This window comes from Halomonas borealis (assembly GCF_004798905.1).
GTDB classification, from domain to species: Bacteria; Pseudomonadota; Gammaproteobacteria; order Pseudomonadales; family Halomonadaceae; genus Halomonas; species Halomonas borealis.
This window is the reverse complement of sequence record NZ_SDMO01000009.1, coordinates 1-57671: the sequence shown is the minus strand read 5'-3', so window position 1 is coordinate 57671 and position 57671 is coordinate 1. Positions and strand designations below refer to the sequence as shown.

Annotated in this window: 52 protein-coding genes and 1 pseudogene (1 of these 53 running past the window's edge); 19 read left to right on the top strand and 34 right to left on the bottom strand. The window is 63.1% G+C overall.

Features of this window, described 5'->3' with window-relative positions; all coding sequences use genetic code 11:
- The 10 genes from ETC07_RS10265 to ETC07_RS10225 all read right to left on the bottom strand — a co-directional run.
- Positions 1-1263, bottom strand: the 5' end (the start) of a protein-coding gene (locus ETC07_RS10265) for a DEAD/DEAH box helicase (RefSeq protein WP_136248426.1). Its footprint begins 1563 nt before the window's first position; 1263 of the gene's 2826 nt are visible here — the first part of the coding sequence; it begins with the start codon at positions 1261-1263; its stop codon lies beyond the left edge, outside the window.
- Positions 1260-3044 (bottom strand): RNA/DNA-binding domain-containing protein, encoded by a 1785-nt coding sequence (locus ETC07_RS10260; RefSeq protein WP_136248425.1) that lies wholly within the window; start codon positions 3042-3044, stop codon positions 1260-1262. The genes ETC07_RS10265 and ETC07_RS10260 overlap by 4 nt, the downstream gene beginning before the upstream one ends.
- Before the next feature lie 18 nt (positions 3045-3062).
- Entirely contained in the window at positions 3063-5819 is a 2757-nt protein-coding gene (locus ETC07_RS10255; RefSeq protein ID WP_136248424.1) for a DNA methyltransferase, read from the bottom strand.
- Positions 5820-5867: 48 nt separating this feature from the next.
- On the bottom strand, positions 5868-9593 hold the full coding sequence (locus ETC07_RS10250) for a DUF6079 family protein (protein WP_136248423.1): 3726 nt from the start codon (positions 9591-9593) through the stop codon (positions 5868-5870).
- A gap of 11 nt (positions 9594-9604) precedes the next feature.
- Positions 9605-10072: a BREX-3 system P-loop-containing protein BrxF gene (gene brxF, locus ETC07_RS10245; protein WP_136248422.1), complete on the bottom strand. Its 468-nt coding sequence runs from the start codon at positions 10070-10072 to the stop codon at positions 9605-9607.
- 25 nt (positions 10073-10097) lie between these two features.
- Positions 10098-10919 (bottom strand): WYL domain-containing protein, encoded by an 822-nt coding sequence (locus tag ETC07_RS10240; RefSeq protein ID WP_136248421.1) that lies wholly within the window; start codon positions 10917-10919, stop codon positions 10098-10100.
- On the bottom strand, positions 10919-12151 hold the full coding sequence (locus ETC07_RS10235; RefSeq protein ID WP_240724620.1) for a DUF4236 domain-containing protein: 1233 nt from the start codon (positions 12149-12151) through the stop codon (positions 10919-10921). Before ETC07_RS10235 ends, ETC07_RS10240 begins: the two co-directional genes overlap by 1 nt.
- A gap of 24 nt (positions 12152-12175) precedes the next feature.
- Positions 12176-12346, bottom strand: a complete 171-nt coding sequence (locus tag ETC07_RS15930; RefSeq protein WP_240724619.1) for a DUF4236 domain-containing protein — start codon at positions 12344-12346, stop codon at positions 12176-12178.
- 80 nt (positions 12347-12426) lie between these two features.
- The gene (locus tag ETC07_RS10230) at positions 12427-13086 is read right to left on the bottom strand and encodes an inovirus Gp2 family protein (RefSeq protein ID WP_168709213.1); all 660 of its coding nucleotides are present in this window, start codon (positions 13084-13086) and stop codon (positions 12427-12429) included.
- A 319-nt stretch (positions 13087-13405) separates the two neighbouring features.
- Positions 13406-13603, bottom strand: coding sequence for a helix-turn-helix transcriptional regulator (locus ETC07_RS10225; protein ID WP_136248419.1), 198 nt, complete (start codon positions 13601-13603; stop codon positions 13406-13408).
- A gap of 522 nt (positions 13604-14125) precedes the next feature.
- On the opposite strand from ETC07_RS10225, the gene ETC07_RS10220 reads away from it, so the two are divergent.
- From ETC07_RS10220 to dsbG, 4 genes and pseudogenes are all read left to right on the top strand, one after another.
- Entirely contained in the window at positions 14126-14839 is a 714-nt protein-coding gene (locus ETC07_RS10220) for a hypothetical protein (RefSeq protein WP_136248418.1), read from the top strand.
- 726 nt (positions 14840-15565) lie between these two features.
- Complete coding sequence (gene dsbD, locus ETC07_RS10215) at positions 15566-17431, top strand: protein-disulfide reductase DsbD (protein WP_240724618.1); 1866 nt, start codon at positions 15566-15568, stop codon at positions 17429-17431.
- A complete protein-coding gene (locus ETC07_RS10210) occupies positions 17428-18255 on the top strand; it encodes a TlpA disulfide reductase family protein (protein WP_136248417.1) in 828 nt (275 codons plus the stop codon). The genes dsbD and ETC07_RS10210 overlap by 4 nt, the downstream gene beginning before the upstream one ends.
- A pseudogene (gene dsbG / locus ETC07_RS16060) lies at positions 18252-18830 on the top strand (thiol:disulfide interchange protein DsbG); the annotation flags it as partial. The gene ETC07_RS10210 and the pseudogene dsbG, both read left to right, overlap by 4 nt.
- A 257-nt stretch (positions 18831-19087) precedes the next feature.
- Here dsbG and ETC07_RS10200 read toward each other — a convergent pair.
- The 3 genes from ETC07_RS10200 to ETC07_RS10190 form a co-directional block, all read right to left on the bottom strand.
- Positions 19088-20401, bottom strand: coding sequence for an ATP-binding protein (locus ETC07_RS10200; protein ID WP_136248415.1), 1314 nt, complete (start codon positions 20399-20401; stop codon positions 19088-19090).
- A complete protein-coding gene (locus ETC07_RS10195; RefSeq protein ID WP_136248414.1) occupies positions 20398-21072 on the bottom strand; it encodes a winged helix-turn-helix domain-containing protein in 675 nt (224 codons plus the stop codon). Before ETC07_RS10195 ends, ETC07_RS10200 begins: the two co-directional genes overlap by 4 nt.
- 486 nt (positions 21073-21558) lie before the next feature.
- Positions 21559-22173, bottom strand: coding sequence for a TetR/AcrR family transcriptional regulator (locus ETC07_RS10190; RefSeq protein ID WP_136248413.1), 615 nt, complete (start codon positions 22171-22173; stop codon positions 21559-21561).
- A 251-nt stretch (positions 22174-22424) separates the two neighbouring features.
- Here ETC07_RS10190 and ETC07_RS10185 point away from each other — a divergent pair, with 251 nt between their 5' ends.
- From ETC07_RS10185 to ETC07_RS10175, 3 genes are all read left to right on the top strand, one after another.
- Positions 22425-22979 (top strand): carboxymuconolactone decarboxylase family protein, encoded by a 555-nt coding sequence (locus tag ETC07_RS10185; RefSeq protein ID WP_136248412.1) that lies wholly within the window; start codon positions 22425-22427, stop codon positions 22977-22979.
- Between the two features lie 124 nt (positions 22980-23103).
- On the top strand, positions 23104-23427 hold the full coding sequence (gene trxA / locus ETC07_RS10180) for a thioredoxin (protein ID WP_136248411.1): 324 nt from the start codon (positions 23104-23106) through the stop codon (positions 23425-23427).
- A gap of 128 nt (positions 23428-23555) precedes the next feature.
- A complete protein-coding gene (locus tag ETC07_RS10175; protein ID WP_136248410.1) occupies positions 23556-24767 on the top strand; it encodes an MFS transporter in 1212 nt (403 codons plus the stop codon).
- A 19-nt stretch (positions 24768-24786) separates the two neighbouring features.
- Here the strand turns inward: ETC07_RS10175 and ETC07_RS10170 are convergent, their stop codons facing one another.
- The 4 genes from ETC07_RS10170 to ETC07_RS10155 are packed head-to-tail and all read right to left on the bottom strand — an operon-like array spanning position 24787 to position 27410.
- On the bottom strand, positions 24787-25443 hold the full coding sequence (locus ETC07_RS10170) for a CDP-alcohol phosphatidyltransferase family protein (RefSeq protein WP_136248409.1): 657 nt from the start codon (positions 25441-25443) through the stop codon (positions 24787-24789).
- A gap of 1 nt (position 25444) precedes the next feature.
- Positions 25445-25822 (bottom strand): hypothetical protein, encoded by a 378-nt coding sequence (locus ETC07_RS10165; RefSeq protein ID WP_205742537.1) that lies wholly within the window; start codon positions 25820-25822, stop codon positions 25445-25447.
- Positions 25819-26769 carry a phosphatidate cytidylyltransferase gene (locus ETC07_RS10160; RefSeq protein ID WP_136248407.1) on the bottom strand — a complete coding sequence of 317 codons (951 nt, stop codon included), beginning with the start codon at positions 26767-26769 and terminating at the stop codon, positions 25819-25821. The genes ETC07_RS10165 and ETC07_RS10160 overlap by 4 nt, the downstream gene beginning before the upstream one ends.
- Complete coding sequence (locus ETC07_RS10155) at positions 26766-27410, bottom strand: lysophospholipid acyltransferase family protein (protein ID WP_136248406.1); 645 nt, start codon at positions 27408-27410, stop codon at positions 26766-26768. The genes ETC07_RS10160 and ETC07_RS10155 overlap by 4 nt, the downstream gene beginning before the upstream one ends.
- A 187-nt stretch (positions 27411-27597) precedes the next feature.
- Between ETC07_RS10155 and gmk the strand changes: the two genes are divergently transcribed.
- The 5 genes from gmk (at position 27598) to thpR (ending at position 31806) form a co-directional block, all read left to right on the top strand.
- A complete protein-coding gene (gmk, locus tag ETC07_RS10150) occupies positions 27598-28212 on the top strand; it encodes a guanylate kinase (protein WP_136248405.1) in 615 nt (204 codons plus the stop codon).
- A gap of 127 nt (positions 28213-28339) precedes the next feature.
- The gene (gene rpoZ, locus ETC07_RS10145; RefSeq protein WP_136248404.1) at positions 28340-28603 is read left to right on the top strand and encodes a DNA-directed RNA polymerase subunit omega; all 264 of its coding nucleotides are present in this window, start codon (positions 28340-28342) and stop codon (positions 28601-28603) included.
- Positions 28604-28657: 54 nt separating this feature from the next.
- Complete coding sequence (locus tag ETC07_RS10140) at positions 28658-30790, top strand: RelA/SpoT family protein (protein ID WP_136248403.1); 2133 nt, start codon at positions 28658-28660, stop codon at positions 30788-30790.
- 93 nt (positions 30791-30883) lie between these two features.
- On the top strand, positions 30884-31273 hold the full coding sequence (locus ETC07_RS10135; protein WP_136248402.1) for a RidA family protein: 390 nt from the start codon (positions 30884-30886) through the stop codon (positions 31271-31273).
- 8 nt (positions 31274-31281) lie between these two features.
- On the top strand, positions 31282-31806 hold the full coding sequence (gene thpR / locus ETC07_RS10130; RefSeq protein ID WP_136248401.1) for an RNA 2',3'-cyclic phosphodiesterase: 525 nt from the start codon (positions 31282-31284) through the stop codon (positions 31804-31806).
- On the opposite strand, the gene ETC07_RS10125 is transcribed toward thpR, so the two are convergent.
- On the bottom strand, positions 31803-32675 hold the full coding sequence (locus ETC07_RS10125) for an SDR family oxidoreductase (protein ID WP_136248400.1): 873 nt from the start codon (positions 32673-32675) through the stop codon (positions 31803-31805). The genes thpR and ETC07_RS10125 overlap by 4 nt on opposite strands.
- A 99-nt stretch (positions 32676-32774) precedes the next feature.
- Here ETC07_RS10125 and ETC07_RS10120 point away from each other — a divergent pair, with 99 nt between their 5' ends.
- Together ETC07_RS10120 and recG are read left to right on the top strand one after the other, a co-directional pair.
- Positions 32775-33695, top strand: a complete 921-nt coding sequence (locus ETC07_RS10120) for a hydrogen peroxide-inducible genes activator (RefSeq protein ID WP_136248399.1) — start codon at positions 32775-32777, stop codon at positions 33693-33695.
- Positions 33692-35773, top strand: a complete 2082-nt coding sequence (recG, locus tag ETC07_RS10115; RefSeq protein ID WP_136248398.1) for an ATP-dependent DNA helicase RecG — start codon at positions 33692-33694, stop codon at positions 35771-35773. Before ETC07_RS10120 ends, recG begins: the two co-directional genes overlap by 4 nt.
- 164 nt (positions 35774-35937) lie before the next feature.
- On the opposite strand, the gene ETC07_RS10110 is transcribed toward recG, so the two are convergent.
- The 3 genes from ETC07_RS10110 to ETC07_RS10100 all read right to left on the bottom strand — a co-directional run bounded on the left by ETC07_RS10110 (position 35938) and on the right by ETC07_RS10100 (position 37973).
- Positions 35938-36294, bottom strand: a complete 357-nt coding sequence (locus ETC07_RS10110) for a hypothetical protein (protein ID WP_136248397.1) — start codon at positions 36292-36294, stop codon at positions 35938-35940.
- Between the two features lie 75 nt (positions 36295-36369).
- Positions 36370-36645, bottom strand: a complete 276-nt coding sequence (locus tag ETC07_RS10105; protein WP_136248396.1) for an HU family DNA-binding protein — start codon at positions 36643-36645, stop codon at positions 36370-36372.
- Between the two features lie 167 nt (positions 36646-36812).
- Positions 36813-37973, bottom strand: a complete 1161-nt coding sequence (locus ETC07_RS10100) for an NAD(P)/FAD-dependent oxidoreductase (RefSeq protein ID WP_136248395.1) — start codon at positions 37971-37973, stop codon at positions 36813-36815.
- A gap of 138 nt (positions 37974-38111) precedes the next feature.
- Here ETC07_RS10100 and ETC07_RS10095 point away from each other — a divergent pair, with 138 nt between their 5' ends.
- The 4 genes from ETC07_RS10095 (at position 38112) to phoR (ending at position 41671) form a co-directional block, all read left to right on the top strand.
- A complete protein-coding gene (locus tag ETC07_RS10095) occupies positions 38112-38588 on the top strand; it encodes a chorismate--pyruvate lyase family protein (RefSeq protein WP_136248497.1) in 477 nt (158 codons plus the stop codon).
- A gap of 45 nt (positions 38589-38633) precedes the next feature.
- Positions 38634-39527: a 4-hydroxybenzoate octaprenyltransferase gene (ubiA, locus tag ETC07_RS10090; RefSeq protein WP_136248394.1), complete on the top strand. Its 894-nt coding sequence runs from the start codon at positions 38634-38636 to the stop codon at positions 39525-39527.
- A 109-nt stretch (positions 39528-39636) separates the two neighbouring features.
- The gene (gene phoB, locus ETC07_RS10085; RefSeq protein WP_136248393.1) at positions 39637-40326 is read left to right on the top strand and encodes a phosphate regulon transcriptional regulator PhoB; all 690 of its coding nucleotides are present in this window, start codon (positions 39637-39639) and stop codon (positions 40324-40326) included.
- Between the two features lies 1 nt (position 40327).
- On the top strand, positions 40328-41671 hold the full coding sequence (gene phoR, locus ETC07_RS10080; protein ID WP_136248392.1) for a phosphate regulon sensor histidine kinase PhoR: 1344 nt from the start codon (positions 40328-40330) through the stop codon (positions 41669-41671).
- An 82-nt stretch (positions 41672-41753) separates the two neighbouring features.
- On the opposite strand, the gene cysZ is transcribed toward phoR, so the two are convergent.
- From cysZ to ETC07_RS10050, 6 genes are all read right to left on the bottom strand, one after another.
- Positions 41754-42503 carry a sulfate transporter CysZ gene (gene cysZ / locus ETC07_RS10075; RefSeq protein ID WP_136248391.1) on the bottom strand — a complete coding sequence of 250 codons (750 nt, stop codon included), beginning with the start codon at positions 42501-42503 and terminating at the stop codon, positions 41754-41756.
- An 84-nt stretch (positions 42504-42587) separates the two neighbouring features.
- Positions 42588-43316, bottom strand: coding sequence for a phosphate signaling complex protein PhoU (gene phoU, locus ETC07_RS10070; RefSeq protein ID WP_136248390.1), 729 nt, complete (start codon positions 43314-43316; stop codon positions 42588-42590).
- A gap of 24 nt (positions 43317-43340) precedes the next feature.
- Positions 43341-44153, bottom strand: coding sequence for a phosphate ABC transporter ATP-binding protein PstB (gene pstB / locus ETC07_RS10065; RefSeq protein WP_136248389.1), 813 nt, complete (start codon positions 44151-44153; stop codon positions 43341-43343).
- A gap of 28 nt (positions 44154-44181) precedes the next feature.
- Positions 44182-45738: a phosphate ABC transporter permease PstA gene (pstA, locus tag ETC07_RS10060; protein ID WP_136248388.1), complete on the bottom strand. Its 1557-nt coding sequence runs from the start codon at positions 45736-45738 to the stop codon at positions 44182-44184.
- Positions 45735-46961 (bottom strand): ABC transporter permease subunit, encoded by a 1227-nt coding sequence (locus ETC07_RS10055; protein WP_136248387.1) that lies wholly within the window; start codon positions 46959-46961, stop codon positions 45735-45737. The genes pstA and ETC07_RS10055 overlap by 4 nt, the downstream gene beginning before the upstream one ends.
- Before the next feature lie 65 nt (positions 46962-47026).
- Complete coding sequence (locus ETC07_RS10050) at positions 47027-47980, bottom strand: PstS family phosphate ABC transporter substrate-binding protein (protein ID WP_136248386.1); 954 nt, start codon at positions 47978-47980, stop codon at positions 47027-47029.
- Positions 47981-48125: 145 nt separating this feature from the next.
- On the opposite strand from ETC07_RS10050, the gene ETC07_RS10045 reads away from it, so the two are divergent.
- Entirely contained in the window at positions 48126-48533 is a 408-nt protein-coding gene (locus ETC07_RS10045) for an acyl-CoA thioesterase (protein ID WP_136248385.1), read from the top strand.
- 33 nt (positions 48534-48566) lie between these two features.
- Here ETC07_RS10045 and ETC07_RS10040 read toward each other — a convergent pair whose 3' ends face one another.
- The 7 genes from ETC07_RS10040 to ETC07_RS10010 all read right to left on the bottom strand — a co-directional run.
- Positions 48567-49664, bottom strand: coding sequence for a TRAP transporter substrate-binding protein (locus tag ETC07_RS10040; RefSeq protein ID WP_136248384.1), 1098 nt, complete (start codon positions 49662-49664; stop codon positions 48567-48569).
- 169 nt (positions 49665-49833) lie between these two features.
- On the bottom strand, positions 49834-50289 hold the full coding sequence (locus ETC07_RS10035; RefSeq protein ID WP_136248383.1) for a hypothetical protein: 456 nt from the start codon (positions 50287-50289) through the stop codon (positions 49834-49836).
- Between the two features lie 92 nt (positions 50290-50381).
- Positions 50382-50858 (bottom strand): hypothetical protein, encoded by a 477-nt coding sequence (locus ETC07_RS10030; RefSeq protein ID WP_136248382.1) that lies wholly within the window; start codon positions 50856-50858, stop codon positions 50382-50384.
- A 362-nt stretch (positions 50859-51220) separates the two neighbouring features.
- On the bottom strand, positions 51221-52060 hold the full coding sequence (locus tag ETC07_RS15785; RefSeq protein WP_240724617.1) for a hypothetical protein: 840 nt from the start codon (positions 52058-52060) through the stop codon (positions 51221-51223).
- A gap of 299 nt (positions 52061-52359) precedes the next feature.
- On the bottom strand, positions 52360-55833 hold the full coding sequence (locus ETC07_RS10020) for a toxin VasX (RefSeq protein WP_136248380.1): 3474 nt from the start codon (positions 55831-55833) through the stop codon (positions 52360-52362).
- Positions 55834-55845: 12 nt separating this feature from the next.
- On the bottom strand, positions 55846-56760 hold the full coding sequence (locus ETC07_RS10015; protein WP_136248379.1) for a DUF4123 domain-containing protein: 915 nt from the start codon (positions 56758-56760) through the stop codon (positions 55846-55848).
- A partial coding sequence (locus ETC07_RS10010) for a type VI secretion system Vgr family protein (protein ID WP_136248378.1) occupies positions 56757-57671 on the bottom strand: 915 nt, incomplete at its 5' end. The genes ETC07_RS10010 and ETC07_RS10015, both read right to left, overlap by 4 nt.

Sequence of the window (57671 nt, the reverse complement as noted above, 5' to 3'; positions counted from 1 at the left end):
GGCCCATTCATCGGCATCAGCGAGATCAAATAACCCCGCCTGCAGCTCAGGTGTATCAAGCAGGGCCTGGCGTTTCTCCAGCGTTGCGCGAATGGCAGCAGTACTGGATGTCACCAAGCGCTGCATCAGGATCATCAGAAAGCCGATATGACGCTGCTTGGCGGCCATCGCCTGGTTGTAGCCATGGCGCACATAATCAGTAACGGCCTCGTACAGCTGCTGCTGGGCCGCATGTTTTGCTTGCCAGGCAACAGCATGCAGCCGAGTAGAGCGGGGCTTGAACAGTGGCTGCCCTTCCGCATCAATGGAAGAACGCTTCTCAGTACGAATCACGAAAGGCTGTACTCGGTCCTGATTGATACTGGACTCATCGGGGAAGGTGTCGCGATCCAGCAACTGCATCAGCCGCAAGAACTGATCGCTCTTGCCCTGGTGGGGTGTAGCTGACAGCAACAGCAAATAAGGAGCAGCCTCGGCCAGGGCGGCACCCAGCTTGTAGCGGGCCACTTGCTCGGTGCTGCCCCCCATGCGGTGGGATTCGTCGATAATCACCAGATCCCAGCCAGCGGACACGAGGTCTTCAAATCGCTCACGGTTGTAGTTGGCAAGCTGCTCCAGGCTCCAGCCCCGGCGACTCTCGACCGGTTTGACCGAATCCAGTGAGCAGATCACCTGGTCGTGCATGCGCCAGATATTGTCCTCACCCTGGGTAGTGTCATCACGCCAGGCTCGGAAAGCGGCCAGATCCGATGCCTCGATGAACCGAAGCTGTTCGCCAAAGTGCAGCCGCATCTCAGCTTGCCACTGGCGCACCAGGCCCTTGGGGGCTACCACCAGAACTCGCTTCACCATTCCCCGGAGCTTCAGCTCCCTGAGTATTAGGCCCGCTTCGATGGTTTTACCTAAGCCCACCTCATCGGCCAGCAGGTAGCGTATGCGGTCCCTGCCCATGGCACGATTCAGGGCATAGAGCTGGTGAGGCAACGGCACCACGCTGGACTGAACCGGAGCCAGAAGTAGGTTGTCTTCCAGGGCATCAAGCAGCTTGGCGGCGGCCACCGAGTGCAGGATCTGTTCAACCGTTGGCTGAATATCAAGAAGCTCTGCCAGGTCCGGCTCGCGGGCGCGGACAACCGCATCCTTGGCCGCTAGCCAGATGCGGTAGGTAGTTGCTCCCCACACCTCCTGGCGTTCGATAATCCGGCAAGGCGTAGCCTGCTGAGAGTACCAACACCAGTCCCCAACCTTGAACACCTTGCTCATGATTGCTCTTTTCCTTGCAAGGCACGCCCCCTGGTGGTCAGCCGGTAGCGCTGTTTGCTGCTGCGAGGTTTGTCCGGAACGGTCATTTCAATGACGTCGGAAGCCAATGCCGGGCTGAGATAGGCGTCCCGGAAGTGGTCCTCGTGCTTCAGACCCAACGCTGCTTGAATCTCGGCCCGTTTCATCTCTCCGGTCATGACCGACAGTAGCTTCTGCACTTCCTCGGACACTTTCTCAGACACTTCCCCGGTGACTTCCCCGGTGACTTCCCCGGTGACTTCCCCGGTGGAAGGTTCCGCTCGCTCCAGAAAACGATGTTTGAAGGGGGCTTTCAGCTCGAACAGCGTGTCCCCTACCGGCCCAAGCAGCTGCTGACGAACCAGAAACTCGGCAATCTGCTTGGCCTGACGCGTGGTGTTGATGCCCAGCCCACGAATGTCTGTGAGGCTGATACGGCCCTCTTTCGATGGCTCCAGGGCCAGAGCCAACGCATCCGCCTGCTCTGGCGACAAGCTGACTCCAATGTCTCGACGGAACCGCTCCATGGCATCGTTGATCAACGCCTTGTTGATCAGCACCAGCTCAAACTCTTTGCGCCCCTTATCGTTATTGAGCAGCGGCGGCACCCGGCCCAGTTCATGCCAGTTGTGGAAAATTGCCCGGATACCGGTACCGGCCTGATCAGACAGGCCTATTCGCCGGAAGGCTTTGACAATGGACGGGTTGCGTACTTCTTTCTCCGTTGGCTCTAGCAGCTCTGCCTCAGTAGCGAAGGCGTCACCCGGGTTCCAGAAAATGGTTCGGTCGGTGAACATCCTGATTGATGCCTTTCGCCCATGATCACCGTAATCCTGGTGGATCAAAAGGTTGATAGCCGCTTCACGAAAGGCAACGTAATCCGGCGGGTCATCATTCCGCCTCAAGGTAGCGGGGTCGATGGAAAAAGGATGCTCGGCAACCCGCATGTAACGGGCGACCAGGCCCTGCCAGGTTTTGAAAATGTTCTCTTCGAAAACATAGCGGTCATGCCAGCGATGCTCGGCGGACCACTCGTCGAAAGGCATATCAATCCTTTGATAGTCCAGGACCGGTCGGGGAAGAAGCTGACGTACATAACGCCCTTCACCGAATAGCAGCACCCCGGCCCGGGTGGGCAGCATGGAATTGCCTTGTTCGATAATGAAGTTCCAGTTCAGCAGGAACTCAATCGGGTCAGAAATCTCCGCATGTTCTTGATTGCGCATAGAAAATTGCGCCTGGTACCAGCGCACCGTGTCCAGGTCAAAGCAACGCTCCACCGGAATGTCGGGCAGAGCTGCTCCATCGTATCTCTCTTGAGCGGCATCTCGCAGGAACCTCTCCAATTCGCTCTGGGTGCAACGCTCATCTCCGGCGCCACGGCGGATATAGCTCTGTCGAGGATCTCCTTTCAGATACACCGGCTTATCGTATCGAGTCGCCTCCGGCACATGGAAGGCAAACACATGTTTGCCTTCAACTTCGTATCGGTGCGGCTCCACTGCGATCACCAGATTCAGTTTTTTACCACCGCGCAGTACAGCGAGAAAGTCGTTCTGAACCTTGTCAGGCGACTCAATACCGGTGATTTCAAGTTGCCCATCACACTCACTGACGCCAAACACTAGCCAGCCCCCAGAAGAGTTGGCGAAAGCGGAAACGGTAGTGTAGGCGTCTTCCGGCACGCCATTACGTGCACGCTTGCACTCGAAGTCGTTCCACTCGATGCCGTTCAGCCTTGCGAGCAGTTCCTCCTGATTCATACCAGCCCCTTCATCCAGTCAGAAGTCACTTTCTGTCCGCGTCAGAGCCTGGTCATACCAGAGCAACAGCTTTTCGTCTTCCTGAAGCGACTCATCGGGGATCTTCTTGGCGATGGACACGATGGTCTGGTAATCCTTCTTGCTATAAGCATCCTTAAAACCAGCTCTAAGCACTTCCAGACGAAACTCTTTTAGCCGACGGCCCGTGAACTCAAGATAAGACTGAAATTCCTTGAGCAGCGCCCTCTCACGCTTCTTCTCCAAGTCGTGGGCCTTGTTGGGATCGGGAACATACCAGCGGTCTTTGGCCTTAGCGATTAGGCGTGGATCATCTTTTTCCAAGCCACGCAGGTCCTTATGGTTGCTAGATAGATAGCTATGAATCTGACTTGGAACCTCATAACTTCCATCATACATAAGAAAATTATCTTCTAGCAACGCAGACAATTCTGGCTTAGCCTCATGCTTTTTCCATCCTGCGCCAACTTGTGATGTAAAGTCAGGGTGTACCCCCTGATATGTCGATGGGCGTTTCTTCAAGTATTCAGATAGCCAGTCAATAGCACTTCTCTCATCTGAAACAAAGAGCTCCAATTGGGGCGCATCAGCTACTTGAGCTCTCTTTTGATCGTACTCAGCAACTTGATCTGGAAGAAAAACCATTCCGTCTCTTTCTGGATAACGAGTATGAAGTCCCGCGAGGAACTCCTCAGTCGAAATGGGAACAGGAAAGTCATGTCGAACAAACCATGCCACCATACGGTCATAAATTCGACGTGGGTCACGCTCCACCACAAACTCAAGGGAACCACCCCTTAGTTTGCAAATGGGCAGCTGAGCCAAATGAGTTCTTACAAAATCCCACGCTGATTCTGGAGCCGCTCCTCGCTCTGAAAGCCTCTTTTCAAGACCGCCATTAGGCTTGTAAGCAGAGATCACCAAATCCTGCTTTACAGCATTCGGTGATGTAACCTGCTTAAAGCTACCCTGTTTTTTGTCTAGAGTACTAACCTCGGCGACAACGAAGCCTGCCTCTTGCAAGGCAACTTGTATAGCATTCCAGACTTTAGCTTGACTGTTAGAAAAAACAACAGTCATCCATCGACCAGGTTTCAGAACTCTGTGAAACTCAGCGAAGCACTTATGCATCACCCTCTGGTAAACATGAATATCCTTATCCAGATATGCATCTATAACTGCTTCTCCTGCCACATCAGAGTACACAGCATGCCATGCTTCAACAATCTTATTTAGGTCAGCATAAAAAATATTGAACCCAAACGGCGGGTCTACAAAAACATAATCAACTGAATCATTAGGGCAGCTAATCCGCGCCGAAGACCCTGTATTTATAATCGCATCATTACGGCTAGAATGAAACCCCCTAAACGCCTTTTCTACACGCTTAAACTTACCTTCAAGAATATACCAAGGAGTACATTCTGCATGTTGAGACCCCACGTAAAAAACACCAGTCAGGTGTTGACCAAACTGCGAATACCCAGTTGGTCGATATCGATTAAAAACACTCATGCTAACAATTGCCTGCTCGATACTGTAGAGCAGATTCATTCTAAGCCTCGCCTCAGAAATATTCTCGGCATGAGCCCATAATCTAGCAATCGCATGCGCGGCTCTTGGCAAAAAAATGCTTCTAGTATTTCTTGTATTTGTAGTCCTCATCCTTCCTTCATTGAATGTCTTAGAAGAACGAAACTCCTCATGCGGGAAATTAGCCGGGCTCTCTAAATCTTCAATTTTTTTCAATATATCAAGATCATGATCATCTGGTTTTTTTTTGTAAGTTCTGCCCCCCACCTTATAAACTATTGAAACTGGAACCCTCTTAGGCCGCCATTGTAGCTGGCCGCTTTCTAAGAAATGCTCTTTAGCAAGCTCCATCTCCTCCTTTCTCGCTTCTGCTTTGCAGGTTCCACAGAGAATACGATCACGCTGGCCTTTATAAGAAACCTTTTCTGCACTTAAGAAAACGTTCTCAGCATTGCAGCTAGGACAAATAAAAACCTCGCTCCAAACTGTATAATCAATCCTACCGACAGCCTCACCATCTTCATGTGAAGTTTCATACATCCAGCCTATTTCTTCCCATAAATCACTAAGCAGCGCCTGCCCTTCTTTAAAATACTCCTCACTAGAAAATGGCAAATTATTATTTGCAGAAATAAAAGTAGCTGCGGGTGAAAGGTCGCTAAGAATAACTCTACGGCCACCCCATTTCGGCGCAGGTCGGCCTTGTCTATTCCATTCAAGTTCAATCTCATGCCGATAAGCCTTAGTAGCTGCTCCACACCACTGAGCGGCCACACCTGTCATACCTGAACCAGCGAACCCATCCAGAACAATATCGCCAGGTTCAGTATAGTGCAGAATTGATGGGACTATAGCTAGATGCGGGACTTTTGTATGATAGCTATGCGCTTTATACAAGCTATCAGTTTTTCCCTCCGAAACATCGATAGCTAGCGGTTTCCGACTGTACTTCACTGACGGATCATATGACTTTCCGGACTGCTCAACAAAGTCATTTAGCCACGGATTGGGGCACGCTGTGTAGTAGGGAGGGTCTGACATCTTAAGGATGGCATTGTCGCCACCATGTGGAAAACCTTCCTGCTTGCGAAATTCAGGCTCTTTCAGTTTTTCAGCCAGCAGCTTCAGGAAATGCTCCCGGCGGGCTGCCTCGCTAGGAAATGTCTGCCCGAGACATTCTACTGGCCCTGTTTCTTGTGTTTGGTTATCAAAAAGCTGATTCATAGGTCTGCTTCCCTACAATATAACGTCGATACTGTTTGGTTTACCGGTTCACTCAATCACAAAACGCAACTTGCCGCTCTCTTTTCCCTTGCAACGCTCGTTAATATACGACTCAAAGCGCTTGCGCAGGTCCTCCGGAGTCGCCGGGGAGCCACCGGTGAGCAGTGCCTGCTTGATGTCCTCGCTGGTGACCGAAATCTTCTCCAGGCCGGATAGTGCCTCCTGCACGGCTGCTACGAACGCCGGTGTAACCGGGTCCGGCAAGGTTCGTGCGCTGAGGAAACTGTCAATCAGATCTCGCTGTGCAGGCTTCAGAAGCTCTAGATTGGCCTGAATAATGGGGTCATCGAGGTTATCCAGTAGTGTCTGTTGCCAGCTCTCCAGCAAGCGATCCAGTTCATCGTCCAGCGATTTGAGTACGTTGGCTGCTGGCATCAGGTCGCCCTGCTCGTTGGCGGGGCGGAAGCCACAATGCGGACAGACCGGGTTAGTCTTCAGCTCGGAATCCACCAGTGAGGCACAGCTCTTCAGCTGATCCAGGGTTTCCTCAAATGCGGCGAGCTGGCTGGTCGGCATCAGGGAGATGCCTGCCAAGGTACGCAAGGTGGCCATGCGTGGGTCTTTGCGCAGGGCGGTTTTGGTCTTGTCCTCCGATACACCCAGCCGGGCCTTGGTATGCAGCGCTACATAGGCGGTGATGTAACTCTGCTTGAGGGCTGTCATCTCTTTGCGATATTCGCTGACCTGACTAGCCGCTTTGTGCGCGGTCAGCTTATCCAGAATCGCTTTGCGCTTGGCCTCGGCCTCCTGCAGCCAGGGGTGACTCGCAGGCAGGACCATCTCGGCTTGGGAGAGGTAGGATGCAACCGGGCCCAGCTCGGCAACCAGATCCCGCAGCTTCTCTACGGATATCAGAACCTCCACATTCTGTTTCTGGGCATCGATATCGGCCTGGGTGATGCGCAGGTTCTTGAGCTTGCCGATGGTGTTGTAGGGTGACAGGCTCTCCAGGAAGTTCTTTAGGGCATCCAGTTTCTGCTGGCGATCACGCAGTTCTTCTTCCCGCAGCAGCGACTGCCCCCAGAAGCTAAGCCGGTTGTGCAGATCGGTACCGACGGTCAGTACCCGGGTGACCAGTTTGGAAACAGCATCCAGCAGCTCCTTCACCGGCTCTTCTTTGCCTTGGGTCGCCATCTGAGCCAGCCCGGAGGGCAAATCTAACAGCTCGAACAGTGAGCGCAGCACCACGACGTTGATTTCCTTAGGCGCCTCAACGTGCTTGAAGGATTTCAGTTCTTCCAAGCCACGCTCGGCAAGCAGGGAGACTTTTCCGGAGTCGACCTTGTCACCGGTAATGGCAAACACGATATCGCCGGAGTAGACCAGCCCGCCGAGGATGACGACCAGGAGATCCGGTTCCAGTCGGAAGCGTAGCGGGGCAAAATATTCGTCGTCTGACGCCCGGCTGAGTAGCTCGTTGTGGTTTAGTACCTGCCCATGGCCCTTGGCCTGCAGCCGGCTCAGCACTTCTTTGGCATACTTGGACTGGGCAGGCTCGATGCGGTCACCGTCCAGCATCTCCAAGGCGTCGAGAATTGCCGTGGCGTCTTTGGTGCGTGTGCCACCGGCCAGAGCCCGGAGTGTATTACCAATCAACTGCTTGCGGTTGGCTTCGGTCACCAGTACCGAGAAAGCAGGGTATTCCGGCGCCAGGTCGGCAAAGTGGGTATTCAGTACCAGCCCGGACGTCACATTCACGATGTCGCGGAAGTTGGCCCGTTCATCCGGCCCCAGGCGCAGCTTGTCGCGCATGGAAACGCCCTTGGCCCACTCCTGCAGGGTTTTCGTTTTACCCTGGTAGGTGACTTCGTAGGCCGTCATTTGCTTATCCTGCAGCCACTTGCTCATGGCTCGCAGGGCGTCCTTGGCTTTATCAAGATAAACAGCCTTGGCGGCACCACTAGCGGTTGATGCTAATTCCTGGGCAGCCGAGTAGAAGGCCAGATGATGGGTGATGTCCTCATCCAGCCCCTTCAGCCGGAAGAAGACTTCATCGGGCTTATTGTCTTTGGGATACCGGGGTGGCTCAAAAGGCTGGATGAAGTAAATGTAGAAATCTCGCTCAGGCTGTGCCGTCGGGCGGTCATTGGGAGCGCCGAGGAATAGGTAGCCATTCCGCTCAACCCGCTTGTCCTGCCATTCCACCTGGTGCTGCCAGATCTTGTAGCCGGTAACGTGAGCAGTGTCATCGGTACACTCCATCAGCTGCATCATGGTGCTGTAGTAGGCACGATCCAGCGCATCATCCGACAGGGCTTCAGCCCGTTTTTCGATTTGGGCGTCGTAATCGACGTCCTTCTTCAGGTCGAGATAGTACTGCTCTGTGTCCGGCGCTTTGGATATGAACTGGCCATTGACGGTTTTGACGATCTCACGGAGCGTGGTCTGTACGGCAGTAAGCAGGTCGTCAGCAGGCTCGCCGCCCAGGTCCTCGATACCCGGTTGGTACAGGCACAAGGTGTCGCGCAGCTCTTCCGCCGTGGGGCCGACGGGGACATAGATATCGCCACCGGTGGTCAAACGATTGACCGCCAGGCCTCTGATGACCCGAGTGGCCATAGGCTTATAGGCGGGGCGGGTGAAAGCCTTCTGAACCCGCTCTCCGAGGATTTCGGTCACTTTCAACACCGGGCCAATGTTAGGGTCAGAGCGAAGTACGGAGTTGGATGTGACCGTATCCCAGAATTGATCGAATCCAATCAGGCCGGGGCGGTCTTCGGGTACCTCGTCATCCAGTACGTCCTGGATCTGGTCACGCAGGGTGACGAGCGCACCACGCTTCTCGGTGAAAACAAGCTGTTCAAAAGTACTGATGTAATCCGGGTGTACCGGGAATAGCCGCACATATTCATCCATACGCTCGTTCATACTGCTGTAGAACTTGGCGAAGGATGTCAGGTAGGTACGGATCTTGTGCTGCTGGTCAGCAGATTTCTTCAGCAAGCGCTCGGCCACAACAAAGCTGACATCCTGCCGGGCCAGAAGCACCTGGTTGAAACGCTCGTTCACACGTCGAAGACTGTCTGACACATGCTGGAAGCGGCTGCTGTCAAAGATGGCTTCTTGCACACCTGCCACAAAGCGGAAACGCAGGTGCTTGGTGACCTCACCGATTTCACGCAGGAAGGAGAGATCCAGCACCAGGTCGTGGTCTTTCCGCGAGCGGAGAAATTCAAGGAATTCATCCACGACGAGCAAAACGCCTTGGCCAGGATGAACCTCATCGAAGGCCGCCATCATTTCCTCGAAGGCTGCCTTGTTGTTGACCACTTTATCGGCGGCTGGGAAGGCATAACTGACGCCCTGATTTTCCAGGAAGATTTCCAGCTCTTGTGTAACGATGTCGCGCAGGGACATCTGACTGGAGATCTCGACACGGTGAACCTTGAACTTTCCCGCGATGGCCTCGGCCGCCTCAGCCACCTTGGGGTGCTGAACCATCGGCAGGTAGGAGGCATCTTCAGCAATCAACGATAGTACCGACATCAAATGCGATTTACCGGTACCGTAGTTACCGACGACCAGCATGCCTTTGTGGTCTACAGATTCGTCAAAGGATAGTTGCGGGACCATCTGCTTGGCGATCCTGTCGGCCATCTGGTCAGAAATGACATAGGTGGAGACCAGCTTTTTGGCTTCGTCGGCACGGTTGGCGTCAAGTAGCTGAATGACCGATTCAATCGGCTCAAACTGTATGAGGTCCCTGTAACGCATGCACTTCCCCTTTAAGAAAACTTTTTCAATTCAAACGGAACCAGACTATCCAGGCTGTATTCCTGATATTCCGGGTGCCCCAGCTCGGCATAGACCAGTCGATCATTTCTTATCCCACCGGGCCAAACAGCTACTACTCTATGTGCTTTGGCGTGGTGCTTTAGTAAATCCAATGGGTCGAGCTTGAGTGACCGATCAAACAGCAGCTCAATGTTATCGAGCAGAAGTAAATCATTAGTCACATGGGCACTAGCCAGTTCACGCAACATTGCATTGGCCTGCAGTGTTCGCTGCCTGTGCGGGAAGGAGGCCAGCTTTCTACCCAATTCCGCGCCGACTTTCACCACAGTGGTGCTAGTGGTGGCTGCCAGTTTCGACAGCAGCAGGCTTTTTCCGCTCCCCGGAGGCCCGACCAGAAGGAGCAGCTTGCTGTGAAGCGCTGTAATTTCCTCTACGGATTGTTCTAGATACTTAAGCATGCAGCTCCCTCAGCATGGCGGCGCGTTACATCGGCTCAGCCTGATGATAACCAGGTGCAAGCCGGAGATTCTTGACCCCGTACAGCGCCTGAACGTTAGCCAGAGCCAGCTGATACTCGGCTCCCTGCTGGGAATGGTCCGGCGAGCAGTCGACATTCCAGCGACGCAGTAGGTAGCCGGCTAGAGCCGCGCGCAGCTCCAACCTCAGGCATCCTTCACTCATGGCATAGTCACGCTCAATCGCCTCGGGTTGGCCGATATCGGGATGCGGTATCAACTCAAGTTCGACGAAGCGGTTCCACTGGCGGTCATTCAGCAGTCCCTCATATTCCTGCGCAAGGCTCTGCTCGAGCACAGTGGCCGTCAGCAGGCGTGTGAGAACGAAGTCGCGGAATTCACTGGAGTGTCGGTCGAACGCCCGCACATGCCATCGCAGGCCGTTATCGATCAGGGTATGGGGCACGATTTCGCGCTCGGTCTCGCCGCTAGAGAGCGACACGTAGCGAATCGCTAGCGCACAGCCCTTGTACATCGCCTCACTGACCGCCGCCACGATGGCGAGATCCGGATGGTTGAGCTGATGGGGCATCTCGCAGCGCACCGACGTCGGGAGCGTGCCGAGGAAGCCATCGCCATGCCCCTGGCACAGAGTGCTCAGGGTACGGGCGGTATCGTAGTCGAACAGCGGAACAAAGGAGCGGGCTCGGACGTGCAGGCGCCTGGACTTATCGTAGACGACGTTGGCCGGGGCAAACTCGTGGTAGAGGGCGAAGTCCTTGGTGGCCTGGGTGGGTGCGATGGCAAAGCGGTCGATCAGATCACCGCGCCCTGCCTCACCCTTGAACATCAGGGTGAAGTCGATGTGGGCAAGGCGCTCACGCTGCGGCGTGGAGAGCGACGACAGTGCCTCATGCTGGCGAGCAAGCTTGTGCTGAGCTGCGTTGGGCACCCGCGGCCCTCCCTGGCGGCGCTGTGCCCTAACGAGCACAACCTAACAAATAGTGTTAGGTAGCATGGTAGCATGCAGTTTCTATATCTGCCGAACCACACCAACCTGAACGGCTCGACATCACGGAAGATACCGGTCTTGGTCATCTCGCGGCGCAGTTTGAAGGCCTCCATGGCGGCAACCGCGTCCACCTGGTCCAGCCTGTCGAAGTGGATCCTGCTCCACTGCTCGCGAGTGACCTTGACGCTGAACAGGTACTGGTCGCGTTCGCCGCCGGTGGCTGGGTCGGTGATCTGGCGATAGCCAGAGACCTTCGTCTCCTGCACGGCGGGCAGGCGGGCGAAAACCGCGCCCAGCATACGAAAGGCGATGCCGTGAACGTGGTCCCGATATAGCTCACGCTGCCGGGTATCGCTGAGCCGGCGGGGCGTGAGCCTGATCTGCTTGGCGGTCATAGTCCAGTAGCGGTCTGGCATTTCCTCCTCGCCGGGCAGGTCGATGTCGACGGCAATGGTGCTGATATCGCTGCCGAGGTCGAAGTCGATGACGGTTTCACGGGGCCAGTCAACCTCCTCCAACCGCTCACGCAGGGTCTGCTCCATGGCCTCGAGGTCATGCCAAACCTCCTCGCTCTCGCGCTGGTGGCGAGCAAATTCTGCCGCATCATGCTCGGACTTGCGCCACTCCCAATCGCGGTAGGCCTCATCGAACGCCGCCTGGCTTCGACGGTTTTCCTCCTCCACATGGCGCTTGGCCGGCGGCCACAGAAAGTGCCACCAGGCGGGATGCCGCAGCGCCGGAGGAGGTGGTGGGGCTTCGGGGAAGTCCTGGGTGGTGTAGCCATTCTTGTGCGGGTGCGGGGTTTCCTCGTGCAAACGACCCAATCGATCGAGATCCTCGTTCAGGCGTTGGCAGTGGGCCTCAAGCTGCTCGCGCAGAGACTCCCTGGCATGCCGCCGCAGCACGCGGGCCTCGTCATCACGCATCGGCGTGCCGTCGCCGTGGAAGTAGTGGGTGCCGCCCTTGGCATCGATCTCGAGCCGGAGGGGAAGTGACTCGCCCTGCGACAGCAGCGCATCCAGGGCAGCAGCGGGGCTTGAGCGCCCGGCGCCACCGCTAGATCCAGGCATACGGCGGTTCCGGGTGTTGAGCTTCTACCGATAGGCCAGGCCGGTGCCGGGAATTCCCGCATGGCCGTGCACGCCGCTCGGCCCCACGCTGAGGCTGGCACCGCGCGGGCCCACCGAGAGCCCGAGGTCCCGCTTGCTCAGGTTGAGTCGAATGCCCGGGGCGAGCGTGATGCGACGTTGAAAGCGAAAGGCCATGAATCCTCCCCGTATGATGGCCGGATCACGTTAACCACATAAGAGAGCGCCCCTACCGCGTGAGCAGGGGCTCCCGATCATCAATTACGACTGGTACCGAACGCCCGCAGCCCCAGCCCGTATTGCTTCGTCTCGGCCTTGCACAGGTACGATGCTCGATAGAACGCTTCCTGGAAGCTCTGCGGATCACCCCGGTCAATCCAGTACACCGGGTTCTGTGGAACATAAATCCAGGGCTCTTGGGGGTTCCACGCCACCCCCAGTGCGCTGTACCAGGCCCTCGATACGCGGTTGAAGAGGTTATCGTTGGGAGAGCATGCCCTGCCGGGTAGGTGGTAGGCATCGCGGTTAAGAATCAGGAAGAAGTGATAGTGCGGCTTGCCATTGGTGCCGATCTCACGGCACCAGACGTAGCGCACCGTGGTATCCGGGACCCAGCCGCCCTGGCGCTTCCGTGCCCGGTCGTGCTTGATGATGGCTTTCAGGGAAGCGATAAAGCATGTGATCAAGCGCTTGTGGTCCTCCGGCGTCATCCTGTCACTGATCGCAGTAGGAATGACCGGGTCAACCCGGAAGGCCAGCACTCGAGGGTAGTCGCTCGTAGCTTTCTGCAGCGTGATGTGTAGCGCGTCGAGATATTCAGTCACCATCGGTAAGGACTCCATTTGAATCTCCAAGTCGTTGTATGCGTTGTAGTAATGCAAGTTCAGGTTGGGGTTGGCGTGGTGTCTCTGTGACATGTGGTAGCTCCTGTAGGAACATGTGGAATAGCCCATGGCCGTCAAGCCATGAGCGCCTGTTTCAGGCACGATGAATTCTCCAGCTGTACGCTGGATCCACTGGTCTATGGGTAGGGTGTTCTCCTCTTCTTCCCTTGCTCTGGTAGGTACGGGGCTGGAGGCCCCTCCCCTTCTCCTTGAATAGCTTTATATAATAATTAAACAAGGGTCGGAGACACTGTTTCAGATACCAGCAATGCAGGTGGGCTGTGATGGACATGGGTGGTGCAAGGTGGAAACCTGCTCTTGAATTACATTATCAAACTATCGCTCCTTCATCTCACACAGACCCCATGTCACGTCTTTTGATAAGGTCCTGTATGCAGGCATCAATTTCATCCTCCACCCAGGCCGATATCCTAGTGCCGAACTTGATCGGCTCGGGGAGCCACCCCTTGCCGATGTACTTGTAGACCGTAGACCTTGCAAGGCCAGTGCGGTCCATGACGTCTTTGATGCGAATCAGCTTCTTGCTCATGTCGAACTCCTGTTTGTCCTTCATGAGATGAAGCTGGTGAGTATTTTTAATTTAACACCCCTAAAACTCCCACTACCTTATCCACTCATCCAAACCCCATCGATAATAGCAAACCTCCTTACCAGACATTTAAACTCTCCCAGTTCCGCCCCACTACCGTGCGACATTCGCGTCCCAGTCAAAGCGAGACAAAGATTTGTGGGGGGGGGGGAAGTCCTTACAACCTCTCAGCCAGCCAAAAGCGGCAGGTACGCTGAAACAGCACAGCCTCTGGACAGGTCCCTACCAAGGTGTGATCGTTATACAGCCCCTTGGGAAGGTTGATGATCTCTCAATTTTGCCTCACTGATCGCCGTGGGAAAGCCCAGATCTAGGGTATTTCCCTTGCCTAATTTACGTCGTAGCGTTACGTTGTTACGACACGTTGTGATGCATCGATGTTTCACTGCGTCGTGATGGGTCGTTGTCACTATGCTTATACCGGGAAACTTTTACTTAAAATTAAAACTAAGGGTAGAAAAAATGTCCGAACTTTATAAATGGTTAAAACCAAATAACATTGAGCAACATAGATGGGCCGCCGATTACCTCTTCAGGAAAAACGTTTCACATAACCCCGACCCTCCTGATCCGCACCATTACCTAATAACACTTGACAATAGCGCTAGCCACGACCCTGCCTATATCTTGGCCGTAAGATCCATGAAGGCTGCCTGGAGGCAGAAGAAACTGAGAAAAAAAAGAAATGGGAAAACCGAATTCAGCTTAACAATAGGCAATGAAAAAAAGAAAAAGCTTAACAACCTTGCAAAGAAAAAAGGTAAGACACTGGGCGAAACACTAGAAGAGCTGATAGACGACGAAGCCCAAAGAAATGACGAATTGAGAAATGAAATTAAAAGGCAGAAGGATCTATCTTCTCAAAGCCTCGAATTAGCAAGAGGGGCCCATAAAAGAAGGGTCTATGAAATTGAAATGTACACCAATATTCTCTTATGCCTCCTCGAAGAGAATTTGAACAAAATGATCCAATACGAAATGGATGCCTTCAAGGCTAACCACTCTTCAATCCACGAACACATCGGGACTAAAGAATTTAAAGACGAGAGATTTTTATCTGAAAGCGAAACAATAAACAAAGCCTTGAAAAAAGTCCAATCTTGGGCTCCAAAGACATTCCCATTGGATATAGTAACAAAACTAAATACAAAGCAATTAATTCACAAGGGGGAATAAAATGCCGCTGGAAATCGAAAAGACAAGACCAACACCCTCAGCATGCTTACAGCGTATTGTTTACCTATGAGAGGGCGCCAGGAGACTGGTCAGGAACCGAACGCAGCTATCGAACCTGACGCTCGGGTAACACGCTGAGTGTCGCCATGACGTTCAGGCTCGACTTTCTTGGCAGAGGCAGCGACGCAGGCCGCCGATAGGCACGGGTGTGGCGCTTAAGTAGAATGCTTCCAGTCCTCTAGCCGGCCAGCACTCTGACTGATCTGGCTGTGGCATGTAGCCGCTGCCTATCGGGGAGTACATTGGGGAGTACTGCCATGTTTATGTCACCAACAAAACATTCAAATCTATGATTTTAAAGTGGAAAATATTGACATGCCATTTTAAGATCCAGAACATCGAGTGAACGCCATGCCCGCGAGGGTGCTTGGTCCTTCGATGAAATCGACGCCATATTCGGCACCTGTCGCACGACAACCAAGGCCCCTCTACCGCTAGCCAGCAGAGGACCTGGAACCGCCCCGGGTGTCGCTGATCACTCAACTCAGCGGCCTGCGTACGACGACAGCTTCATTTTCAGCTCATCTCGATAGGTCATCCTGTCGGCATTCACTAGGAGTGCTGACAATGCGATCGATGATGAGCCCCTTACTCCACGCGACTCCCAGGCGAGAATGCCCCAGGCCCACCCGACATCGTCTCTCAAGGGCCGTATACGGGGCATTGATGCTGGTGCTGCTGAGTTTTGTCACTTCCGTCCAGGCTCAGGACCTTTTTGCCCAGCAACAGGATATTCTCGCCCCGGACCAGGCATTCAAGCCGAGCCTCTCTCAGCAGGGCGACTCGCTGGTAGTCGATTGGCAAATCGAGCCGGGATACTACCTCTATCGCCACCGTTTCTCTGCCGAGACACCTCAAGGCGAGTTGGCGCTTGAGCTGCCCGATGGGGAAACCATCGAGGATGAGTACTTCGGCCGCTCCGAGGTCTATCGTCACGCCTTGCGCATGACCACGACGCCCGGCGATGCCGGCACCATCACCCTGCATTGGCAAGGCTGTGCCGATGCCGGCCTCTGTTATCCGCCACAACAGCAAACCTTCGAGCTGCCACTCACCGAGGGCATGGCGTCCACCGGCATGTCGACAGCTCAGGATACTTCACCCGAGTCCGCGTCCCATTCCTCGGCGAACGAGGCGCCAACGAGCACCCCGGACTCCAGCGCCGCTCAAGCAGACGATCAGCGTCTGGCGACCCAGTTGGCCGATGGCAACCAGGCGTGGGCGCTGCTGGTCTTTTTCGGTTTGGGGTTGTTGCTGACCTTCACGCCCTGCGTGTTGCCGATGATTCCGATCCTCTCGAGCCTGATCGCTGGCCAGCATCACCGTTCGGAGAATCAGCGCACAGCCGGCTTCATGCTTTCGCTGGCCTATGTCCTGCCCATGGCCGCCACCTACGCCGTACTAGGCGTCGCCGCCGCCATGGCGGGGGCTAACCTGCAGATATTGTTCCAGAACGCCTGGTTCATCGGCATCTTCTCGGCCGTGTTCGTGGTGCTGGCCTTCGCCATGTTTGGCGCTTTCGAGCTCGAGCTGCCTCACGCGGTACGCCAGCGTCTGGACACACTCATGTCCCGACAACGCGGTGGTCGATTCAAGGGTGTGGCTATCATGGGGGTTCTCTCGGCCCTACTCGTCGGGCCCTGCATGACGGCCCCCCTGGCGGGGGCACTATTGTTCATCGCCGAAAGCGGCAATCCCTGGCTGGGCGGTGCGGCACTGTTATCGCTCGGTCTGGGCATGGGCGTCCCGCTGATCCTGATTGGCACTGTCGGTAGTCATCTTCTGCCTCGCCCAGGCACCTGGATGGTGCGCATCAGGGCGCTGTTCGGTTTCGTCTTGCTCGGCATGGCCATCTGGTTTGTCGAACGCGTGGTCCCGGACGCCATCGTGCTCGGCTTGTGGGGAGCCCTGGGGCTAGGGGCCGCCATGTCACTACGCGCTCTGGCACATGGCACCAAAGCGTCGGGCGCGATGCCTCAAGCCGCAACCGCCATGGCAACCATTGTCGGCCTGTGGAGTGCTCTGATGCTGATCGGTGCGGCAGGGGGGGGAAATGACCCGTGGCGTCCACTGGCCGTCTACGCACCATCCGGAGAGGCCCGGGCCGCGACTCCTTCAACCTCGACATCCCAACGGCCCATGGCCTTCGAGGAAGTCGAAGACCTGGAAACCCTCAATGCACGTATCGCGCAGGCCGCCAATAATGGCCGGATGACGCTCGTCGAGTTTACCGCCGAGTGGTGCATTTCCTGCGAAGTGATCGAACAGAACGTCTTCACGTCTCCCACCGTCAAGTCCGAGCTTGAAGGTGTACAACGGCTGAGTATCGACGTCACCGACTACGACGCGACGGATAAAGCCATCATGCAGCACTTCGGCGTTGTCGGCCCCCCGACACTGATGTGGTTCGGCACGGATGGTCAGGAACGACGCGGCGCTCGCATCATCGGCGAACTGGATGCCGACGCCTTCCTCGAGCGCTTCGCGCAGGCCAGACAAGCGACCGACACGACAACCGGAGGCGATGCATGAGCGCACTGGAACGCAGTATTGCCATCGGTCCACTCGGCCTGAGCCTGGGACAGTTACTGCTGATGGCGTCCCTGGTCGTGGCACTGGGTGTCGGCGCCTGGCTGGGCCGGCGCCGACACGTCAGCGTAAGCGATAGTGTATTCACTGCACTGCTGATGGGCTTGGTTGGCGCAAGGCTCGGGTTCATCGCCCTGTATTGGCAAAACTACGACACGCTCTGGTCATGGCTGGATATCCGCGACCGTGGTTTCGAGCCGCTGGCTGGCCTGGCCATCGCCGCGATTTATCTCGCCTGGCGACTATGGCGCTTCCCAGTGGAGCGCCTGGCGCTCGCCAGTGCAGCGGTATCGGGTGTGGCCGCCTGGTCGTTGGCGGCGGGTATGCTGGTCGTCACCGCGCCCCAAGCAGCAGGTATGCCATCAACGCCGCTGACCAGCATGAATGGCACGCAACATCCGTTATCGAACATTCGCGAGGCGACCCATCGACAGCCCATGGTGGTCAATCTGTGGGCCAGCTGGTGCCCCCCTTGCCGACGCGAAATGCCCGTGCTGGAACAAGCCCAGCAGGAGCGCGATGACGTCACCTTCGTGTTCATCAATCAGGGCGAGAGCCTCGATACCCTCAAGCATTTCATGCAGCAAGAGTCGCTGGCGCTCGACAACGTCTTTCGTGATCCACACATGGCCTTCGGTCAGGAAGTCGGTGCCATGGCCATGCCGACCACACTCTATTACGACGCCACTGGCACCCTCATCGACACCCACTTCGGTGAGCTTCCCCGCGCCACGCTCGCGCGTAGCCTCGAACGTTTCGAACCATGATTCCTCTGACCATGATGGAGACCATACGCATGCCTATTCGCACTCCCCGCATGACTGCCCTGCCGTTGGCCCTCGCCCTGGGGACGGGAATCACTCTATTAGCGAGCCTGCCCGCCAGCGCCGATGCATTACCCAGCCCCATGCAGGCACTGAAGCAGCAGGGCTTTACGTTCCATGGGCAATTCGAGGCGCCGGGTGGGCTCGAGGGCTATGCTGCCAGCGCCAGTGGCCAGACCGTCGCGGCTTATCTGACAGCGGACGGACAGCATGCCGTGGTGGGTACCTTGATCGATGAGCAGGGCAATAATGTCTCGGCCGATGCCTTGCAAAGGCTGGTCAATGGGCCGAAGAATGCCAAGCTTTGGGAGCAGATGGCCGACCAGCACTGGGTCAGGGAAGGTGACGCGGATGCCGAACGAATCGTGTATACCTTCAGCGATCCTAACTGCCCCTATTGCCGCAAGTTCTGGGAAGATGCCCGCCCCTGGGTCGAGAGTGGCCGGGTTCAGATCCGTCACTTGATGGTTGGTGTACTCAAGCCGGATAGCGCACCTAAAGCGGCCGCCCTGCTCAGTGCCGATGCCCCCGCCGAGGCCATCGCTGAGCACTATCGTACCGGGACCATGCCGGACATCGCGGGCAGCACGCAAAGTCAGCGCCATGTCAGCGCCATGTCAGCGCCAATACCGAGCTCATGCAAAGCGCAGAGCTTTACGCGACACCCGTCATCTTTTACCGCGATGACGAGGGCGTGCACCGTGTCATGGGCGCTCCCTCGCCCGATAAGCTGCGTGACATCATGGGTAGTGAAGCCCCCTGACGCTAACCGGGGTCATGCCAACGGCAAACGCAACCGCACACGCATGCCGACATCATCGCCATCGCCCGACTCCAGCGCCAGGCTACCGCCAACGCGAGTGACGATGGCCTCGACGATCGAGAGCCCCAACCCGCTACCGCGAGGGTGATGACCCCGCCGAAAGCGTTCGGTCAAGCGCGCCAGCCGTTCCGGCGGAATCCTCTCGCCGCGGCTGGTGACCTCGATGATGGCGTCGCGGTCACAGGCCCGAGCCTGAATATCGATTGGCGCGCCAGGTTCGCCATGATGCTGCGCGTTCTCCAGCAGGTTGCGCAATACGGTCGTCAACAACGTGCCGGTTAGGGCGACGGCAAGGGAATCCGCAGCGCGATTGACGCGGCAGACATCCCGGCTCTCGGTCTCCGCCATGGCCATCTCCAGGGCGGCGTCAAAACACGCACCGTGCAGGTCATCCTGCGGCTCTTCAGCACTTTCCATGCGCGCCAGCAGCAGCAGTTGATCCAGCGTTTTCGATAAGCGTGTCACACCGTCCTCTGCCTGCTGTAGCGCATCACGCCGCTGCTGCCCTTCAACCCGTTGCGAAATCTGCAAATGCGTACGAATGGCCGTCAGTGGCGTGCGTAGCTCATGGGCAGCATCATCGGTAAAGCGCTGCTCCAGCTCGAGCACGCGCCGCGTCCGCCCGAGCAAGGTATTGAAGCCGTCGATCAAGGGACGAATTTCACTGGGCAGCCCCGCACAGGGCAACTCCGACAGATCACCGGGATCACGCGACACCAAACGCCGCTGTAACCACGTCAGCGGGGAAAGTTCACGGGTCACCCCCCACCACAAGGCGATAAGGCTACCCACCAGGGCAAACACAAACGGGTAGAGCGCCGCATTCCGAACCTGCAACAGCAGCGCCTCCCGCTCACGCAGGCGATCAGCCACGGTAATCCGCTTGCCATCATCCACGAGGGTATAGGCACGCCAGCGCTGCCCATCGTGTTCGCGATAACTATAACCTTCGCTCTGGACCGCCAGCACATCATCCATGCCCGGATGCGTATCCGCCACTACCTGACCACGCACCGACGACACTCGGCAGGCAATCCCTTCAAGCGCGGGAATGGTCGACATGTCATCCGTCTCACTACGCCACACCTGCCCAGGCATGCGCTCCAGCAAACCGGCCACCATGTGCGCCGATTGCGCCAGACGCTGATCCAGCGAATGTTCGAGTCGTGTCGACAGATCACGCATCGACCAGGCCGCCGTGACGCCCCATAACAGCACCAGGGTTATGCCCAGCGTGGCCACCAGCCGCAAACGTAAGCTCATCATGCGCTATCCACGCAAGGGGAGGCGAGACGATAACCAACGCCACGAATCGTCTCGATCATATGACGCCCCAACTTGCGGCGAAGCTGGTAGATATGCACGTTGAGCGCATTGCTTTCGACCTCTTCATCGATGCCATAGAGGCGATCCTTCAATTGGTCCGAGCTGAGAATACGCCCACGAGCACGCATCAGTGCCTCCAGCAGCATTAACTCACGCCTCACCAATGTCACCGGCTGACCCTCCAGCGTGACACTGCGCGCCACGGGGTCCAGGGCCAGGCTACCGTGGCGCAGCGCGCCATCGACCTGACCGGCCGAACGGCGCAATAGCGCCTGAAGTCGTGCCGCCAACTCATCAAGATCGAACGGCTTGATCATATAATCATCGGCCCCACCCTGAAGGCCTTCGATACGACTCGCCACGGCATCCCGTGCCGTCAACATGAGGACTGGCGTGGCCACCCCCGCACGACGCCATGCTTGTAGTAGTGCCAAACCATCGCCATCGGGCAGCCGACGGTCGAGCACCACGGCCGCGTAGTCGAACGAGGCCAGGGCGCCGTGGGCCTCGCTGCACGTGGTGACGGTATCGATCACGAAGTTACTCAACGCCAGGCCCGCTTCTATGCCGGCTGCCACCGGCATATCATCTTCCACCAGCAGGATGCGCATGCTCCCTCCAGATCTCCGCACGACTCATTATTTCTCTGCGCCTATGAGGGCATGAACCCACCCTCAGACCACCTCAATCGCGATCCAGCTCAGACGATGCGGTATCCTCGAACGCGACACTCTTCGCTCACTTCCATGCCTCTCTCCCCGCTATCAGGCCAGATTTTCCGATAGCGCTTTGCGCTACCTTCCGGCCCGGGAAGACGGCCTCCAAAGAGATTGACTTGCAACGCATGCGGGGCCGACTTCGGCGTGAACAGCTTGTTATCTCGACGTGTAGGTAGTTCGACGTACTCGTCCTCGGTACAGGGACCGAACCGGTGCCGTGTTCGCGCGCTGCTCGAGCACCGTGCCTGGCGCTCGGATTGACGCCCGGTGAGCAGGTCGTCGTGGTCGGTCAACAGTCAAAATCTGGCTGGCACTGGGTGTCATGCCCCCCGTCGCCGATCACATAGGTGATCGAGACCCGTGTATGGCCCTGGCGTGTCAGGCGCGGCCCCCTTGCGAGCCGCTGCGCAACGCCTCGACCGACTGCGCCATGTCCTCCGCCAGCGCCTTCAGGGCATCGCTTTCGATATCGCGCTGGGCGTAGGAGCGTAGCCCCATCACCTCGGCCTGAAGCCGCCCACCGAGCCGCACGGGGTCCTGATCGGGAGCCAGCTCGCCCTGTGCACGGGCGGCGGCGAAGCGTTCGATGAAGCGGGCCTCCATGCCATCCAGCAGGGTATCGGCCTTCTCCCGCGCCGCGGCTTCGCGATCCCCCAGCTCGAGCAGGCTCTTGACCAGCATGCAGGCGCGGCTGGGCAGCTCGCGCTCACGCAGCCCGCCGAGCTGGCGCAGATACGCCGCCAACCCGTCGAGCGCCGAATCATGCGCCCACAGGATGCGATCCAGCTCGGCCAGCGCCCGCTGCGCATAACGCGAAAGCGCCTCCTGAAACAGCTGATCCTTGCTGCCGAAGGCGGCATAGATGCTGCCCGGTCGCATGTCCAGCGTGGTTTCCAGGTCCTTGAGGGAGGTGGCATGAAATCCCTTGAGCCAGAATAGCGTTAACGCCTTTTCCAGGGATTCCTGTCGATTGTGACGAGTCGTGCGCGGCATGAGTGAGTCCAGGGGTTGCCCGATGACGAGCGTATCCGGCAACAGGGTAGTGAGCATGGGAAAATCTTATCTTGAGTGGTCGCTCAAGTACAGCTAGAATGCCCCCTGTAAAAGAGATCGAGACCGTGGCATGCCTTTTTTTGAGCGATCGCTCAAAAATATCCTCCTCGGACGCTCCGAGGCTGGCGCCACGCTACCATCTTCTTTCATCGAGACGCCTCATTTTCCCGCAACATGGAGCCGATATCGCCATGGCCGATTTTACTCTTCATGACAAACAGACCGCACCGCAAGCCAGCCAGCCGCTGCTCGACGATTCCGTCAGCGCCTTCGGCATGGTGCCCAATCTGCACGCCGTGATGGCGGAAGCGCCGGGGCTGCTCGAGGGCTACCAGCGCCTGCATCAGCTGTTTCTGGACAGCAGCTTCGATGACGAAGAAACCACCGTGGTGTGGCAGACGATCAATGTCGAGCACGCTTGCCACTACTGCGTGCCGGCCCACACCGGCATCGCCCACCAGATGAAGGTGGATAGCGCCATCACCGACGCCCTGCGCGATGAGACGCCGCTGCCGACCGACCGCCTCGAGGCCCTGCGTACCTTCACACTCGCGGTGGTCCGTCAGCGCGGTGAAGTCGATGCCGCGACGGTGCAGCGCTTCCTCGACGCCGGCTACCAGCATCGCCATGTGCTTGAGGTCATCCTCGGCCTGTCGCAGAAGGTGATGAGCAACTACACCAATCACCTGGCGGCGACGCCGCTGGACAAGCCCTTCGCCGAGTTCGAATGGCACAAGGCCGGCTGAGGCCCCAGGCGGGGAGCCTGCCCGGCTCCCGCTTATTTTTGGCACACTAGCGCGTCTCGAGAGACCGGAGTTTCCCAGACGCCTTGCCCTGATCCGGCATCCCGAAGATACCAAGGAGATCATCATGCCCCAGCTGACAGCGGTCGACGACAACAGCTATACCCAGGAAGTCCTCGAGCACGACACGCCCGTGCTGGTCAAATTCTGGGCACCGTGGTGCGGACCCTGCAAGATGCTCGACCCAGTCGTCGAATCCATCGCCGAGGAGCAAGGTGCCGCCCTCAAGGTCGTCACCCTCAATGTCGACGAGGCGCCCGATCTCGCCGCCCGGAACGGGGTGCGCGGCCTGCCCACCATCGCCCTGTTCAAGGGCGGGGAAAAAGTGGAAGCGCTGACCGGCGTCCAGCCCAAGGAAAACTTCGACAGCCTCATCGCTCGTCACGCCTGAGGCGCGAACCAGGCTCACCGGGGCCTGGCGGCTGCCCTCGCGTCCGGGGACAGCCGCCTTTATACTTCCGTAGTAATTTTACGCGACCCTGACTTCGTCAGGGTCTTTTTTATCGACGGAGGTTCGTCATGTCGTCCCCCCCCGCCGGCGCCGCCGCGCGTCATCCCCGCCTGGCCGAGCTGGCATTAGCCCTCGGCGGCTTCGGCATCGGCACCAGCGAGTTCGTGATCATGGGACTGCTGGAGCGGGTCGCCAGCGACCTCCAGGTGGCCCCCGCCGACGTCGGCTACGCCATCTCCAGCTATGCGCTGGGCGTGGTGGTCGGCGCACCGCTGATCTCGGCACTGGCCGCCCGGGTGCCACGCCATACGCTGCTCATCGCCCTGATGCTGGTGTTCGCCGTCGGCAATGTCGCCAGCGCCCTGGCGACCAGCTTCTGGCCCTTCGTCGGGCTGCGCTTCCTGGCCGGCCTGCCCCATGGCGCCTACTTCGGCATCGCCGCCCTGGTCGCCGCGGGGGCGGTGCCGATCGAACAACGCGCCCGGGCGGTCAGCCGGGTGATGCTGGGGCTGACCAGCGCCATCGTGGTCGGCGCCCCATTCGCCACCTGGGTCGGCCACGGGCTGGGCTGGCAGAGCGCCTTCCTCGGCGTCGGCGCCATCGCCCTGGCCACCAGTGTGCTGATTCGTCTATGGGTGCCGCGCCAACCCCATGACCCTCATGCCAGCCCCAAGCGCGAGCTCTCCGCCCTGCTCAAGCAACGCGTGCTCTTCACCCTGGGCGTGGCCAGTGTCGGCTTCGGTGGCATGTTCGCGGTATTCAGCTACGTGGTGCCGACCCTTTCCGCCCAGGCCGGCATGCGTGAAACGATGGGGCCCTGGGTGCTGGCGATCTTCGGCATCGGCACCATCCTTGGCAACCTGGTCGGCGCGCGGCTGGCCGACAAGGACCTGCTGAAGTCGATTCCCCGCATCCTGGTGTGGTGCCTGGTCATCCAGGGCGGTTTCTTCTTCGCCGCCGACCACCTGCTCACCGGGCTGCTGTTCGTCGGCCTGGTGGGCACCAGCATGGCGCTGGGGCCGGCGCTGCAGACCCGGCTGATGGACGTCGCCGGCGACGCCCAGACCATGGCCGCCTCGATGAACCACGCCGCCTTCAATTGCGCCAACGCCCTCGGCGCCTGGCTGGCCGCGGTAGTGATCAAGAGCGGCGCGGTCTGGTCGGCCAGCGGCCTGGTCGGCGCCGGCCTGGCGCTGGGAGGCCTGCTGCTCTTCCTGCTGGGGCTGCGGGTCGAGCGCCGTCATCTCGCCGCCCGCTCGGCCTCTGACGACGCCGGCTGAGCCTCCTGGCGGTGCCGGCTCATGTTTCGCCTTCACCGCCTTCCCGCAAGCGTCGGTGTAGCCGTCGCACCCGCAAGCCGGCGGTCAGCCCGCCGCCCAGCAGGATAATCCACAGCGCCAGCCACAGCGGCTCGTCGCGGCCTCCCCAGAGAGGCGCCAACGCGGCGATCAAGGCGCCGAGCGTCACCACCGCCATGCGCTGCGGCTTGGCCATGGGCCCGCCGAAGTCGCCGCGGTGGCCGAGGCTGTCCCCGAAGGCCCGCACGTAGGCGGTCAGGATCGCCATGGCCGCCGCCGCCCAGCCCAGGCTCGGCACCCCGATGGCGAGCCCCGCCCCCACCAGGATCAGGAGGTCCGCGACCCGGTCGGGTGCCTCGTTCCACAACGCCCCGGTGGGCGACGCCTTGCCGGACTCGATGGCCAGCATGCCGTCGAAGAGGTTACACAGCAGGCGCGCCTGGCAGCCCAGCACCGCGACCACCAGCCACAGCGCCCTGCCGACGCCCTCGGCATGCGCGGAGGCCCAGAAGGCCAGGCACGCCACCAGCGCCATGAGCATGCTCGCCCTCGACACCTGATTGGGCGTGAGGGCGGTGCGTGCCAGGCGCCGGCTGATACGCCGGGCCCAGCCGGTATCGCGGCTGGCCAGCGGGCGTCGATCGGTGGGGTGAGTCATGTCAGGTCCTCCCTGAACGCCATAGGGCGAGGTGATAGAGCGTCACATAGCTGCCGGAGACCAGCAGCGGGACGGCGACGGTCACCAGCAGCGCCGGGGTGCCGGCCAGGGCATGCAGCCCCACCAGCACGCCGGCCGAACCGGCCAGTGCGCCCAACGGCGGCAGCCATAGCGCCACGTGCCCCCGCGTGCGGGCGGCAAGCCACTCGACGGCGTGCTTCAGATACAGCGTGAGGGCCGCCGAGAGCGTGCCCTGAAGCAGCCCCGCGACCAGCGGCTCGGGGGCCGGGTAGGCGGCGTTGGCCCACCCGGCCCAGCCGCCCATGGCGACGAAGGCGAACAGCAGGTGCAGCGGCGTGCTGCCGAGCCCACGGCTCACGAAAGCGACCAGCCGTAGCGCACCACGTGGAAGAAGATCGGCGCCGCGAACACCACCGAGTCGAGGCGATCGATGAAGCCGCCATGGCCCTCGATCAGGTGCCCCCAGTCCTTGATTCCACGATCACGCTTGATGGCCGACATCACCAGCCCACCGCAGAAGCCGAGCAGGGCGATCATCAGCGCCAGTCCCGCCGCCGCCCAGACGCCGAAGGGCGTCATCCAGGCCAGACCCGCACCGATGGCGGTGGCACTGACCACGCCGCCCAGGAAGCCCTCGACGGTCTTCGATGGCGACAGCCGTGGGGCGATCTTGCGCCGTCCGCAGAGCTTGCCCCACACGTACTGCAGCACATCACTCAACTGCACCACCACGATCAGGAAGGCGATCAGCAGCACGTTACGCCCTTCGAAGCCGGGAATCTCAAGGCTCAACAGCGCGGGCACATGCGAGACGCAGAACACGCAGATCATCAGCGCCCACTGGACCTCGGCGATGCGCACCAGGAAATCGCGGCTGTCGCCACGCAGGGTGGCGATGATCGGCAACAGCAGGAAGGCATAGACCGGGATGAAGATCGAGTAGACGCCGTAGTACTCGCTCCAGATCAGCGCGTACTGCACCGGTACCACCACGAAGAAGGCGGTGGCCAGCGCCCAGTGGTCGGCGCGCCGGGCGCTGGCCAGGGTGATGAACTCGCGCAGCGCCGAGAAGGAGGCGAAGGCGAACAGGATCACCACCCCGCTCTTGCCGCCCAGGAAGGCCAGCGCCATCAGCACCACCATGATCCACCAGGCGCGGATGCGAGCATTGAGGTTCTCGATGACGTCATGATCGCCCCGCGGCGAATAACGACGCTGCAGGCCATAGCCGATCAACGAGGCGACCACCAGCAGTCCGCCGATGCCGGCCAACAGCGTGATCAGGTCGGGGTGCATGGTGGTCATCGGCCCTCCTCCTTGGGTTCCGGCGCCAGCTCGGCGAGGGCGCCGGCCGCCCGCGCCAGGAAGTCGGCCTTGGCCTCACCCGCCGCGAGCCACAGCGGCGCGCCGAAGGTCACCGTGCAGATCAGCGGAATCGGCACCACTTCGCCCTTGGGCATCACCCGGTTGAGGTTGGCGATCCACACCGGCACCAGCTCGATCCGTGGGTGGGCCGCGGCCAGATGATAGAGGCCACTCTTGAACGGCTGCAGGTGCTCGCCACCCGGGTTGCGCGTGCCCTCGGGAAACAGGATAAGCGAAGCGCCGTCGTCGAGGGCCGCGCCCATGGCGGCGATGGGATCCTCGCGGCGGGTCGCCGGGTCGCGATCGATCAGCACCGCGTCGAAGACATCACGGATCAACCAGCGCTTGAGGGGCGAGGCGAGCCAGTAATCGGCCCCCGCCACCGGGCGAGCGTCACGCCGCAGCCGCGGCGGCAGGCAGGTCCATACCAGGATGAAGTCGCCGTGGCTGGCGTGATTGGCGAAGTACACACGCTGGCGGCCCACCGGCTCGACACCCGCCCACACGGCGCGTACCGAGGTGATGAAGCGCGCACACAGGCGGATCAGCACCGCCGTTATTCGAGCACACAGTTCCCGCATGACACCCCTCATCGCCCTTGGCATGATGACGCCAGCATGGCACCGGCCACCCTCTTTGAGAAGCGCTCACCGCGGGCCGCGAGAACGGGAAAGACGGCCCGGGTGCAGGCAAGACAGCCATTGTGCGATACTCCGCCCCTTTCCGCAGTCGCTCGACTCTACGTCGCCACATCAGGGACGCATGCCCATGTCTCAAGGTACGCTCTTCATCGTTTCCGCCCCGTCCGGCGCCGGCAAGACCAGCCTGGTCCATGAACTGGTCGAAAGCCTCGATGGCCTCCAGGTTTCGGTCTCGCATACCACCCGGCCGCGCCGCGAAGGCGAGACCGATGGCGTGAACTATCACTTCGTCGAGCGTACCGAGTTCGAGCGCATGATCGCCGAGGGTGACTTCTTCGAACACGCCCGGGTCTTCGACAACTACTACGGCACCTCGCGCCGCGCCGTGGAGGAGCGGCTGGCCGCCGGCCAGGATGTGATCCTCGAGATCGACTGGCAGGGCGCCCGCCAGGTCCGCGAACAGTTGCCCGAGGCGGTGTCGATCTTCATCCTGCCGCCCTCGCGGGAAGAACTGGAGCGCCGCCTGTCCGGCCGTGGCACCGACGAGCATGCGGTGATCGCCTCGCGCATGCGCGAGGCGATCACCGAGATGTCACACTATGACGAGTACGATGACGTGGTGATCAACGACGACTTCGCCACCGCCCAGCGCGAACTCCAGGCGCTGATCATCGCCCGGCGCCTGACCACCCGGCGCGTGCGCGAACGCCACGCCCCGCTGCTGGAGGCGCTGCTCGCCTGAGCACACCCGCAGTGCTTGTCAGGCCAGCTCGGCGTCGAGTAATCTAGCCTATCTATTCATCGGTGAATCCCCCGGGGCGCAGCGACGCCAGCCGGGGGTTTACCCGTCAGCATTCAGGAAAGCATCCATGGCACGAGTCACCGTCGAAGACTGTCTGGAAAACGTCGAAAACCGCTTCAAGCTGGTGATGATCTCCTCCCAGCGTTCCCGCCAGCTGGCGCGCGGTTCCCGCGATGCCCTGCTGCCCTGGGAAAACGACAAGCCCACCGTGATGGCGCTGCGCGAGATCGCCGACGGGCTGGTCGACTCCAGCGTGCTGGACGAGCCGATCGAGGCCGCGCCGCCGCGCCCGCGTCCCGACAGCGAGCCGGGCATTCCTGCCGAGGAGTGATGACGGCGTCGAGCCCCACCGCACGGCCATCACGCAACCTTCAAGGCACGCCGCATGTTCACCATCGATGACCTGGCAGACCGCCTCGGCGGCTATCTACCCCCGGACGAGATCCAGCAGGTCAAGCGTGCCTTCTACTACGCCGAGCAGGCCCACGACGGCCAGCGCCGTCGCTCCGGCGAACCCTATGTGACCCACCCGCTGGCGGTCGCCAACATCCTGGCCAACATGCACATGGACCATCAGAGCCTGATGGCCGCCATGCTGCACGATGTCATCGAGGACACCGGGGTCTCCAAGCCGGCCCTCGCCGAGCAGTTCGGTGAGGCGGTGGCGGAGCTGGTCGACGGCGTCTCGAAACTGACCCAGATCACCTTCGAGGACAAGGCGGTCGCCCAGGCCGAGAACTTCCAGAAGATGGTGATGGCGATGTCCCGGGACATCCGGGTGATCATCGTCAAGCTGGCCGACCGGCTGCACAATATGCGCACCCTCGGCGCCCTGCGCCCGGAGAAGAAGCGTCGCATCGCCCGCGAGACGCTGGAGATCTACGCGCGCATCGCCAACCGGTTGGGCATCAACACCATCCGCGTCGAGCTCGAGGACCTCTCGTTCCAGGCCATCCACCCGATGCGCGCCGAGCGCATCAAGCGGGCCGTGGCCAGCGCCCGCGGCCATCGCCGCTCGGCGATTCGCCAGGTCCAGGACAGCCTGCAGAACAGCCTCGACGAGGAAGGCCTGGCCGGCTCGGTGATGGGCCGCCAGAAGCATCTGCTGTCGATCTACAAGAAGATGCGCGACCAGAAGAAGTCATTCGCCGAGATCATGGACGTGTTCGGCTTTCGCATCGTGACCGACGACGTCGACAGCTGCTATCGCCTCCTCGGCATGGTCCATAACCTCTACAAGCCGGTGCCCGGGCGCTTCAAGGACTACATCGCCATCCCCAAGGCCAACGGTTACCAGAGCCTGCATACCACCCTGTTCGGCAGCGGCGGCATGCCCATCGAGGTGCAGATCCGCACCCGCGAGATGGAGGCCATGGCCAACAACGGCATCGCCGCCCACTGGCTGTACAAGGCCGGCCAGACCGACCATCCGATCGCCGAGGGCAGCCATGCCCGGGCTCGCTCCTGGATCAAGGGCCTGCTCGAGATGCAGCGCCACGCCGGGGATTCGCTGGAGTTCATCGAACACGTCAAGAACGACCTGTTCCCCGACGATATCTACGTGTTCACCCCCAAGGGCGACATCATGGAGCTGCCCCAGGGCGCCACGGTGATCGACTTCGCCTACAGCGTGCACACCGATATCGGCAACCGTTGCATCGCCTGTCGCATCGACCGCCACCTGGCACCCCTCTCCTCGCGCCTCCAGAGCGGCCAGACCCTGGAGATCATCACCGCCCCCGGCGCCCGGCCCAACCTGGCCTGGCTCAACGTGGTGGTCACCGCCAAGGCGCGCTCGGCGATTCGCCACGCCCTCAAGCACCAGCAGCAGGACGAGGCCATTCAGCTCGGCCGCCGGCTGCTCAACAAGTCGCTGGCAGAGTTCGAAAGCAGCCTCGAGGAGCTGCCCGACGGCTCGCTGGCGACACTGCTGGCCGAGCTCGACGTCAAGAACGAGGACAGCCTGCTGGAATCGATCGGCCTGGGCACCCGGGTCGCCTATGTCGCGGCCCGCCGTCTGGTCGCCTTGCAACACGGCGAACGGCTGCCGGCCACCGAGCTCCAGCCGCCGCAGGAACCGATCATGATCAGCGGCGCCGAGGGCATGGTCATCAAGTTTGCCCGCTGCTGCCACCCGCTGCCCGGCGACCCGGTCATCGGCCACCTCACGGTCGGCAAGGGCATCGTCGTCCACCGCACCGAGTGCCGTAACCTGGCCGAGCTGAAGAGCGATCCGGACAAGCGCTTCGCGCTCGAGTGGTCGGAGACCTCCGGCGAAGATTTCCCGGTACCGCTGCGCCTGGAGCTCGAGAGCCGCCGCGGCCTGGTCGCGGAGCTGGCCAGCCTGATCACCGACGCCGATGCCAACATCGAGCGCATCGGCATCGAGGAACGCGACGCCCGGCTGTCGATCGTCAACCTGACCCTATCGGTCCGCAACCGCGTACACCTGGCGCGCATCATCAAGCGCCTGCGCAATCTATCCCACGTCGGCAAGATCACCCGACTGGACAACTGAGTCCATGCGCCCCCGCCCGCCGTCTTGCGCGGCGGGCGGGGGCGTCGTCATTGGTCATTCCCTGATTATCGCCAACAACACCTGGAGCACCCCATGAGCAACAAGGCCGTCATCAACACCGATCAGGCGCCCGCCGCCATCGGCCCCTACTCCCAGGCCATCAAGGCCGGCAACACCGTCTACGTGTCCGGCCAGATCCCGCTGGACCCGACCTCCATGGAGATCGTCTCCGACGACTTCGAGGCCCAGGCACGCCAGGTCTTCGCCAACCTGAAGGCCGTCTGCGAGGAAGCCGCCGGCGGCCTCAAGGACGTGGTCAAGCTCAACCTCTACCTGGTAGACCTGGACAACTTCGCCATCGTCAACGGCATCATGGAAGAGTTCTTCGATGCGCCCTATCCGGCGCGTGCCGCGGTGGGCGTGAAGGCCCTGCCGAAGGGCAGCCAGGTCGAGGCGGAAGCCGTGCTGGTCATCGGCGACTAAGCCGCCCCATGCGCCTGTTCCTGGCCCTGGTACCGCCGCCGGCCCTGCGTCGGCGGCTGGGCACCCTGGCCGACGCCGCCCAGGCTCGCTGCGGCGGCCGGCGCATGCCGGACGACGACCTTCACCTCACGCTCGCCTTCCTCGGCGAGCGGTCTAGCGCCCAGGCCACGGCCCTCGCCGATTGGCTGCCGGGCATCGTCCCCTCGCCCGGCCACTGGCGGCTCGACCGCTGGGGCCAGTTCCGGCGCCCGGGCATCATCTGGGTCGGCGGCGTAGTCCCCGAGCCGGCGCTCAGCGTCCTGCAGCAGCGTCTCTGGGATGGCCTCGAGCGGCTCGGTATCGACGGACGCCCCGCACGCTTCGTGCCCCATGTCACCCTGCTGCGCCGGGCCACGCATCCACCCGACTCGGGCCTGCCGGCCATCGAGCTGAGCTGGGCGTATGCCCGTGTCGAGCTGATCCAGTCGGACGTCACGCCCGGCGGCAGCCACTACCGCCGCCTGGCGAGCACTCCGCCTGGAGAAGAGGACTAGGGCGTCACCGGCAGGTAGCCACCCTCGCGCAGCACCTGGGCATAACCCTCGCGGAAGGTCGGGAAGCGGAAACGGTAACCGCTCTCGATCAGCCGGGCGTTGTCGCAGCGCTTGCTGGCGCGGCGCCGCAACGGCGACTGAATCGTCTCGGTGGCCTCGACCTTGAGCTGCTTGGCCAGCCAGGCCATCACCTCGTGAAGCGGCACCGGTTCGCAGTCGCTGGCGAGATAGTGCTCGTGCAGCGGTTCGCCGGCCAGCGCCAACCCGATGAGGTGGGTCAGCACTCCGGCACAGTCGTCACGGTGGATGCGGTTGGAGTACATCGCCGGCGTGGCGGCGGCGATGCGCCCCTCGCCGACCTGGCGAATCAGGCGATCGCGGCCCGGCCCGTAGATGCCGGAGAAGCGGACCACCGAGCCGGGCAGCGCATGCTCGATCAGCGCCTGCTCGGCCTCGCGCATCAGCACCCCGGAGAAACTGCTGGGTTCGGCGGGGCTCGCCTCGTCCACCGTCTCGCCGTCCTGCTGGGCATAGACGCTGGTGGATGACACGAAGAAGACATGCTTCGGCGGGCGCTTGCGAGCGCTGAACTCGCCGAGTACCGCCTTGAGGCCGTCGGGGTAGGCCGCGCGATAGGCCGTCTCCTCGAAGCGGTCGGCACTGACCACATACACCAGGATGTCGGCATCCGGCAGCCCGGCCAGCGCCGTGGCATCGCCAAGATCCGCCGACACCCCCTTGAGGCCGGTGCCGGCCAGTTTGTCGGCATCGCGGCGCACCCCGATGACCCGATGGCCACCCGCCGCGAGCTCACTGCCCAGCGTCGTACCGATATCCCCACAGCCTAGAATCAGCGTCGTCGTCTTCAACTTTCCCTCGCCCCCTGATAAAAAGTCCCTATGACCCTTGGGGTGCCCTATGGATGGGGCCCGCGACACACCGACTATCGAGGAAGCCCCGGCACCGAAATGACTCTAACAGAACTCCGTTACATCGTAACCCTGGCCCAGGAACGCCACTTCGGCCGCGCCGCCGAGCACTGCTTCGTGTCCCAGCCGACCCTCTCGGTCGCCGTCAAGAAGCTGGAGGAAGAGCTGGGCGTGGCACTGTTCGAGCGTTCCAAGTCCACCGTACAGGTCACGCCGCTGGGTGCGAAGATCGTCGAGCAGGCCCAGCGCGTGCTGGAACAGAGCAGCGTGATCAAGGAGCTGGCCAGCGCCGGCCGCGACCAGCTGGCAAGCCCCCTGCGCATCGGGGCCATCTACACCGTCGGCCCCTACCTGTTTCCGCACCTGATTCCCGAGCTGACCCGCCGCGCGCCCCAGATGCCGCTCTATATCGAGGAAGGCTTCACCGGCGAGCTGCGCCGCAAGCTGCGCAGCGGCGAGCTCGATGCGATCATCGTGGCGCTGCCCTTCACCGAGACCGACGTAGTGACCAAGCCCCTCTACGAGGAGGCTTTCGACGTGCTGATACCCGCCGACCACGACTGGACCGGGCGCCAAAGCATCGACAAGGAGGCACTGCTGCAGGAACGCCTGCTGCTGCTCGGCGAGGGGCACTGCTTCCGCGACCAGATCCTCGAGGCCTGTCCGGCCATCAGCCAGAAGCTCAACAGCCCCAACAACACCCTGACCGCCGAGGGCGGCTCGCTGGAAACGATCCGCCACATGGTGGCCTCTGGCCTGGGCATCACCGTGCTGCCGCGCTCGGCGATCGGCACCGGCCACTACGAGAGCGGCCTGCTGACCAGCCGCCCGTTCACGCCTCCCGGCCCGGGGCGCACCGTGGCCATCGCCTGGCGCGCCAGCTTCCCGCGGCCCCGGGCCATCGACTCGCTCACCGAGGCCATCGCCCACTGCCGCGCGGCCACGACCGAGCCGACATGAGCGATCTCGACGCCCCCGTCAGCGACCTCAAGGGCATCGGCGAGGCACTGGCCGGCAAGCTCGCCCGGCTAGGCGTCGATGCCGTCGCCGACCTGCTGTTCCATCTGCCGCTGCGCTACCAGGACCGCACCCGCATCACCCCCGTCGCTGGCCTGAGGTCCGCCGACGAGGCCGTGGTCGAGGGCGAGGTGATGGCCGCCGACGTGGTGCGCGGCCGGCGCCGCAGCCTGCTGGTGCGGCTGCGCGACGGCTCCGGCATCCTCAGCCTGCGCTTCTTCCACTTCTCGCCGGCCCAGCAGCAGCAGTTCCAGGCCGGGGCCCGGGTGCGCGTCTTCGGCGAGGCCCGTGCCGGCGCCACCGGGCTCGAGATCTATCATCCCGAGTATCGCCTGCTCGGCGAAGGCGCCCCGCCGGTCGAGGATCATCTGACGCCCATCTACCCGACCACCGAGGGCCTGCATCAGGCGCGGCTGCGTGCCCTGATCGACCAGGCACTGACGCGCCTCGAGGCAGCCCCCGAGGCCCTCCCGGAATGGCTGCCCGAGCCGCTGCGCCGGCGATACGCGCTGCCCGAGCTGCACGACTGCCTGCGCGAGCTGCACCATCCGCCGCCCGATGCCGACCCCGAGGCACTGGCCGAGGGCCACCATCCGGCCACGCGACGGCTGGCCCTGGAGGAGCTACTGGCCCACCGGCTGAGCCTGCGCGAGGTACGCCTGCGCATCCAGGAGGACGGCGCCCCGGCGCTGTCCGACGGCCGCGGCCTGCAGGCCCGCTTCCTCACCCAACTGCCGTTCTCGTTGACCGGCGCCCAGCGCCGGGTGCTCGACGAGATCCGCGCCGACCTGGCCGAGGAGCGGCCCATGCTGCGGCTGGTACAGGGCGACGTGGGCTCGGGCAAGACGGTAGTCGCCGCCATGGTCGCGCTGTCGGCCATCGCCGGCGGCTGCCAGGCGGCGATGATGGCGCCCACCGAGCTGCTCGCCGAACAGCACTACCGCGCCTTCAAGGCCTGGTTCGAGCCGCTCGGCATCGAGGTGGCCTGGCTGGCCGGCAAGCTCAAGGGCAAGGCGCGCCTCGACGCCAAGGCGGCGATCCTCGATGGCCGCGCGCAGATGGTGATCGGCACCCACGCGCTGTTCCAGGGCGACGTTCATTTCCAGCGTCTGGGGCTGGCGATCATCGACGAACAGCATCGCTTCGGCGTCCACCAGCGCCTGGCGCTGCGCGAGAAGGGCGAGGCCGGTGGGCTGACACCCCACCAGCTGGTGATGACCGCCACGCCGATTCCCCGCACCCTGGCGATGAGCGCCTACGCCGACCTGGATGTCTCGGTGATCGACGAGCTGCCGCCCGGCCGCACCCCGGTGAAGACGGTAGCGATGCCCGATGAACGGCGCCCCGAGGTGGTCGAGCGGATTCGCCACGCCTGCGCCGAAGGCCGCCAAGCCTACTGGGTCTGCACCCTGATCGAGGAATCCGAGGCGCTGCAGTGCCAGGCCGCCGAAGCCAGCCGCAACGAACTCGTCGAGGCGCTGCCGGAACTCGCCGTCGGCCTGGTCCACGGACGCATGAAGGCCACCGAGAAGGCCGAGGTGATGGCGGCCTTCCAGGCCGGCGAGCTGGACCTCCTGGTCGCCACCACGGTGATCGAGGTCGGCGTCGATGTGCCCAACGCCAGCCTGATGATCATCGAGAACCCCGAGCGGCTGGGGCTCTCCCAGCTGCACCAGCTGCGCGGCCGGGTCGGCCGCGGTGCCACGGCGAGCTTCTGCGTGCTGCTCTATCATCCGCCGCTGTCGGACCACTCGCGCAAGCGGCTGACGGTGATGCGCGAGACCACCGATGGCTTCCGCATCGCCGAGCAGGACCTGGAGATTCGCGGCCCCGGCGAGGTGCTGGGCACCCGCCAGACAGGGCTCGCACAGATGAAGATCGCCGACCTGGAGCGCGATGCCGACCTGCTGCCGCGCATCTCGCCGCTGGCCGAGGCACTGCTGGCCGAGCACCCCGAGGCCAGTCGACCGTTGATCCGCCGCTGGCTGGGCGAAGAAGCCGGGCGCTACGGGCAGGTCTGAGACGCCGCAAGCTGCAAGCTGCAAGCTGCAAGCTGCAAGCTGCAAGCTGCAAGCTGCAAGCTGCAAGCTGCAAGCTGCAAGCTGCAAGTCAGCAGCGTGAGATCTCCCGAGCCACAAGCAACCCCCGAAGGTTTAGCCTTCGGGGGTTGCTTGTGGCTCGGCGCTTACAAGTGCTTCAGCAGCCCCTGCAGCCGTTCGAGATCCTTGGCATCGCCGACCAGCCGCACGCGGCCGGCCATCATGCCGTCGAGGAAGGCCTTCTGGGTGGGCTTCCTGAGTACCCGGATCGCGCTGTCGACATCCTCGAAGCGCAGCTCCAGGTCCAGATCCACCGGCAGACCGGCCCCGGTCTCGATACCCTTGGGCGACATCCGGTAATGCCGGGCGATGGCGAGATCCTCGGTCGCGATCCCCCAATCGAGGCGGCGCAGCTCATCCAAACGGTTGCGGAAGGCAGGCTTGCGTCTCAGCGCACGCTTGAGCAGCACGCCGAGCACCCACAGCATCAGGCGTAGCTTCATTGGGACACCGTTAGCCAGAAATGAACAAGATGGGGGGGAACCACGCGGCTCGAGGGTCGAGCCGCGCATGACGCCTTACTTGGCGACGGCGTCCTTGAGACCCTTACCCGGCTTGAAGGCCACGGTCTTGCTGGCCGGAATCGTTAGGGATTCGCCGGTCTGGGGATTCTTGCCGGTGCGGGCGGCACGCTCGCGCACGGTGAAGGTACCGAAACCGATCAGCGATACGTCCTTGCCGTCGGACACGCTGCCGGTGATCTCGTCGAGAATGACGTTCAGCACCTGGCTGGCCTTGTCCTTGGAAAGATCGGAACGCTCGGCGATCGCCGCGGCGAGTTCTGGTTTGCGCATACAGCCCTCCTGGTTAGACATCCTGCCGATGATCCCATCGGCCGCGTTATTGTTCGCGATGATTCATGCTCCACTCGTATGCCGCCGACCAGGCAACATGCGGATGGGGCCTTGTCGCAACGCTGCGGCCAAGCCCGGAATTCCGGGGGACGCCGTCGTTGACGTCACTAGCCTAGCAATGGCGGTGCAGCGCGCGCCAGTTCGACTTTCCGACGCACGCAGGCGCCTGTCAACGCAAATCCGATCAAACGTCCGTCTTCATCCTCGGCCAAGGCGGTGAGATCCGCCCCCTCGCCCTCGATGCGCCAGCGCGCGGGCCGCGTGATCGGCGGCAGCGAGACTACCGGCAACAACGGCGTCTTCACCAGCACCGGCCAGGGGCCATAGCGCACCGCCGTCGGCGTACCGGCGAGGGTGGCGGCCAGCGCCTTGGCGCCGGCCTGCAGCGGTTGAACGTACATGGCGTTGAGGCCATCGACGCAGGCGACATCGCCCAGGGCGTGAATGCCGGGAGCCGAGGTGGCAAGATGACGGTCGACGAGGATGCCGGCCGGGCCCACGGCCAGCCCGGCGGCCTCGGCCAGCCCGCTGCGCGGCCGAAGCCCGGTGGCGACCAGCACCAGATCGGCCGCGAGGCGACTGCCATCGTCCAGCCCCAGTGCCACCCGCTCGCCCTCGGGCGCCAGGCCGTCGACCGTTCGCCCGGTGTGTAGCGTGATGCCGGCCTCGACGAAGGCCTCACCCAGCGCCAGGCCCAGCGGTTCGGGCAGCAACCGCGGCAGCGGCGTGGCCTCCGGGGCCACCAGCTCGACCCGATGGCCGCCGGCGCTCAGGTCGTTGGCGAACTCACAGCCCACCAGGCCGATGCCGACGATGGCGATCCGGGCCGGTCGGCCGAGCGCCGCCAGGGCGGCATGGAAGCCGCGATAGTCGTCGAGATCATTGATGGTATAGACCCGGCCGGCCAGCGCCTCGGGGACCGCGAAGGGCGGCTCGGGCGCGGCCCCGGTGGCCAGCACCAGCTCGCCCCAGGGCAACCGTTCGGCGCCGATGCTCAGGGTACGCGCGGCCGGGTCGATGGCCTCGACGCGGGTCCGCGGGCGCATCACCACACCCAGCGACTCGGCCGCCTCCAGGGCGCTGCGCGCGGCCAGGCGTTCGGGCGGCAGGCGCTTGGCGAAGCCGGTGGAGAGCAGCGGCTTGGAATAGTCCTCGCCACCGTCGGCGGTGATCAGGGTAATCGGTTGCTCCGGCTGCCGGGCCCGGACCTGGCGTGCCAGGCCCAGCCCGGCCATGCCGGAACCGATGATCGTCAGGGGTGCGCTCATGGGGCTCCTCGCTGCAAGGGGCGCGACGGCCCGACATGGTACACTAGCCGCCCCTTGCATTGGACGCGGAGTCGCGCAGTGAATCACCGCCCAGCCCTCGCTCCCCGATGGCGCCCCCTGGCGGCGGCGCGCCCCGCCATGAGCCCGGCCTGGTGGCAATGGGCCGCCACCCGGGGCTCGTTGACCCGCCGCCTCATCGAAGCCGGCGCCCCGCGCCGTTTCCAGGTGCGACTGCTCGAACAGCGGCCGGACCGGCCGCGCCGCGACGAGGCCCGGGCGCTGGGGGTGGCAACGGACCGCCTGGTCTGGCGCCGCGAGGTCGCGCTGTGCCTGAACGACCGCCCCTGGGTGATGGCCCGCTCGGTGGCACCGCTGAACGGCCTGCGCGGTCAGCGGCTGGCGGGCCTCGGCGAACGCTCACTGGGCCACTGGCTGTTTCGCCAACCCGGGCTGGAGCGCGGCCCCATCGAGGTCAGCGCCGACCCGGCGCCCTTCTGCCACGCCCCCGGCCCCTGGGGACGCCGCTCGGTGCTACGCCATGGGCGCTTCGCGGTGCTGGTCCAGGAATTCTTCCTCGACAACATGGTGGATGACCTGGCGCTTCCGGCACGCTAGGCTGATTCGGCCTCGTCCGACCCGATCCATCGAGAAGAGACCCACATGGAACGTACCCTGATGCGCCCCAAGGGGCTGGCCCGGCTGCCCGACTTCCTGCACCTGACTCGCCTCGACCGCCCCATCGGTACCTGGCTGCTGATGTGGCCGACGCTATGGGCGCTGTGGGCGGCCGCCGAGGGCCTCCCCGAGCGCCGGCTGCTGCTGGTCTTCGTCGCCGGGGTCTACCTGATGCGCGCCGCGGGCTGCGTGGTCAACGACTACGCCGACCGCCACTTCGACGGCCATGTGAAGCGCACCCGGTCACGCCCGCTGGCCACCGGGCGCATCGGCGAGGGCGAGGCCAAGATCCTGTTCGCCGGCCTGGTGCTGGCGGCCTTCGCATTGGTGTGGTTCACCAACCCCTTCACCGTGATGCTGTCGGTGGGCGGCGTGGCGCTGGCCTTCGTCTACCCCTTCATGAAGCGCTACACCCACCTGCCCCAGGTGGTCCTGGGGGCGGCCTTCTCGTGGGCCATCCCCATGGCCTTCGGCGCGGTACTCGGCCACCTGCCCGCGGAGGCCTGGCTGCTGTTCGCCGCCAACGTGCTGTGGACCGTGGCCTACGACACCGAATATGCCATGGTCGACCGCGACGACGATCTGCGCATCGGCATCAAGTCCACCGCGGTGCTGTTCGGCCGCGCCGACAAGCTGATCATCGGCCTGCTGCAGCTGGCGACTCTCGCCCTGCTGGCCTGGGCCGGTGGGCGCCTCGGGCTGGGCGGTTTCTTCTGGCTGGGCCTGGCCGCCATGGCGGCCACCTTCGTCCACCAGCAGCGCTTGATTCACGGGCGCGACCGCGACCGCTGCTTCCAGGCCTTCCTCAACAATCACTGGTCGGGGCTGCTGGTGTTCGCCGGCATCGCGCTCTCGCTGTGGCCGGGCATCGCCCCCTGATGCGGCGCGGCGGAACAGGGGCGACAGGCCCTGGCTGTCACGCTATTGTCACGAGAACGTGCTGTCATCGTCATTCACCCGTCATTGACCCTGACCACGAGGCTTCAGGATGACCGCCAAGACCATACTGATCGTCGATGATGAGGCGCCGATCCGCGAGATGATCGCCGTCGCGCTGGAGATGGCCGACTACCGCGTCATCGAGGCAGACAACGCCCAGGCCGCCCATGCCATCGTCGTCGACCGCCAGCCCGACCTGGTGCTGCTGGACTGGATGATGCCCGGCACCAGCGGCATCGAGCTGGCGCGCCGCCTCAAGCGCGAGGAAAGCACCGCCGAGCTACCGATCATCCTGCTCACCGCCAAGGGCGAGGAGGACAACAAGATCCAGGGGCTGGAGGCCGGCGCCGACGATTACATCACCAAGCCCTTCTCGCCCCGCGAGCTGGTCGCGCGCCTCAAGGCGGTGCTGCGTCGCACCACGCCGCACGGGGTCGAGGAAGCGGTACAGGTCGAGGGCCTGAGGCTCGACCCGGTGAGCCATCGTGTCAGCATCGACGGCCAGCCGCTGGAGGTCGGCCCCACCGAATACCGGCTGCTGCAGTTCTTCATGACCCACCAGGAGCGCGCCTATACCCGAGGCCAGCTGCTCGACCAGGTGTGGGGCGGCAATGTCTATGTCGAGGAGCGCACCGTGGACGTGCATATTCGCCGCCTGCGCAAGGCGCTGGGCGAGCCTCACCAGCAGCTGATCCAGACCGTGCGCGGCACCGGCTATCGCTTCTCCGCCAAGGCCTGACATGACCCGGCCGTGGCGACGCGAATGCTGGCGGCTGGCGGCCCTGGTCGCCGTCGGCGCGCTGGTCGGCTGGCCATTCGACCAGAGTGGTGCCGGCATCGCGGTGGCGCTGGGCATCGCGCTCCTCCAGCATCTGCGCCGGTTGCATGCCTTGCAGGCCTGGCTGACCCATCATCCGCATGACGAACCGCCCTCCGCCACGGGGCCGTGGGGCGAGCTGTTCGACCGCCTCTATCGCTACCAGAAGCGCCAGCGCCTCACCCAGCGCCGGCTACGCGACACCCTGAGCCGCATCCAGGAATCCTCCGAGGCGATGCGCGACAGCGTGGTGATGCTCGACCGCCACGGCGACATGGAATGGTGGAACAGCGCCGCCGAGCGCATGCTGGGCCTGAAGCCCGCCCTGGACCGCGGCCAGCACATCACCAACCTGATGCGTGAACCGAGCTTCGTCGACTACTTCCACGCCCGCGACTACCGCGAGCCGCTGACGCTGTGCTCGCCGATCGACGAGAACCTGATCCTGCAATGCCAGATCACCCTCTATGGCGACGACGAGCGACTGGTGATGGCCCGCGACATCACCCGCCTGCACCGCCTCGAGCAGATGCGCCGTGACTTCGTGGCCAACGTCTCTCACGAGCTGCGCACCCCACTCACCGTGCTGGCGGGCTACCTCGAGACCTACGGCGACATGGCCGAGATGCTGCCCGAGCGCCTGGGCCGGGGTATCGACGAGATGCAACGCCAGACCCAGCGCATGCAGAACCTGGTCAACGACCTGCTGCTGCTGTCACGCCTGGAGAACGATCAGCCGAGCCACGACGACGCGCGGCTCGACCCCGCCGCCCTGCTGGACGCCGTGTGCCGCGACGCGGCCGCGCTATCCGACGGTGACCACTCGCTGGAGGTCGAGATCGACGAGCCCCGCGGCCTGCTCGGGCTGGAGCAGGAGCTGCACAGCGCCGTCTCCAACCTGGCCTTCAACGCCGTGCGCTACGCCGGCGCGGGGAGCCGCATCATGCTGCGTTGGCGCCCCTCCGGCGACGGTGCCTGCCTGGAGGTCGAAGACGACGGCGCAGGCCTCGACCCGCGGCATATCCCGCGCCTCACTGAGCGCTTCTACCGGATCGACAAGGGGCGCAGCACCGCCACCGGCGGTACCGGCCTGGGGCTGGCCATCGTCAAGCACGTGCTGCTGCGCCACGATGCCCGGCTGGAGATCGATTCACGGCTCGGCGAGGGCGCGACCTTCCGCTGCCACTTCCCCGCCGCACGCTTGATGGCGAGCGCCGCCGAGGCGCCGCCGGCGACGGACCGATCCTTGCCCGGTCCCCCGCGCTGAGCCATCGAGCGGCGCCACGGGCGGCGTTTCTCCACTTACCCACACCCGATGGCGGCGCCCCGGCTGTGGATAAGCGGAGCGTTCAGCGTTTCGCCGGCGTGGAGCTCCCCGCCGACGGTCCCAGGTGGCGGTAGTGGTCGTCCCACATCAGCACCGCACCGGCCACCGCGCCGGGCAGCAGGAAGAGGTTGGCCAACGGTAGCCAGGTGATCAGCATCACCCAGCCCCCGTAGGTCAGCGTCGGCCAGCGCCGGGCGGCGAGACGGCCACGCATGTCGGCGAAGGACACCTTATTGTTGTCCATGGGGTAATCGAGATAGGTCACCGCCACCATCCAGGCCGTGAATAACAGCCATAGCAGCGGGGCGGCCAGGTTGATCAGCGGGATCCAGCTGATCACGAACAGCGCCAGCATGCGCGGCAGGATATAGCCCAGCTTGACCAGCTCGCGGCCCAGCGCATCGACACCGGTGCGTACCAGGCCACGATCATCCAGCGGCGGGCGCCCGGTCACCTCGCGCTCGACCCGTTCGGCCAGCAAGCCGTAGAAGGGCGCGGCGATCAGCTGGGTCACCAGGGTGAAGCTGAAGAACACGATCAGTCCCAGGCTGACCACGAACAACGGCCAGATCAGCCACGACAACCAGTCGAGCCAACCCGGCACCATGGCCATCCAGCCATCCAACCAGCCGCCGAAGTGGGTCAGCACGTAGCTCAGCATGGCGGCGTAGACCACCAGGTTGGCGAGTATCGGCAGGAACACGTAGCGGCGCAGGCCGGGGGTGTAGACCAGACGTGTCCCCCGGGACAGCGCCGAGAAGGCATCCAGCATCGGTATCACTTCCTCCATCGCGACGACGGCGGTCGCCACCCGTAGTGACGACCGCCCTCATGGATGGTGCCGGGCGAGTGGCGATCAGCCCTCGTCGCCGAGCACCTCGTCGCCGAGATCATCCGGGGCCGTGTGCCGGATGTCGAGCCCCTTGACCAGGTAGACCACATATTCGGCCAGGTTGTTGGAGTGATCGCCGACCCGCTCCAGGGCCCGCAGGATCCACATGATGCCCAGCACCGGGGAGATCGCGCGGGCATCCTCCATCATGAAGGTCATCAGCGCGCGCATGGCGCTCTGGTATTCGCTGTCGACCCGCTCGTCCTCCTGCACCACCTTGAGCGCCATCTCGGTGTCGAAGCGGGCGAAGGCGGTCAGCGCATCGCGCATCATCTGGCGCACATGCTCGCTGATGCCACGCACCTCGACGAAGCCGCGGCTGCCATTGTGGCTCTCGACCAGCTCCAGGGCGTTACGGGCGATCTTGCTGGCCTCGTCGCCGATGCGCTCCAGGTCCGAGGCGGCGCGGATCACCGCCAGCACCAGGCGCAGGTCGGAGGCCGCGGGCTGGCGGCGGGCCAGGATCTGGGTGCACTCGTCATCGATCTTGATCTGCATGTCGTTGACCGCGCGATCGTCGTCGATCACCCGCTCGGCCAGGGCCGAGTCGCCGTCGAGCAGGGCGCTCACCGCGTCCTGAACCTGCTTCTCGACCCGCCCGCCCATGGCCATCAGATGGGTCTTGAGCTCCTCGAGCTCATGATTGAACTGCCGCGAGATATGTTGGCTGTGAATATCGCTGGTGATGTCCATGAGACTCTCCTGAGGGCGCCGGCGTCAGGCCATGCGTCCGGTGATGTAGTTCTCGGTGCGCGCGAGGCGCGGATGGGTGAACAGGGTATCGGTGGGGCCGTACTCCACCAGCTCGCCGCCCTGCAGGAAGGCGGTGTAGTCCGAGACCCGCGCCGCCTGCTGCATGTTGTGAGTCACCAGCACCAGGGTCAGGCTCGACGCCAGGTTACGGATCAGCTCCTCCACCTTGAGCGTCGAGATCGGGTCCAGGGCCGAGGCCGGCTCGTCGAGCAGCAGCACCTCGGGCTCCACCGCCAGGGTCCGGGCGATCACCAGGCGCTGCTGCTGGCCACCGGACAGCGCCCAGGCCGAGGCCTGGAGACGATCCTTCACCTCGTCCCACAGGGCCGCCGAGCGCAGCGACCACTCGACGATGTCATCGATGCGCCGCTTGCGCAGCCCGCCCTGTAGCCGCAGCCCGAAGGCCACGTTGTCGTAGATCGACATCGGGAAGGGGTTAGGCGCCTGGAACACCATGCCCACACGCCGGCGCAGCTCGGCCACCGCCACCTCGGGGGCATGAATCTCCTGGCCCTCGAGGCGAATCTCGCCCTCCCGGTGCACGTCCTCGTTGAGGTCATGCAGGCGGTTGAGGGCCCGCAGCAGGGTCGACTTGCCACACCCCGAGGGCCCGATGAAGGCGGTGACGCGATGGCGCGGCACCCGCAGGGTCAGGTCACGCAGCGCCGGTTCCGCGCCGTAGCGCAGCCCGAAGCCCGAGACCTCCAGGCAGCAAGCCTCGTCTGAAAAGTCGATGCAGGCCCCGCGTCGCGGTGCCACATCCCGCGCGATCGACATCACAACCTCCCTGGCATCACGGCCGTGCTCAGCATCGCGAAAGCCCCCCGTGGCGTGATCTAAGATGATGACGCAGAAATATTGCAGTCAGGTTAAGCACCAGGATGACCAGCACCAGCAACAGCGCCGTGGCATAGACCACCGGCAGGGCCGCCTGGACATCGCTGCTGTGGAAGGCGGTATCGAAGAGGTGATAGCCCAGGTGCATGAACTTCCGCTCGAGGTGCAGGAAGGGGAACTCACCGTCCACCGGCACCTGGGGAGCCAGCTTGGCCACGCCGACCAGCATCAACGGCGCGACCTCGCCGGCCGCCCGGGCCACCGCCAGGATCATCCCGGTGAGCATCGCCGGCGTCGCCATCGGCAACACCACCCGGGTCAGCATCTCCAGGCGGGTCGCGCCGAGCGCCAGCGCCCCTTCGCGCTGACGCTCGGGAATCCGCGCCAGGCCCTCCTCGGTGGCCACGATCACCACCGGCAGGGTCAGCAGCGCCAGGGTCAGCGAGGCCCATAGCAGGCCGCCGGTGCCGAAGGTCGGCGAAGGCAGCGAAGCCTCGAAGAACCATCGGTCGATGCTTCCGCCCAGCCCGTAGACGAACACCCCTAGGCCGAACACGCCGTAGACGATGGAGGGCACCCCGGCCAGGTTGCGCACGCCGATGCGCACCAGCCGGGTCAGCCGCCCCTGGTGGGCGACCTCGTTGAGGTAGACCGCCGCCAGCACCCCGAAGGGCGTGACCGCGAGCGACATCAGCATCACCATCAGCACGGTGCCGAAGATCGCCGGCCAGACGCCGCCCTCGACGTTCCCCGCGCGCGGCCCCTCTGAGAGGAAACGCCACACGCCGTCGCCCCAGGCGGCGAGCTTGGCGCCGATGCCCATGGCGTTGGGGCGGCGGGCACGCAGCACCTCCTCGGCCGGCAAGCGAAGACGCCGCCCCTCGGCGCTCTCCAGCACCAGCGTGCCCCCCTCCATGGCCTCGCGCAGGACACGGATTCGCGCCCGGGCCTCGGTCAGGGCACGCGCCGCCTGCGGGTCGCTCCCGGCCTCGAGACGCCGCGCCAGTGGCAGCAGGGTCGTGTCGCGCAGCCGCGTGATCGCCTCGCGCCGCCGCTCGAGCGTCGCGAGGCGCGCCTGTAGCCCCTGCCAGGCGGCCTCGCCCTCGCGACGCTCGCCGGCGGCGGGCAGCCAGGCCACCAGCCGGCCGACGAAGCGCCCCCAGCGGCGGCGCTCCAGCACCACCAGGTCACGAGGCCGATCCTCGGCCTCGATATCGGCCACCGGCACCCAGCTCCAGATATCACCATCCAGATCGCGATTGTCGGTGCGGTAGAGCCGCTCCATGCCTCCCTCGGGCAACGGCGCCTGCTTGACCGCGCGGCCGGCGATGGCCCGTCCATCGGTGAGGGTCAGTTGGGTCACATCGCCCGGCCAGAAATGCCCCAGCCCGCGAGTGGCCAGCAGCGCCAGCAAAAGCGCCAGCAGCAGCAACGACAGCGAGATACTGGCCGCGGCCAGCCAGGCCCAGGGGCCTTCGCCCCGAGGCAAGCGGGCCCGCCCCGCGCGGCGCCATGCCGCCCTCATGCTGAGTCTCCCAGGCGCCGATAGCGGCGACGCAGCCGCGCCCTGACCACTTCGGCGAGGGTGTTGACCAGGAAGGTGAAGAGGAACAACAGCAGGGCCGCCAGCAGCAGCAGCCGATAGTGGCTGCCGCCCGGGGCGGCCTCGGGCAGCTCGATGGCGATGCTGGCCGCCATCGAGCGCAGGCCATCCAGAGGATTGGCATTGAACAGGGCGGTGTTGCCGCTGGCGATCAGCACGATCATGGTCTCACCCACGGCGCGCCCGGCACCGATCATCACCGCCGAGAACACGCCCGGGGCGGCGGCGGGCAGCACCACCCGCCACAGGGCCTGCCAACGCGTCGCGCCCAGCGCCAGGGCGCCCTCGGCCAGGCGACCCGGCACCCCGGAGAGGGCATCCTCGGCCAGCGCATAGATCGTCGGCATCACCGCGAAGCCCATGGCCATGCCGATGATGATGGCGTTGCGGCTGGCATAGTCGAGCCCCAGGGTGGCGGTCACCCAGCCACGCAGGTCGCCGCCGAACCACCAGGCTTCCAGCAACGGTGCCAGCCAGCCGGCCAGGGCCCACAGCAGTATCAGCCAGGGCACCAGCCACAGCGCGGCCCAGCCCATCGGCAGCCGCCGCCGTGCCGTACCGGGTAACCGGCTCCACAGCGCGCCACCCAGCACCACGCCGAGCGGCATCAGCCACAGCAGCGTCAGACCCAGCCCCAGGTGTCGCTCCAGCCAGGGCGCCAGCACCAACCCGGCGAGGAAGCCGACCACCACGCCGGGCAGGGCCTCCATCAGCTCCAGGGCCGGCTTGAGATAGCCCCGCAGGCGACGCGACATGAACAGCGCCGAATGGGCGGCCGCGCCCAGCGCCAGCGGTACGGCGATCACCAACGACCAGGCCGCGGCCTCCAGAGTGCCCCAGGCCAACGGCGCCAGGTTGAAGCGTGGCCCGGGGTCGCCCTCCGGCAGGGTGGGCTGCCAGCGATACGCCGGCTCCGCCAGGCCGGGATAGTCTTGCGGCCCCCACAACGAGGCGATATCCACCGCGGGCTCATCGGCCCCAGCGGACCAGAACAGCGGCAGGACCTCCACCGCCAGGAACACGCCGATCGCCATCACCGCGGCGATGACGCCGATGCCCCCGGCGGTGATCAGCGCCGTGGCGAGACGGTCGCGGCCGTGTCGCAGGCGGCGGCGCAGCAGCGGTGAGGAGGAAGCTTCGGGCATCGGAACCGACAGGGGCCTGGGTTAACGTAAGGTGACGGCAGGATCATGACACGGCGGTGACACTATCACGCTCCACCATCGTCCAGCTCGAGTATCCGGCGTTGACGCGCCAGGGTCGAGGCCGGCAACGACACGAAGCCGAGCTCCTCGACGACGGCCTGGCCCTCGGCGGACAGCACCAGATCGAGGAAGGCCCGCTCGGCGGGGGGCAACGATTCCCCGGGGGGGCGATTGATGTAGAGGCGCAGCTCTCGGGTCAGCGGGTAGTCACCGCGCCGCACCGTCCGTGGATCGGGCGTATGCAGGCGCCCTTCGGGGTCGCGCAGGGGCACCACCCGCACGCTGGGCGTGCGGTGATTGAGGCCGGCATAGCCGATGGCCTGCGGGTCATCGGCCACCGCGGCCACCACCGCGGCCGCCCCCAGGTGCTCGTTGACCTCGGGCCGAAAGCTGCCCGCGCACAGCGCCTCGCGCCGCAGGAGCCCGTGGGTGCCGGAGACGGCATTGCGACCGTGCAGCGCGATGCGCCCCGACGGCCGTTCCTGCCCCAAGGCCTGCCAGCGGTGAATGCCGCGCTCGCCTCCGCAGCGCCGCGACTCCGAGAAGATGGCATCGATCTGGCGACGCGAGAGGCTGGTCAGGGGATTGTGCCGATGCACCACCAGCACCAGCGCGTCGCGTGCCACCACGACCTCCTGGGGCGGATAGCCGAAACGGGTCACGAAGGCCGAGCGTTCGGCCTCGCTCATCGGTCGCGACATGGGCCCCACCAGGGTGGTGCCGGCGGTCAGCGCCGGCGGCGCGCTGGCCGAGCCGCTGGCCTGGAGCTGCACCCGAAGTCCCGGATAGCGCCGCCCCAGCGACTCCCCCCAGCGCAGCATCAGCCCCGCCATGGTGTCGGAGCCCACGGTGTCCAGCGTTCCCACCGGCGGGCGGGGCGCAGCCACGGCAGGCAGAGCCGCGAAGACGGCCAGGATCAACAGCCAGGCCAACAGGCCTCGGCGCAGGGGGGGCAGCATGCGGCATCCTCCAGCGGTAAGCGGCAGGCGGGGGCGCGCCGACAAGGGTGGAGCGGCCACTCGCTTGGCGTTTATCATGATTCACCGATTCGGGCCGGTGAAGCCCCGCGACGCCGCACAACAACAAACCAGACGAGCCGATACCATGAGCGAACTCGACGATATTCCGGCCCCCTGCGGCCGCCTGGCCCTCAAGCTGGTCGCCGGCCATCAGGACACCAATTTCCACGGCGACATTTCCGCCGGCTGGCTGATCGCCCACATGGACCAGGCCGCCGAGCTGGCTGCGAGCCGCGAGGCGCGGGGGCGCACCGCCACCGTCGCCACCGAGGCCATGGACTTCCTGTGTCCGGTGCGGGTGGGCTCGATGGTCAACATCTTCACCGAGGTCCGCGAGATCGGCCACAGTTCGATCAAGATCGACGTCGAGGTGTGGAGCCACTCCCCCCAGGAGCGCGACCCCGATGAACTGCACAAGGTCACCGAGGCACGCTTCGTGATGGTCGCCCTCGACGACAACGGCCGTATCCGCGCGGTGCGTCAGGGCGGCTAGGCCGCCCCGACCGTCATCGGCTCCGCGGCGGGCTCAGGCCAGCCGCTCCCGCGCCTTCAGGTAGGCGAACTCGCCCACGTCGGTGAACGGGCTGACCCGCTGCTGGAAGTCGCGATAGGCCTCATGGATCCGCCGCGAGGCCTCGTCATCCTCTACCTGCCGCTGGATCGCCTTCCCGGCCGATTCACGCAGCGCCGACATGACATCCTCGGGGAAGCTGCGCAGCTTGACCCCGTGCTCATCGACCAGGGTGCGCAGCGCCTCGGCGTTGCGGAAGGCGAACTCGCTGATCATCGCCAGGTTGGAGGCGCGGGCCGCCTCGCTGACCACCGCCTTGAGGTCGTCCGGCAGGGCATTCCAGGCGTCCAGGTTGACGGTCCCCTCGAGGATCGCACTGGGCTCGTTCCAGGCCGAGGTATAGTAGTAGTCGGCCACCTGGTGCAGGCCGAAGGCCAGGTCGTTGTAAGGCCCGACCCAGTCGGCGGCATCCAGCACGCCGGTCTCCATGGAGGTGAAGATCTCGCTGCCGGGAATCGTCATGGTGGTCACGCCGATGCCGCTCATGGCCTCGCCGGCCAGGCCGGGAAGGCGCAGCTTGAGGCCCTGCATGTCATCGAGGGAGTTGATCTCCTTCTTGAACCAGCCGGCCATCTGGGCACCGGTGTTGCCCACCGCGAAGGGCTTGAGGTTATGCCCGGCATAGAGCTCGTCCCACAGCGCCTGACCGCCACCATAGTAGAGCCAGGCATTGGTCTCGGTGGTGGTCATGCCGAAGGGCACCGCGGTGAAGAACTGGGCCGCAGCGACCTTGCCGCGCCAATAGTAGGACGCGGAGTGCCCCATCTCGGCGGTACCGGCGGACACCGCATCGAAGACCTCCAGCGCCGGGACCATCTCGCCGGCACCGTGGACACGAACCCGCATGCGCCCTCCGGACATGCGCTCAATGCGCTCGGCGAAATCGTTCGCCCCGGTGCCCAGCGCCGGGAAGTTCTTCGGCCAGGAGGTCACCATGTTCCAGGTGATGGTCTCCTGCGCGCTGGCGGTATTGACGAAGGGGGCGGCGGCGACGCCGGCGGTACCGGCACCCAGGGTCTTGAGGCTGGTCTTGAGAAAGTTACGACGCTCCATGGCCAAGCGGCTCCTTGTGTTCTTGTGTGCGGCGTGCCGACGGCACGCGTGTCCGTCAGGCAGTATGCGCGAAAGCCGAATTCATCGGCAAGCGAGCCCCGGCTCCCTGGCAGCGTGCGGACGGCTCATCGCCGGCTCGCTCATCGATCCCATGGACATATCCCAGGTATTAGCCCAGATAGAGGGCATTGAGCTTGCCCTGCTGCTCATCGACATGGCGCTGATAGGTGGTGTCGTCCATGTCTCGCCAGAAGCGTGGATCACGACCGGTGTGTCGGTCATGCTCGCGGGTGGTCGGGTCGGCCGGCCGGTCCTGCTCCAGCATGGGGAAGTCCGGCAACGGCTGGGAAACGTCCATATAGCGCTGCAGCATGTCCCAGGTGGCGCGCTGCTCGAGGTGGCTCTGGGTGGCGCCGAACATGCCGACCAGGCGCACCTGTACCTCGTCGATGTAGTGCACCAGGCTCAGCGAGTACTGGGGTGAACCCTGGGCATCCGGGGTGCTGAGAAGATGGCAGTCGAACTCATGGAAGGGCAGCGTATGGCCGACCTTCCAGGCGGTGCGCTTCTTGCTGGAATCGGCGAAGACGGTTACTTGTCCGGTACGGCGGTTTAGTTCCCACATCGGGCCAGGCTGCATGCCGGCGGCGAAGTTGGGGAAGAAGCGTTGTAGAGAAGCCGCGCTCCCCCACATAACAAGACTAATTGACAGGGGTATCAGAGGAAATCCCCAACTAGGAAACGATAGGAAGTTATCCCAATAGTTTCCTGTGCTTGCGTCATTGGCAAACATGAAAGCTGCAATTGCCGTAGCAATGAAGGAGCATATGGTAAATCCCCCCCCCCTATCGAACCCAACACCTTAGTAATTCCAATGATAAAAGCCCGCTTGGTATGGCTGGTAAAACGGATACACTCCTCGTCCCAGCGCAGCGGCTGGTCGACACGACATTCGGGATCTTTGAGCCTGGCTATGGTCGGATCGGCCTCATACCCGCGCAACGCTTCCGGCGTATTATGCTGCCAGTCGTGCATCGGGCTAATATCCACGCTGGGCTCACGGTGCGCCAGGCGCTCACCACCGGCGGCGAAGGTACGAAACTTGCGCGAGTGTTGGCATTCGCCTGCAGGGCGTCGATGCAACTGGTCGGGGGTGTAGGCTTCCTCGGCGTAGGCATGGGGCGTATTAGCCATCTGCTGCTTCGTCCTTGTGAGTCGTCTCGTCGGCCCAGTAGGGGCGGTCGACCTCGGTAAAGTCGGGTGTGAGGCGTGAGTCCGGAGGCGTCTACGAAACCCGGGGCGATTTGAAGTGACCCCCATTCACTGGGCGTGATCGTCAAGACCAGTGCCCTGGCCAATGAGCGCCACCAGCTTGCCGTCGATCATCATCGTGAGGGTAGGTCGGTGCCAAGGTCGCAGTCTGCGACACACTACCGCCAGGGAAGATAATAACGTGCCTTCCCTGGCGAGAATGTGTAGGCGCAGCATGTGTGCCGTGCGATGTATCCTTCGGTGAATCAGTGCCTTGGTGAGCGGCCAGGAGCACGCCTGCCCCATCAAGCCGAGAGCGCCGCTTCCTCGGCGTAGACCTCGGCGAAGATGGCGGTGATGGGTCGGTTGGGCTGCTGGGCGTGACGCCGACGCACTTCCGCGGAGAGGCGATTCAACGCCTCGCTGGGCTTGGCCCATTGGGCTTCGGAGAGCGGTTGCGACCACTCCTCGAGGCTCGCCGGCAGGGTCTTGCGTCCGGCCTTCTGAATGGCACGGATCTCCCACTCGGCGAGATGGAAGGGAATCGTCCACAGGTCGAGGATGTGCCACGCATACCACATGGTCACCTTGAGCAGCCCGATCTCGCCGTCGCGGTGGCGGCGGTGCAGCCGATGGCGGGCGTTATGGAAGGTATGCACGCCTTCGTAAGGCGGATCGCCGGGGCGATGCAGGCCGTTGGGGGCCTGAATCTCCTCGCGGGTATGTACCTCGTATTCCATGTAGGCACGCACCGACTCCCAGAGCCCCATAGCCAGCGGCAGGCCAGGCTGTGGCAATTCGAGGAAGTGCTGCTGCCCCGTCTCGGGATCGATGAAGCCGAGCCCCAGGCCATACTGGCGCTGCACACCGTACTGGGTCGCCCCCTGAGCCTCGGTTACCCAGGCCGCCACGCTCTCCCAGGGCACGATGATCGGCGGCTTGCCCCCGCCCGGCGCGAAGGCCACCTCGCGGCGCTGGCGGTGGAAGCGGGTGGGAACGTCGTTACGAAACTTGAAGTGGTATTGGGCTTTGATAAACAAGGCCAAGGCAAGGAACAGCCCCCCCCCCCATAGCCCCATTCCCAGAGTAATGTCGAAGAAGGCCATGAACTCACTGGCAAAAGGAAGCTCTTCGCTAGAGGTCATCCACCCAAGTACCAAAGGAGTAAGAACAATAATCCACAGAGAGCTAATAAAAGGCCCACCAAGAGTAAACTGCCAGGTAAAGGGCGTGGGCAGACTACCCCCGAAGTCCAGATAGGTATCGTTCACCTCACCGATGGCCTGATTGAAATCCACGGGTGTCGACTCTGTGGGCAGAGGGGCCGGCGACAAATAGCTGACCTTGCCCGACGGGAACGGCTCGATATCGCCGGCCCGATGAGGCGAGGCCATATCAGGCCGCGGTGTCTGTTTTTCCTTGGCGGACATACAAGCGCCTTAAATTAGGTGAATAAAAGCGGATCGATTTTCTGCCAAACTGCCGGCTCGCCGAGAACGTCGATGTCTGATGGGGTATAGGAGCCATCACCTCCAGAAAGAGATATGCGGATATGGTAGTCAGTCGGTTGGTAGCGGCCCTCGTTATCCGGCGCCTCGACCCGAATCGCCACGACGGTATCATGGTCGTACCTTCTTCCCTCTCTCCCAGGCTCGGGCCGTGGGAAGCTGAATGTCAGCGGCTGCTCACTTTTCAGCTCGGGCTGAACATCCAACCGGTCGCTAACTGGAGTCCAAAATTCTTTCGGCCCCGGTCCCGGGTTCGAGCGTACCTGGTAACAAGCCAACGTCAGCTTATAGGGCGGCTTACCGCCAAAGGGAGCGAGCATATCCTGCCAGCCAGTGGAAGGTAGGCTAAGTTCAAATTCTACCGACTTTGGTCCTTCGAGCCGGTTTTTCCACCAGCTCTCATACTCGTCGATGCTGACATCAATTCTTGGCGCTTGCGCGACCGCCTGTAGCCGAGACTGGTACGCTTCAAGCGAATCATCGCGAGCTTGGCTCGGCTCCTGGCTCCACGGGGTAGAGAGTAGCCAGTCATCATGGCGGCTGGTGCTATAGCGGTTATATAGCCAACTGCCGCCTAATTCGAGCACAGTAAACAGCGCCCCGGCGAGGTTGAAGCGCCAGAACACCGATCCCAAGCGGGCACCGGCAGCGGCCCACTCGACGCCACGTAACGCTACGGAAAAACCTGTGTGCAGGGTATGAGTCAAGCCATAGACATTAGCCCCGAGCATGCCCCCGGCACCTGCCATGCTGACCATGGCAGCACTCTGAGCACTTTGGTCACCACTACGAACGGCCTCCTGCCATGTGCCATATCGGTTAGAAAGACTTGAGTACGAAGCATAAGCGCCAAAAGCATATGTAAAAATACCAAGAAAAACATGCAGCTTTCCAAGAGATGAGCTCACGCTTTGAGCGCTAGGGACGCTTAAAACATTTGTAAGGGCTTTAATTCTGGAACTTAATGCAGTATCCATAACTCCTTGAGCGGCTAAAAAGCCCGCGGAGCTTGTAGCAACAAATGCTTTGATAATATCGATACGCGTCGTTGATCCATTCGACCCAGTTGTACCCTGATAGTCTTGGTAGGCATGCCAAAAAGTAACTACCTGAGTGGCAAAAATTAGCAAGCCAAGACCATCCCCGACCAGGTTCGCCTTGGGCGCCGTCATAACCCCCTGCCTTAGGTTACGAATCAACCCACTGATCTCGGCCTGCTGGGCCGCCGGTAGCACCAGGGTCAGGCCGGCACGTCCCGGCGCCGCACCGGCGATACGGACGCCATCCTCGGGAAGCTCTTCAATCGGGCTCAGCGCTTGCGCGAGTGCCGGCTCATGCACCGACTGCAGCTCCCGACGAACGCGCTTGAAGTCCTTGTGCAGGCGTTGAGCCTCTGGGGAGTTGTGCCCGGCAGTCGCCTTGACCCTATTACGCCGCTTGCGGATATTCGCTATTTCTTCCCGCAGCGCCAGGACGCGCTGCATGGTGCGCCGGAAGCTCTCCAGCTCCTCGCGTGATGCCACGACGAAGCTGGCTCCCGTGCGATGAGCCGCATCGAGGATCCTCGCTGGTAGCGCCTTGGGCAGGCGCCGAAACAGCTCATTCAGGTCGGGCACCGTGTCACGGTTGATCCCTTCGTGGAACTCCTCCATGACCTGGGCGATGCCTCGCGAGATCGCCGGCGCGAAGGGCTGATGAGCGCTCTCGGCGATAACCTGGGTATCCTCGGGCAATTGATCGACCGCCGGCAACTGCCCGGACTCGATCGAGTTGAGTTTATTCCACAGGTCCTCGGCCTTGAGCACGGTCCCATAGCCGACGTTAGCGATCGTCGAGTACTGGCCGATGAAGTCACCCTGGTCGGCGAGCGGCAGGGTATGGAACAACGGCCTATCGTACTGCGGCGCTTCTTCCAGCCAGTCGGCGACACGCTTGGTTGCCTCGTCGCTGCGGCAGATATCCTTCAAGCACCCATACTGAGCTTTAAATCCCTCGTGGACCTGATCCGCGTTCTGCGCATCGAAGTACCAGGCGGCGGTGTGGAAGCGGTTGCTACACAGCATGTCGGCGCGGTCGTCGGACAGGGCATCTAGCGTGGTATTCCAACGCTGCAGCCGCGGGCGCTGCTCGGCGAGGAAGGCATCCATGCGTTCCCGATCGATCAGCTCGTTGATGCCCCGTTCACCGATACTGCTACCCTCAAGAAGCGCCCTGAGCCGCTCGTTGTGCTGGCGCTTCATGGCGAGCAGGGCATCACCATGCTGCTCCACGAAGTCACGCCCCAGACTCTCACTCAGGCTGTCCTCGACATAGTAGCGGCGCACCGTTCCCTGCAGACGGTTGGCGATGTCATAAGCATTGCTGCGGTTTGCCTCGCCGCGTATCGCTCGCAGCCGTTCCTTGAGCGCGGCGGGCAAGTCCGGATCGGAGGGCTGAGGCAAGTCGCCGGTGTTGCTATCCCGATTGAGGTAATCGAGCAATGCTTGGCGGACCTCGCCCTGGCGAGGCTCCTCCATCGCAGCGACTTCGTCCCACATGGCCTGGACGGCCGGGTCCTCCGACACCTGGCGCAGGTCTTCCAGCGAGGCGTCCTTGAGCTGGGACAGCGATTCGATATAACAGGCCAGCAGGTAATCCCGCTCGGTATCGCCTTCATTGTCCGTGGCCCAGTGTTCCACCCAGCCCACGACCTCGTCCTGGAACTGAGCCAGGTCACGCATCACACCGATATCATCGCGCACGATCAGGCACAGGGCCTCGTCACGATCCTCCACGCCATGCTGCTTGAGCAGCTTGCCGAGCCGCGACTTGTGATAATAGGGCTCGTTCTCCCAGAGGTAGGGCTCTGCCTCATGCTCGTAACCGTCCTCGGGCGCCTCGAGCCGAGCATCCTCGGCGAACTCGGCCACCCACTCTTCGGCCTGGGCCGGGGTAATAAGATGCCGGCCTCCCCCGCTGACAGGATTGGCACCGGAGAGGTCGACCGCCTGCATGAAGGCCTCTCGGTCCTCCTCGCTTTCGGTCACCTGGGCACGCTTGGCCGCGCTCCACTGCACCTCGGAGAAACACACGTAGAGCGTGCGATCGGTCTCGTACTCAAGCCTGCCGCCGGCGATGGTGTCGCCGAAGTCGCGAAACTCGTACTCGTCGAGCTGGAGGGCTTCGCCGTCGAGCACATAGAGATAGCCGTTACGCAGAAGCCGGATACCCAATGGCCGCGCCGTCAGCGAATAGGGGGTCGATACTCCCGGCTCGAGTTCTTCGACCACGCCATAGCGCAGAGGAAGCAATTGCACCTTGCCACTCAGCAGTGGGCAAGTGGCGCCTTCCTCGCTGCCTCGGCTCGGCATTTCATATGCCGCCAGTGAGGCTGTATGACGGTCATCGGCGGGTCGCTCGAACGCAGCCATGTGACACTCTCCCTATGTCGTAACGTCAGTCCGTGATGATGTCGGAACCATCGCCAGAGCGGCCTCGAGCCGTGCCATGCCACTACCCTGGTTCGAATCGCATAGTAGGTTCGTCCACGCTTCCGAGTCCTCAGCCTCTCGCCAGGAGGTGATCCCGAGGCGCTGCATCAGGGTGCAGCACAGGGCCCACTCCCGCGGAGCGGTCAACCCCAGCCCACACGCCTCTTGCACGATACCAGCCAGCTGCGCATGGCGTTCGGGGCGACTGGTTGCACTCAACCAGCCATCGCAATGCCGGTCGGTGAATGTCATCAGCTGACGAATGTCCCGCCGCCGGTCGCACTGCTGCAGGCGCTCCAGTTGTGGCTCCGACAGCCGATAATCCAATGCGTCAACTGCCCGGCCATTCTCGCTGTTCACCTTTGGCGTACTTTCTTGCCACGTTTCTGCCACCGCATCCGGTAGCATCAACCTCTCGATAGGCCCCCAGGGGACCCACTCCGGCGAGCTGCCATCCGTGAACAACGCCGACATGACCGCCGGATCGGCCAGGCGCAGCAGCATGGGAAGTCCCGCAGGGTGCCGCACCTGGATTAGTTCACGCAGGTGGTCGGTGACCTCACTCCGCTCCGCCCTGCTAAGAATCAAATACCCCCACTCAGCTCCCAGTCCTTCCTCCAGGAACGCCAGCAGAACGGGATCATCTCGGCCTTCCAAAGCCACCAGCCAGGGCGATAGATCACCGACCTCAGCCCAGGGAGTACCGGCATACAGCATGTCGGCAGTCAGGTCGCCTTCGCTCCACGCATAAAGCCGGCGTGGCAGCGATTCGACACGCACGCCATCGATCAGCAGGAATACCCGCTGATCGGTCGGCCATTGCCAATCACCGCCTTCGAGGCCCCGACACCATGGCCAACACTTCATGAGGTAACTCCGTCACTCTGCGGTTCGCAGATGGGGCACAGCGCCTGCCCCTGCAACAGAGCAGCATGCTGTGGCGCCTTGGCCGGTTTGAACGGCGCCTCCGGCTCGGCATGCCCCGGCCGCAGCGGCGCCTGGGCGGCCTGCCCGCTGCCGCTGCCGGGGCTACCCCCGGCATTCACCTTGACGTTGGGGCCGCTGAGGGTGATCCCGCCGCCGTCGAGCTTGAGGAAGCTGCCGCCGGCGGCCAGGGTCAGTTCGCTGCCGGCCTCGAGCACCACCTTCTGGCCGGCCTTGATGTGCAGCTCGCGGCCGCTCTCGCTGAGCCAGGCCTGGCCGGCCTTGAGGTGCAGGCTGCCGTCGATGGTCAGGTGCTGGGCGCCGTCAGTCTTCGTGCGCCGCTCGCCGTGCACGCTGTGGTGGTCGTCGCGGTCGATCTCTTCGATGCGGTCGCGCTTGATCTTGAGGTCGCTGTCGCGGCGGATCTCCTCGGTGCGGTCGTTCTCGGTGAGCAGTTCCAGGTCCTTCTGGGCGTGCACCCAGATCTGTTCCTGGTCGTGCTGGTCCTCGAAGCGCAGCTCGTTGAAGCCCTCGCCCTGGTGGGTCTGGGTGCGCAGCACGGTGCGCGTCTTGTGCTCGGGCAGCGAGTACGGCGGGGTGTTCACCGCGTGGTAGGTGCGCCCGGTGATGATCGGCTGGTCGGGGTCGCCCTCGAGGAAGGAGACGATCACCTCATGGCCGATGCGCGGAATCGCCATCATGCCGTAGCCGCCACCGGCCCAGCCCTGGGAGACGCGCAGCCAGGCGCTGGCGGTCTCATTGGGTTCGGCGTAGCGATCCCAGGGGAACTGCACCTTGACCCGGCCATGCGCGTCGCAGTGGATCTCCTCGCCCTCGGGGCCGACCACGAAGGC

Coding starts and splice junctions, on each gene's coding strand:
- ETC07_RS10260 (WP_136248425.1), bottom strand. CDS start 3,044: ATGAATCAGGAGGAACTGCTCGCAAGGCTGAACGGCATCGAGTGGAAC.
- ETC07_RS10255 (WP_136248424.1), bottom strand. CDS start 5,819: ATGAATCAGCTTTTTGATAACCAAACACAAGAAACAGGGCCAGTAGAA.
- ETC07_RS10250 (WP_136248423.1), bottom strand. CDS start 9,593: ATGCGTTACAGGGACCTCATACAGTTTGAGCCGATTGAATCGGTCATT.
- brxF (WP_136248422.1), bottom strand. CDS start 10,072: ATGCTTAAGTATCTAGAACAATCCGTAGAGGAAATTACAGCGCTTCAC.
- ETC07_RS10240 (WP_136248421.1), bottom strand. CDS start 10,919: ATGTTCAAGGGTGAGGCAGGGCGCGGTGATCTGATCGACCGCTTTGCC.
- ETC07_RS10235 (WP_240724620.1), bottom strand. CDS start 12,151: ATGCCTGGATCTAGCGGTGGCGCCGGGCGCTCAAGCCCCGCTGCTGCC.
- ETC07_RS15930 (WP_240724619.1), bottom strand. CDS start 12,346: ATGGCCTTTCGCTTTCAACGTCGCATCACGCTCGCCCCGGGCATTCGA.
- ETC07_RS10230 (WP_168709213.1), bottom strand. CDS start 13,086: ATGTCACAGAGACACCACGCCAACCCCAACCTGAACTTGCATTACTAC.
- ETC07_RS10225 (WP_136248419.1), bottom strand. CDS start 13,603: ATGAGCAAGAAGCTGATTCGCATCAAAGACGTCATGGACCGCACTGGC.
- ETC07_RS10220 (WP_136248418.1), top strand. CDS start 14,126: ATGTCCGAACTTTATAAATGGTTAAAACCAAATAACATTGAGCAACAT.
- dsbD (WP_240724618.1), top strand. CDS start 15,566: ATGCTGGTGCTGCTGAGTTTTGTCACTTCCGTCCAGGCTCAGGACCTT.
- ETC07_RS10210 (WP_136248417.1), top strand. CDS start 17,428: ATGAGCGCACTGGAACGCAGTATTGCCATCGGTCCACTCGGCCTGAGC.
- ETC07_RS10200 (WP_136248415.1), bottom strand. CDS start 20,401: ATGATGAGCTTACGTTTGCGGCTGGTGGCCACGCTGGGCATAACCCTG.
- ETC07_RS10195 (WP_136248414.1), bottom strand. CDS start 21,072: ATGCGCATCCTGCTGGTGGAAGATGATATGCCGGTGGCAGCCGGCATA.
- ETC07_RS10190 (WP_136248413.1), bottom strand. CDS start 22,173: ATGCCGCGCACGACTCGTCACAATCGACAGGAATCCCTGGAAAAGGCG.
- ETC07_RS10185 (WP_136248412.1), top strand. CDS start 22,425: ATGGCCGATTTTACTCTTCATGACAAACAGACCGCACCGCAAGCCAGC.
- trxA (WP_136248411.1), top strand. CDS start 23,104: ATGCCCCAGCTGACAGCGGTCGACGACAACAGCTATACCCAGGAAGTC.
- ETC07_RS10175 (WP_136248410.1), top strand. CDS start 23,556: ATGTCGTCCCCCCCCGCCGGCGCCGCCGCGCGTCATCCCCGCCTGGCC.
- ETC07_RS10170 (WP_136248409.1), bottom strand. CDS start 25,443: ATGACTCACCCCACCGATCGACGCCCGCTGGCCAGCCGCGATACCGGC.
- ETC07_RS10160 (WP_136248407.1), bottom strand. CDS start 26,769: ATGACCACCATGCACCCCGACCTGATCACGCTGTTGGCCGGCATCGGC.
- ETC07_RS10155 (WP_136248406.1), bottom strand. CDS start 27,410: ATGCGGGAACTGTGTGCTCGAATAACGGCGGTGCTGATCCGCCTGTGT.
- gmk (WP_136248405.1), top strand. CDS start 27,598: ATGTCTCAAGGTACGCTCTTCATCGTTTCCGCCCCGTCCGGCGCCGGC.
- rpoZ (WP_136248404.1), top strand. CDS start 28,340: ATGGCACGAGTCACCGTCGAAGACTGTCTGGAAAACGTCGAAAACCGC.
- ETC07_RS10140 (WP_136248403.1), top strand. CDS start 28,658: ATGTTCACCATCGATGACCTGGCAGACCGCCTCGGCGGCTATCTACCC.
- ETC07_RS10135 (WP_136248402.1), top strand. CDS start 30,884: ATGAGCAACAAGGCCGTCATCAACACCGATCAGGCGCCCGCCGCCATC.
- thpR (WP_136248401.1), top strand. CDS start 31,282: ATGCGCCTGTTCCTGGCCCTGGTACCGCCGCCGGCCCTGCGTCGGCGG.
- ETC07_RS10120 (WP_136248399.1), top strand. CDS start 32,775: ATGACTCTAACAGAACTCCGTTACATCGTAACCCTGGCCCAGGAACGC.
- recG (WP_136248398.1), top strand. CDS start 33,692: ATGAGCGATCTCGACGCCCCCGTCAGCGACCTCAAGGGCATCGGCGAG.
- ETC07_RS10110 (WP_136248397.1), bottom strand. CDS start 36,294: ATGAAGCTACGCCTGATGCTGTGGGTGCTCGGCGTGCTGCTCAAGCGT.
- ETC07_RS10105 (WP_136248396.1), bottom strand. CDS start 36,645: ATGCGCAAACCAGAACTCGCCGCGGCGATCGCCGAGCGTTCCGATCTT.
- ETC07_RS10100 (WP_136248395.1), bottom strand. CDS start 37,973: ATGAGCGCACCCCTGACGATCATCGGTTCCGGCATGGCCGGGCTGGGC.
- ETC07_RS10095 (WP_136248497.1), top strand. CDS start 38,112: ATGAGCCCGGCCTGGTGGCAATGGGCCGCCACCCGGGGCTCGTTGACC.
- ubiA (WP_136248394.1), top strand. CDS start 38,634: ATGGAACGTACCCTGATGCGCCCCAAGGGGCTGGCCCGGCTGCCCGAC.
- phoB (WP_136248393.1), top strand. CDS start 39,637: ATGACCGCCAAGACCATACTGATCGTCGATGATGAGGCGCCGATCCGC.
- phoR (WP_136248392.1), top strand. CDS start 40,328: ATGACCCGGCCGTGGCGACGCGAATGCTGGCGGCTGGCGGCCCTGGTC.
- cysZ (WP_136248391.1), bottom strand. CDS start 42,503: ATGCTGGATGCCTTCTCGGCGCTGTCCCGGGGGACACGTCTGGTCTAC.
- phoU (WP_136248390.1), bottom strand. CDS start 43,316: ATGGACATCACCAGCGATATTCACAGCCAACATATCTCGCGGCAGTTC.
- pstB (WP_136248389.1), bottom strand. CDS start 44,153: ATGTCGATCGCGCGGGATGTGGCACCGCGACGCGGGGCCTGCATCGAC.
- pstA (WP_136248388.1), bottom strand. CDS start 45,738: ATGAGGGCGGCATGGCGCCGCGCGGGGCGGGCCCGCTTGCCTCGGGGC.
- ETC07_RS10055 (WP_136248387.1), bottom strand. CDS start 46,961: ATGCCCGAAGCTTCCTCCTCACCGCTGCTGCGCCGCCGCCTGCGACAC.
- ETC07_RS10050 (WP_136248386.1), bottom strand. CDS start 47,980: ATGCTGCCCCCCCTGCGCCGAGGCCTGTTGGCCTGGCTGTTGATCCTG.
- ETC07_RS10045 (WP_136248385.1), top strand. CDS start 48,126: ATGAGCGAACTCGACGATATTCCGGCCCCCTGCGGCCGCCTGGCCCTC.
- ETC07_RS10040 (WP_136248384.1), bottom strand. CDS start 49,664: ATGGAGCGTCGTAACTTTCTCAAGACCAGCCTCAAGACCCTGGGTGCC.
- ETC07_RS10035 (WP_136248383.1), bottom strand. CDS start 50,289: ATGTGGGAACTAAACCGCCGTACCGGACAAGTAACCGTCTTCGCCGAT.
- ETC07_RS10030 (WP_136248382.1), bottom strand. CDS start 50,858: ATGGCTAATACGCCCCATGCCTACGCCGAGGAAGCCTACACCCCCGAC.
- ETC07_RS15785 (WP_240724617.1), bottom strand. CDS start 52,060: ATGACCTCTAGCGAAGAGCTTCCTTTTGCCAGTGAGTTCATGGCCTTC.
- ETC07_RS10020 (WP_136248380.1), bottom strand. CDS start 55,833: ATGGCTGCGTTCGAGCGACCCGCCGATGACCGTCATACAGCCTCACTG.
- ETC07_RS10015 (WP_136248379.1), bottom strand. CDS start 56,760: ATGAAGTGTTGGCCATGGTGTCGGGGCCTCGAAGGCGGTGATTGGCAA.